The organism is Bacillus sp. T33-2 (assembly GCF_002860205.1).
Taxonomy (GTDB): domain Bacteria; phylum Bacillota; class Bacilli; order Bacillales; family Cytobacillaceae; genus T33-2.
Window position 1 is genome coordinate 1 of record NZ_PGVB01000014.1, and the last position, 55,666, is coordinate 55,666.

Genomic DNA, 55,666 nt, shown 5'->3' on the forward strand with positions numbered 1-55,666 from the left:
CCTGTGAGAGTAGGACGCCGCCGGGCACACGAAAACAGCTGATTTTATGTCAGCTGTTTTTTTGTATATCAAAAAAACGGCCCGCATCCGTTGTGCACATAGAAACGTACTTTTTGTTGTGTTTGAAATTGTAGGACGATCACCTGTATCCATCAAAAAATCTCGAACAATATATGGTTTTTGTGAGTAAAATATCGGGTACTTATTATCATTACCATATGTTCGGGTTTTGACATACATAAATTTGGAGAAAATAGGACTGATCCCATGAATTGCAAGCAGCAAAATATTTTTGTATAATTAATGTCAAATATAGTCAAAGTCAGAGGGGGGAGGTTTAGTGAGGAATATATCAGATATCATTGAAAACTACCTCAAAAAAGTATTGGAAATGAGCGAGCAAGAGATCGTTGAAATCAAAAGAAGCGAAATTGCCGATAAATTTCAATGCGTGCCGTCCCAGATTAATTATGTGATTAATACGAGATTTACAATTGAAAGAGGTTATCTGGTAGAAAGTAAGCGTGGCGGCGGTGGCTATATCCGCATCATGAAAGTGCAATCGTACGACTACGCACATTTAATTGACCAATTATTAGCCCTGTTTAACCATCGGATTTCGCAAAGCAGTGCGGAAGATGTGGTTTATCGTCTGCTTGAAGAGGAAGTGCTGACCCAAAGAGAAGCTAAAATCATGCTAAGTGTTTTAGACCGGGCAGTACTCCATGTCGATCTTCCTGAAAGGGATGAGCTTCGAGCCAGAATGCTGAAGGCAATGTTGATGGCTTTAAAATATAAATAAGAACAGGGAGCTAGAGAGGTGAAAAAATGGTTTGCCAGGAATGTAATGAAAGGCCGGCAACACTGCATTTTACAAATTTCATTAACGGAGAAAAAACAGAGCTTCATTTATGTGAACAGTGTGCACAAGAAAAAGGCGAAATGTTTATGATGAATACAGGTCCCGGATTTTCCATTAACAATTTATTGGCAGGTTTATTGAATATTGAACCTTCATTCAAAAAAAAGCCACAGGGACCGTTTCGCCACGAGCATGTTTTACAGTGTCCGCACTGTTCCATGACATTTCCGCAGTTCGTTAAAGTAGGACGTTTCGGTTGTTCTTCATGCTATGAAACATTTAAAGAAGAACTGGAACCAGTTATCCGCAGGCTTCATGGGGGAAATTCGACGCACGAGGGGAAAATCCCTAAAAGAATTGGCGGAAGCCTACAACTTCGCAAAGATATCGAATTATTGAAGCAAACATTAAAAGATTTAATAGCAAACGAAGAGTTTGAAAAGGCAGCGGAAACACGAGACCAGATCCGGCAATTAGAAAAGAAAATGACAGACGTTGATGAGGGGAGGGATTAAGCTTGTCTCTAGAGCGGTTTACGAACCAAGCTTTCAGTTCCTGGATGAGTGAAGAGGGCCCTGATTCTGACATCGTATTAAGTTCACGGATCCGATTGGCAAGAAACCTGAATGAATTTAAATTTCCAACTTTGTACACAAATGAGGAAGCTGAAGCTGTAATTGGGACAATGAAAGACAGGTTGAACAGCGGGACAGTTCCTGAAATTGGGAAGCTGGTGCTGCTCAAAATGGATGAGATTCAGCCACTGCAAAAAAGGGTGCTGGTTGAAAAACATTTAATAAGCCCTCACCTGGCGGAACATTCTTCACATGGCGCCTGTTTACTTTCAGAAAATGAAGAAGTCAGCATCATGGTAAATGAAGAGGACCACATCAGGATTCAATGCCTTTTCCCGGGTTTTCAATTAACAGAAGCTTTAAGTATGGCAAATCATATCGATGATTGGCTTGAAGAGGATGTCAATTATGCTTTTGACGAAAAATATGGTTACCTTACCAGCTGTCCAACGAATGCTGGCACAGGGTTAAGGGCCTCGGTAATGATGCATTTGCCCGCACTTGTTCTAACCCAACAGATGAACAGGATAATCCCGGCGATTAACCAGCTCGGCCTGGTGGTAAGGGGAATATACGGCGAGGGCAGCGAAGCTCTCGGCAATATCTTTCAGATATCAAACCAGACAACACTTGGGAAGTCAGAAGAAGATATAGTCGAAGATTTAAAAAGCGTTGTGAGCCAGCTCATTTCCAGGGAGCGCTCAGCCAGGGAAGCATTAGCAAAAACTTCAAACATACAATTAGAAGACAGAGTGTTCCGGTCCTATGGGATCCTTACAAACAGCCGGATCATTGAAACGAAGGAAGCGGCCAACTGCTTGTCAGATGTCAGGCTTGGCATAGATATGGGGTATATCAAAAATATTTCCAGAACAATTTTAAATGAATTGTTGATTTTAACGCAGCCCGGGTTTTTACAGCAGTATGCAGGCGGGCCTCTCAGAGTAAATGAACGGGATATCCGCCGGGCGGCCTTAATCAGAGAGCGATTTATGATGGAAACACAATAAATGTTAGGAGGATAAGGAAATGATGTTTGGACGCTTTACAGAGAGAGCACAAAAAGTTCTGGCACTGGCACAAGAAGAAGCCATTCGACTAGGGCACAACAATATTGGCACAGAACATATTCTGCTGGGCCTTGTCCGCGAGGGAGAAGGCATTGCCGCCAAGGCTCTATACGGTTTGGGATTAGGAGCTGAAAAAATACAAAAAGAAGTTGAAAATCTCATTGGCAGGGGACAGGAGGGGTCCCAGACAATCCACTATACGCCGAGGGCAAAAAAAGTGATTGAGCTTTCAATGGACGAGGCGAGAAAGCTTGGCCATTCATATGTTGGCACAGAGCATATCCTGCTCGGCCTTATCCGTGAAGGTGAGGGAGTGGCAGCAAGGGTCCTCAACAATCTAGGTGTAAGCTTAAATAAAGCGCGCCAGCAAGTCCTGCAGCTTCTCGGGAGCAACGAGACATCCGGGCACCAGAGCGGAGGGGCAAACAACGCCAACACTCCGACCCTTGACAGCCTGGCACGGGATTTGACATCTATTGCCCGGGAAGGCAGCCTGGATCCCGTCATAGGACGAAGCAAAGAAATTCAGAGAGTCATTGAAGTTTTAAGCCGACGTACAAAAAACAACCCAGTTTTAATTGGTGAGCCAGGGGTCGGGAAAACAGCGATCGCAGAGGGTCTGGCCCAGCAAATTGTGAATAATGAAGTACCTGAGATTCTTCGCGACAAACGTGTGATGACCCTGGATATGGGGACGGTTGTTGCAGGCACAAAATACCGTGGTGAATTTGAGGACCGCCTGAAAAAAGTAATGGATGAAATCCGGCAGGCCGGAAATATCATATTATTCATTGATGAATTGCATACATTGATTGGTGCCGGGGGAGCAGAAGGTGCAATTGATGCATCAAATATCCTTAAGCCGTCCTTGGCAAGGGGAGAGCTGCAATGTATTGGGGCAACCACTCTTGATGAGTACCGCAAATATATTGAAAAGGATGCGGCCCTTGAAAGGCGTTTCCAGCCAATCACAGTCGACGAACCAACTGCTGAGGAATCAATCCAGATTTTAAAAGGTCTGAGAGACCGCTATGAAGCCCACCACCGTGTATCAATTACGGATGAAGCGATAGATGCGGCCGTGAAACTTTCAGACCGTTACATCTCCGACAGATTCCTGCCCGATAAAGCAATTGACTTGATTGACGAAGCTGGCTCAAAGGTCCGCCTAAGATCATATACGACTCCGCCAAACCTGAAAGAGCTCGAAATGAAGCTTGAAGAAGTCCGTAAAGAAAAGGATGCCTCAGTTCAGAGCCAGGAATTTGAAAAAGCAGCTTCATTGCGGGATACCGAACAGCGTTTGCGGGAGCAGCTGGAAGGTACGAAGAAAACGTGGAAGGAAAAACAGGGCAAAGAAAACAGTGAAGTGACCGTGGAAGATATCGCAAATGTGGTGGCAAGCTGGACGGGAATTCCGGTCTCCAAGCTTGCCCAGACAGAAACCGATAAACTGTTGAAGCTTGAAGAAATTCTCCATTCCCGCGTTATCGGCCAGGAAGAGGCTGTTGTGGCTGTATCAAAAGCGGTAAGAAGGGCAAGGGCTGGATTAAAAGATCCAAAACGCCCGATTGGTTCCTTTATTTTCCTCGGGCCGACTGGTGTAGGTAAAACCGAGCTTGCAAGGGCACTTGCTGAAGCAATGTTCGGCGATGAAGACGCAATGATCAGGGTCGATATGTCCGAATATATGGAGAAGCATTCTACATCACGTTTGGTGGGTTCACCGCCAGGATACGTCGGCTATGATGAAGGCGGACAGTTGACTGAAAAAGTCCGCAGGAAACCTTATTCGGTCATATTGCTGGATGAAATTGAAAAAGCCCATCCTGATGTCTTCAATATTTTGCTTCAAGTATTGGAGGATGGAAGGCTGACTGACTCAAAGGGCCGGACAGTGGATTTCCGGAACACAATTTTGATCATGACATCCAACGTCGGTGCTGAAGCATTAAAACGAAATAATTATGTGGGCTTTAACATCCAGGATGGCGCACAGGATTATAAAGATATGAAAGGGAAAGTGATGGAAGAATTGAAAAAGGCCTTCCGTCCTGAATTCCTCAACCGTATTGATGAAATCATCGTATTCCACGCCCTGGAAAGACAGCATTTGAAAGAAATTGTCACTCTCATGTCTGACCAATTAGTGAAACGCCTAAAAGAACAGGATATTTCACTTGAACTGACAGAAGCGGCAAAGGAAAAAATTTCTGATGAAGGATACGATCCAGAATACGGGGCCCGTCCGCTCCGCAGGGCGATCCAAAAACATATAGAAGACCATCTTTCAGAGGAATTACTGAAAGGCACTGTTCTAACGGGACAGCATGTTATAATCGATGTTGAGAATGATGAATTTGTAGTAAAATCGCCCGAGGGCACAGTTAAACCATAAGCGAAATTGAAATAACAAGGAGGTATACGTAGTTTTACGTGTACCTTTTTTTGCTTGAACCGTCAGAAAGTGTTATATTCTGAACACGATACAGGTCTTTAAAATTAAACAAAAATAAAGGGAAATCAAACAGTTAAGCTGAATTTATTAATATACCTTGCCGAATAAAAAAACAGGGTTTAGGCGAGTGAGGGGAAAGACAATATGGCAAAGAGAAAAACGAAATTCATGTGCAACGAATGCGGGTACGAATCGGCCAAGTGGATGGGGAAGTGCCCAGGGTGCGGCCAGTGGAATACAATGGTGGAAGAAATTGAGAGCAGCGGTTCACCAAGAAAGGGCGCATTTGCACATACAGGAACCAGTGGTGGAATATTGGCAAAAGCCACTCCCATTACCTCAATAGAGACAATTAGTGAACCACGGATAAAGACAGAAATCAATGAGTTGAACAGGGTGCTCGGAGGCGGTGTTGTAAGAGGGTCGCTTGTTTTGATCGGTGGAGACCCGGGGATTGGAAAATCAACTTTACTGCTGCAGGTATCATTTCAGCTTGCTAAAAGCGGTCATTCCGTCCTTTATATATCCGGGGAGGAATCCATGAGGCAGACAAAGCTTCGTGCTGACCGGCTCGGCGTGTCTTCCGATCATTTACTTGTTTATTCTGAAACAAATTTAGAAGAAATTAACCGGACGATTGAGAACACCAAGCCGGAATTCGTCATCGTCGATTCTATCCAGACCATTTTTCATCCAGATGTAACTTCGGCGCCAGGCAGCGTATCACAGGTAAGGGAATGCACGGCGGAACTCATGAGAATTGCCAAAACGAAGAGTGTCGCGATTTTCATTGTCGGACATGTGACAAAAGAAGGATCGATAGCCGGCCCAAGGCTTTTGGAGCATATGGTCGACACAGTTTTATATTTTGAAGGGGAGCGCCACCATACTTACCGTATATTGCGCGCAGTGAAAAATAGATTTGGGTCTACAAACGAGATGGGCATATTCGAGATGAAGGAAGCCGGTCTGGAAGAAGTGGCGAACCCTTCGGAAATCTTTCTAGAGGAAAGATCCCAGGGAGCGTCCGGTTCGACCGTTGTTGCTTCTATGGAAGGCACCCGGCCGGTATTAGTGGAGATACAGGCGTTAATATCTCCAACAAGCTTTGGCAATCCGAGACGAATGGCAACGGGAATCGACCATAACCGGGTTTCGTTGTTAATGGCTGTACTGGAAAAAAGGGTAGGAATGCTGCTTCAGAATCAGGATGCTTATTTGAAGGTTGCCGGCGGGGTAAAATTAGACGAGCCCGCAATTGATTTGGCGATCGCAGTTAGCATTGCTTCAAGCTTTCGGGACAAACCTACTCGTCCGTCGGATTGCATTATCGGTGAGGTTGGGCTCACCGGTGAAGTCAGGCGAGTATCAAGAATTGAACAGCGGGTTCAGGAAGCTGCAAAGCTCGGCTTTGAAAGGGTCATTCTGCCGGCAAATAACCTGGGTGGATGGAGTTGTCCTAAAGGAATCCAGTTAATCGGAGTATCGTCTGTCAGCCAGGCATTAAAGGAGGCATTAGGGGGGTAAGCTGTGGAAAACAGAGTAATGGAGGAAAAATCCATAACTGAGATCCTTGAATTCATTGCTCCAGGTACGCCCATCAGGGAAGGTATTGATAATGTATTGCGTGCCAACACCGGCGGCCTTATCGTAATTGGTTATAATGACAAGGTCAAAGCCCTGGTGGACGGAGGTTTTGAGATTAATTGCAGGTTTAGCCCAAGTGCTTTATATGAACTTGCAAAAATGGACGGGGCCATTGTTCTTAACGAAACAGGCAGCAAAATCCTGATTGCCAATGCCCAGCTGGCCCCTGACCCCGGGGTTCCATCTTCCGAAACTGGAATGAGGCACCGGACGGCCGAAAGAGTGGCACGGCAAACAAAAACGCTGGTGGTCGCCATATCCCAGCGAAGAAATGTGATTACAATCTATTTGGGAAATACCCGCTATGTCTTAAAGGATATCGCCGTCATTTTGGCAAAAGCCAACCAGGCGGTGCAGACGCTGGATAAATACAGGTCTGTACTCGAACAAAGCATTGCCAATTTGGGCATCATGGAATTTGAGGAATTGGTGACATACAATGATTTGCTTCAGGTCATTCACCGGTTTGAAATGGTCTGGAGGATAAAGAATGAACTGCTGGCCTATCTAAGTGAACTGGGGATGGAAGGGAGGCTTGTCCGTCTTCAAATGCTGGAACTGTTGGTGGATCTTGAAAAAGAAGCCCTGCTCGTGATCAAAGATTATGGGCAGGATGCAGAGGCAAAAGCAGAGGATATCCTTTCTAGATTCCAGGAGCTTTCGAAGGTCAGCGTAATCGAAGATTCGTTGATTTTAAAAATGCTTGGGTGCCAGGGTTATGTCCATCTTGATGAATTTATTTGTCCAAGAGGATACAGGATGCTCAACAAAATCCCCAGACTTCCGCTGATTATCATTGAAAACCTCATAAAAAAATTTCAAAAACTCCCGGAAATCCTGTCTGCGTCTGTTGAAGCTCTTGATGAGGTGGAAGGAATCGGCGAGGTCAGGGCAAGAAAAATCAAAGAAGGTTTAAAGGGTATTCGGGCCCAGCTATTGTCAGAACGTTCGATTTAACTGGAAGAAAAATGCGCCGGCAATTATTTGACATGGTTATTTCCCGATGCTACTTTTAAGAAGAGCAAAAATAACTGCCTGCTGAAAGACGGCATAAATATTACATTAATAGTTCGTCTTTGTATAGCCTCTTTAGATAAAAAAATCTCACATCGGGAACGTTTCAATTTTTGGAAATTGTTTATAATGAGTAGAAGGAGGTGAAGGGATGTTAAGACGTATCATACAAGCCTGCTTTCTCATCATCGGAGGAACGCTTGGTATATTCTTAATTCCTGATTTATTATTAATGCTTAATCTGGAGGATATTCCTCTAATCAATAATCCATATTCATCAGCTGTTCTGGGTGCACTTATATTTTATCTTATTACTTTCTGGGCGGTAGACTACGTGACGGGATTTGTCAGGTGGGCGGAGGAGTCTTTGATTAAAGCCCCGATCACAGACTTGATTTTTGGCAGCGTCGGCCTCATTTTAGGCTTGTTCATCGCCTTTCTTATGGCATTTCCTCTTAATGCGATTCAAGTGCCTGTGGTGAATACAGTCGCTCCAACCTTGCTTACCCTTTTGTTGGGGTATCTTGGCTTTCAGGTGGGCTTCAAAAAGCGCGACGAACTGCTTCATCTTTTTTCCACCCGCAAGAAAAAAAGCGGCGAGGAAGAAGTAGAAAAGGAAGCCGCTGGAGCGCTGAAAATCCTGGATACGAGTGTAATTATCGACGGAAGGATTGCTGATATTTGCCAGACCGGGTTTCTGCAAGGGACGATTGTGATTCCCCAGTTTGTCCTGGAAGAACTGCAGCATATCGCCGATTCATCGGATGTGCTGAAAAGAAACCGCGGACGCCGGGGTCTGGATATCTTGAACCGCATCCAAAAAGAACTTGCCATCAAAGTGGAAATTTACGAAGGCGATTTTGAAGAAATCCAGGAAGTGGACAGCAAGCTTGTAAAACTTGCAAAAATCACTGGTGGGGTAGTTGTGACCAATGATTTCAATTTGAACAAGGTTTGTGAACTGCAAAATGTGGCAGTGTTGAATATCAATGATCTTGCAAATGCAGTCAAGCCAGTCGTGCTGCCAGGTGAGGAACTAAATATTCAAGTCATTAAGGACGGAAAGGAACACAACCAGGGTGTTGCGTATCTTGATGACGGCACAATGATCGTCGTCGAAGAGGGACGGGATTACATCGGCAAACGAATCGATGTCCTCGTAACTAGCGTTCTTCAGACCTCGGCGGGAAGAATGATTTTTGCTAAACCAAAGTTACTGGAAAAAGCTTTATAGAATAGATGGGAGTAATATGATGGCCTATCAAGTCATTATCCCTGCTGCCGGCCAGGGTAAACGAATGGGTGCAGGGAAAAACAAACTCTTCCTGACATTAAATGATGTACCGGTGTTTATCCATACACTGAAAGTGTTTGAAGAAGACGATGAATGCGAAGGAATCGTCCTTGTAATACACCCTGATGATCGCGAGCAATTCGTTCGCCTGCTTGATTTTTATCAGATTGTTAAAGTGACTGCGCTCGTTCCGGGGGGCAGGGAACGCCAGGACAGTGTTTACAATGGTTTGAAAGCAGTGCGATCTGATGGCATTGTCCTTGTCCATGATGCGGCCAGGCCGTTTATTAAAAGACAAATCATCCATCAGCTTGTAAAGGCAGCAGAACTGGAGGGGGCAGCGATTGTCGCGGTTCCGGTAAAAGACACGATCAAGAAGGCAGACAGCCTTCATGTAATTGAGACAGTTGAGCGTTCCAGCTTGTGGGCAGTGCAGACCCCACAAGCTTTTCGCGTTTCTGTCCTCCTGGATTCGCATAAACAGGCAGTCCAGGACAGCTTTATCGGCACGGATGATGCAAGCCTTGCCGAACGCCTTGGCCACAAAGTAATTATTATCAAGGGCGATTATGATAATATTAAATTAACTACGCCTGAAGATTTATATTTTGCTGAAGCGATTATCCGCAAGCAGCAGAGTTTATAGCGAGAACGATTAAAGGAGCAATTGAGATGTTTCGGATTGGACAGGGGTTTGATGTACATCAACTAACAGAAGGACGGCCATTAATTATCGGCGGAATCAAAATTCCCTATGAAAAAGGCCTGTTGGGGCATTCAGATGCGGATGTTCTTTTACATACAATTGCGGATGCCTGCCTTGGCGCGGTTGCTGAAGGGGATATTGGCAAGCATTTCCCTGACACTGACCCCAAATTTAAGGATGCTGATTCCGGCAAGCTGTTGGAGCATGTATGGGCTATAGTAAAAGAAAAAGGCTATGAACTGGTCAATGTTGACTGCACCATCATCGCTCAAAAGCCCAAAATGGCTCCATATATTGACCCAATAAGAGAAAACATCGCCACTCTTTTGGAAGCGACAACGGCACAAGTGAATGTAAAAGCAACGACAACAGAGAAACTTGGTTTTACAGGGCGGGGTGAAGGGATTGCAGCCCAGGCTGTAATTTTATTAAAAAATTCAAACGGCAGCTACTGACCGGCTTTATTCAGCCGCTTCTGAATGATACAATTACTGGCGGTGAAGCAGAGATAAGAAGGAGGATACCAAATGTCAGAAATTCGTGTACGTTATGCCCCGAGTCCGACAGGGCATTTACATATCGGCAATGCGCGCACCGCGCTTTTTAACTATTTATTTGCACGCAATCAGGATGGCAAGTTTATTATAAGGATAGAAGACACAGATAAAAAAAGGAATATTGAAGGCGGGGAACAGAGCCAGCTTAATTACTTAAAATGGCTGGGAATAGACTGGGATGAAAGTGTCGATGTAGGCGGGGAATACGGACCATACCGGCAGTCCGAGCGCGGTTCTATTTATGAAAAATATAATGAGGAACTTCTTAATAAAGGCCTTGCCTATAAATGCTATTGTACCGAAGAAGAGCTGGAAGCAGAACGGGAAGCACAGATCGCACGTAACGAAACACCTCATTATTCCGGCAGATGCCGGCATTTAACTGATGCACAGAGGGAGAAGCTTGAAAATGAGGGCCGGCAGCCGAGCATCAGATTTAAAGTTGAAGCAGGAAAGGTGCTCGCATTTGATGACATGGTAAAAGGCCATGTATCGTTTGAATCCGAAGGAATGGGTGATTTTGTCATTGTCAAAAAAGACGGGACCCCGACCTATAACTATGCAGTAGTTTTAGACGACCATCTTATGAAAATTTCCCATGTTTTGCGCGGGGATGACCATATTTCCAACACTCCCAAACAGCTTCTGATTTATGAAGCGTTTGGTTGGGAACCGCCCATATTCGGCCATATGACATTGATTGTGAATGAAAGCCGGAAAAAATTGAGCAAGCGCGATGAATCAATCATTCAGTTTATAGAACAGTATGAAGTGCTAGGTTATCTTCCGGAAGCGCTGTTCAATTTTATTGGGCTTCTTGGGTGGTCACCATCCGGTGAAGATGAGATTTTTTCCAAAGAGGAATTTATTAAAATATTTGATCCGGCCCGGCTGTCCAAATCGCCTGCCCTGTTCGACCAGCAAAAGCTTGCCTGGATGAACAACCAGTATATGAAAAAAGCAGAGCTTGATAAGGTTGTGGCACTTGCTTTGCCACACCTCATTAAAGCAGGCCGTGTGAGTGAAAACAGGACTGAAGAGGAGGACCGCTGGGTGCGCAGCCTTATATCACTGTATCATGACCAACTGAGCTACGGAGCTGAAATAGTCGAGCTATCAAGTATATTTTTCCGTGATGAAGTGCACTATGATGAGGAAGCGAAAGCCGTTCTTGAAGAAGAGCAGGTGCCTGAAGTACTGCAGGCTTTTCTTGAGGAAATCGATGAGCTCCCAGAATTTACTGCAGACGCAATAAAAGGCGCTTTGAAGTCGGTCCAGAAAAAAACCGGCCATAAAGGAAAAAAACTATTCATGCCTGTCCGTGTCGCCGCCACAGGACAGTCGCACGGTCCCGATCTTATGCTTGCCATCGAGCTTCTTGGAAGAGAAAAAGTAAACAACCGATTAAAAAATGTCTTGAGTTAAATTTTTTGGATATTTTTTGGTTAACAGATTGGCAAAAATATAATATATTAAGAGTAATTCGATAACAGAAAGTGTTGAAGAGGAAAAGTAGGAAAGTGATGCTTTTTAGAGAGAACCATCATCGGCTGAAAGTGGTTCAGGCCTCTCATTTTTTGAAATGCGCCTCAGAGCCCCTGAATGAAAGGAAAAAAGTCTCAATTAGTTCAGGGCGGGACCTCCCGTTAACAGGAAAAGTTGGGGCCGGAACGCTTAGCGACAGGCCCAAACAGAGTGGAACCGCGCATTAAGCGTCTCTGTCATTCAAGGACAGAGACGCTTTTTTTGTATCCAAAATTGTTTAAAAAAATTTCTATCCTTACTAATGGAGGAACAGATATGTTTAAAAAACTGAAAGAAGATGTAGAAGTTGTCTTTGATCAGGATCCTGCGGCAAGAACTTATTTAGAAGTAGTGCTGACATATTCCGGATTACACGCGATTTGGGCCCATAGAATGGCCCACTGGTTATTCAAACGTAAATATTACTTTGTAGCCAGAGTCATTTCCCAGGCCAGCCGCTTTTTTACAGGGATTGAAATCCACCCTGGCGCTAAAATTGGCCGCCGTTTTTTCATTGACCATGGAATGGGCGTCGTTATCGGGGAAACATGTGAAATAGGTGATAATGTCACCGTGTTCCAGGGAGTGACTCTTGGCGGAACTGGCAAAGAAAAAGGCAAGCGCCACCCTACGGTGAAAGACAATGTATTGATTTCGACCGGTGCGAAGGTACTTGGATCGATTACGATCGGGGAGAACTCAAAAATTGGTGCCGGCTCAGTAGTCCTGAAGGATGTGCCGCCGAACTCGACCGTAGTGGGGGTTCCCGGCAGAGTGGTGATCCAGGATGGGGTAAGGCTGCGAAAGGATTTAAACCACACCGATCTTCCGGACCCGATATCCGACCGTTGCAGAGACATCGAAGTCGAAATACAAAGGCTTAAAAGAGAGCTTGAAGAGGCTAGAAACGAAAGGAGCAGCACCCATGCCAATACAAATATATAATACACTCACCAGGAAAAAGGAAGAATTTATCCCGCTTGAAGAAGGTAAAGTCAAAATGTATGTATGCGGCCCGACTGTATATAACTATATCCACATCGGAAACGCAAGGCCGGCCATCGTATTTGATACAGTCCGGCGTTATCTCGAGTACAGGGGCTATGATGTACGCTTTATTTCTAATTTTACAGATGTCGATGATAAGCTGATAAAGGCAGCGAATCAACTGGGTGAGGATGTTCCGGCGATTGCCGAAAGGTTTATTAATGCTTATTTTGAAGATGTTTCCGCCCTTGGCTGCAATCGGGCCGACGTCCATCCCCGTGTCACTGAGACGATGGATATCATTATTTCGTTCATCGGAGCCTTGATTGAAAAAGGATTCGCATACGAGTCCGGGGGAGATGTGTATTTCCGGACGAGGGAATTTGACGGATATGGAAAGCTCTCACATCAATCAATTGATGAACTGAGGGTTGGTGCCCGCATACAGGTGGGTGAAAAGAAACAGGATGCGCTTGATTTCGCATTGTGGAAAGCGGCCAAGGAAGGGGAAATTTACTGGGACAGCCCGTGGGGCAAGGGACGTCCGGGCTGGCATATTGAGTGCTCTGCGATGGCGAGGCAGTACCTTGGAGATACGATTGACATCCACGCTGGCGGACAGGATCTGACATTTCCGCACCACGAAAACGAGATTGCCCAATCCGAAGCACTCACGGGAAAAACCTTTGCCCGGTATTGGATGCATAATGGTTATATTAATATTGATAATGAAAAAATGTCAAAATCACTTGGGAATTTTGTCCTTGTCCATGACATCATAAAGAAGCACGATCCACAGGTGTTACGATTTTTCATGCTGTCCGTCCATTATCGCAATCCGATCAATTACAGCGAAGAGCTGTTGGAAAATACGAAAGCGGCGTTTGACAGGCTGAAAACTTCCTACCAGAATCTGAAGCATCGCATCGAAGCAAGCACTAATTTAACAGATGACAATGCGGTTTGGCTGGATAAAATCGATGCCCTCAGGTCCCAATTCATCACTGAAATGAATGATGACTTCAACACGGCCAATGGCGTCTCTGTTATATTTGAGCTGTCGAAGCTTGCCAACTTGTACTTAATGGAGAAAAACACTTCAGTCCATGTGATAGAGTCATTCATCCATCTCTTCGAAGAGCATTTTTCTGTTTTAGGGCTGAAGCTCGAAGATGAACAACTGCTAGATGAAGAAATTGAGTCCTTGATCGAACAGCGGAACCAGGCACGCAAGGACCGGAATTTTAAGTTGTCCGACGACATCAGGGACCAGCTGAAGGAAATGAACATCATCCTGGAAGACACACCTCAGGGCACAAGATGGAAAAGAGGCTGACTTAATGCTTCATTACGAGGAAAAAGTGGATGAAAAGCAATTGAACAGCCTTGCTCTTGCCTACATGGGGGATGCCGTGTTTGAAGTTTACGTAAGGCACCATCTCCTTCAAAGCGGAAAGGTAAAGCCGAATAAGCTGCATAAGGAGGCCACGGCATACGTTTCTGCCAAAGCGCAGGCGCACATCTTGCATAAGCTGATGGATGGGTTGACCGAAGTCGAGGAAGCGGTAGTCAGGCGAGGGCGAAACGCCAAGTCGGGCACCGTGCCTAAAAATACTGATGTACAAACCTACCGCTATAGTACAGCATTTGAAGCATTGATTGGGTATTTGTATCTTGGCGGCAAGCAGGACAGGCTTCAGCAGCTGATAGCGGCTGCTTTCTCGATAGTCGAGGACAAGAAAGGAGGAGCATCATGAGCGAGGAATATATCATTGGAAAAAATCCGGTCATTGAAGTCCTGAAATCGGGCCGCGACATTAATAAAATATTAATTGCTGAAGGGTCGCAACGGGGCCAGATGCAGAAGATAACCGAACTGGCGAAAGAAGCAAATGTGATTGTGCAATTTGTCCCAAAGAAAAAACTGGACCAGCTCAGTGAAGGCAGCCATCAGGGAGTGATTGCCCAGGTGGCAGCCTATGAATATGCGGAGGTGGATGATTTATTTGCAGCAGCGGAAAAAAGAGGTGAACCTCCATTCTTTTTGCTGCTTGACGAAATTGAGGATCCGCATAATTTAGGGTCGATCATGAGGACTGCAGATGCATCCGGCGCACATGGGATCATCATCCCGAAAAGAAGGGCCGTCGGGCTGACAGCCACCGTCGCAAAGGCTTCAACAGGGGCGATTGAGTATATACCCGTTGCCAGGGTCACTAATATGGCACGAACAATTGATGAACTGAAAGAGCGGGGGATCTGGATAGCCGGAACAGATGCAGCTGGCAACCAGGATTACCGGACGATGGATGGGACCCTTCCTCTTGGCCTTGTCATTGGCAGTGAGGGCAAAGGAATGGGAAGGCTGATCAGGGAAAAATGTGATTTTCTGCTGCGGCTCCCAATGGCGGGCCGGGTCACGTCCTTGAATGCCTCGGTCGCAGCCGCCCTTTTAATGTATGAAGTTTATCGAAAACGCCGTCCTCCAGAGGCATAAATATGGATATCCTGCTTGTGGATGGTTACAACATTATCGGGGCATGGCCGGAACTGAGCAATCTCAAGAATAAGGAATTTTCCGCCGCCAGGGATCTTCTCGTTGAAAAAATGGCTGAATACCAGGCTTATACTGGTTATCGGGTAATCGTCGTTTTCGATGCCCATTTCGTCCAGGGCATTGAAAAAAAACATAAAAATTTTAAAGTGGAAGTCATTTTCACCCGGGAAAACGAAACCGCTGATGAACGGATTGAAAAATTGGCGATCGAACTGAGTAACCGCAAGACACAGATTCATGTGGCGACGTCGGATTTTACTGAACAATGGGCCATTTTTGGGCAGGGAGCGTTAAGAAAGTCAGCCAGGGAATTACTGATTGAGATGAATATGATTGAGAGCCGAATTGGAAAGCGCGTAAAAAAAATCCAGGAAAAGAAACCAGTTTCCAAAATACCACTCAGCGATGAAGTGGCAGAAATTTTCGAAAAATGGCGCCGCGGGGAAAAGTGAGTGGTTGACGCTAAAAAAACCCGTGCTGTATAATATTTCTATCTATGGATGTTCGGGCGGGGGGATCTAAGTGAATACAGACTTCAGGGCAAAGATGAACATGAGATATGCCGAACTAGAGGATGAAGTGATTGTAGAAGCGGTTCACAGCGGAGAAAGTGAAGCGCTGGATTTTTTGATCCATAAGTACCGGAATTTTGTCCGTGCGAAGGCCAGATCATACTTTTTAATCGGTGCTGACAAAGAAGATATCATCCAGGAAGGCATGATTGGACTTTATAAAGCAATCAGGGATTTTAAAGAGGACAAGCTTACCTCGTTCAAGGCATTTGCAGAGCTCTGTATCACGAGGCAGATTATCACCGCGATAAAAACGGCCACAAGGCAAAAGCATATCCCGCTGAACTCGTATGTATCACTGGACAAGCCTATCTATGACGAAGAATCTGACAGAACCCTCATGGATGTATTGTCCGGAGCAAAAGTAATGGATCCCGAAGAATTGATCATCAACCAGGAAGAGTTTGACCAGATAGAAGATAAAATGTCGGAATTGTTAAGCGACCTGGAGAAAAAGGTCCTTGCCCTGTATCTGGATGGTCAATCTTACCAGGAAATTTCCGAAGAACTGAACCGCCATGTGAAATCAATTGACAACGCCCTGCAGCGGGTCAAACGCAAACTCGAAAAGTACCTTGAAGTAAGGGAACTGTCAGTCTAGTATTTTACGTAAAACTGCCATAAACCCGTCTTTTATTCTAGCTGCCGCTTATTGACATGTACTACCAGCCGTGTTACATTTTTAAGGACGTAAAAAGACAGGCTAGCTATAGCGCCGGCCATCTGCCTGGATCACGGTTAATCCAGGGTTTACAGGCGCTTTCGCTTTCCAGTTGGCAGGTGTCATAATGAGAAAAAAGGTTATTCTTGCTTGTGTGGAATGCGGGTCCCGCAATTACACTACGATGAGTAATAAACAGTCTCAAACAGAACGGCTGCAATTGCAGAAATTCTGTGATAAATGCAATGCTCATACAGTCCACCGAGAAACGAAGTAACTGTTAATTGATAGATTCAAGTGCATATCCATAAGTGGAGGTCAAATAATGCAACGCATCTTTAATTTTTTCCGAGAAGTTGGCCGTGAAATGAGGAAAGTCAGCTGGCCGAAGCGCCGTGAGCTGACAAGATATACAATAACCGTTCTGTCTACCGTTGTATTTGCTGCACTGTTCTTTGCGGTACTGGATCTCGGTATTTCTGAATTGGTTCGCCTTATTCTTGAATAACTCCTGCTGTCTCATGGTATAATGGAGAATATAGCAGGAAAATGTTTGTAAAGCCCGGCAACGGGTTTTTTATTTTGGAAATTTACAATCATTGTTAAATGACAAAATGATAGCAAATGAAGCTTTAAACGCAGGGAGGGAAGGACAGTTTAGTCCTAAGCGATGGAAAAGAATTGGTATGTAGTTCATACGTACTCCGGCTACGAAAACAAGGTGAAAACCAATCTGGAGAAACGTGTAGAGTCTATGGGAATGCAGGATAAAATCTTCCGCGTCATCGTACCGGAAGACGAAGAAACAGATTTCAAGAACGGGAAGAAGAAAGTAGTCAAACGCAAAACGTTCCCCGGTTATGTATTAGTAGAATTGGTCATGACAGATGATTCCTGGTACGTGGTCCGCAATACACCCGGTGTAACCGGCTTTGTTGGCTCTGCTGGTTCCGGATCGAAACCAACTCCGCTGCTTCCTGAGGAAGTAGCGACAATACTTAAGCGTATGGGAGTAGAAGAGAAACGGATTGATGTGGACTACGAGATCGGGGAGACCGTGCAGGTGTCCGAAGGGCCGTTTACTAACTTTACAGGTTCAGTTGAGGAGATTGATAAGGACAAAGGCAAGCTAAAAGTGCTTGTCAATATGTTTGGGCGCGATACCCCGGTTGAGCTCGAGTTTTCACAGATCAAAAAATTATAATTTGAAATAACTTGAAATCAACTTGGAAAAGTGGTAATATTTCATAGGTCAGTATGTCTCGGCAACCCGAGACTGACTTATGTCAAGTTCTTTATTCTTTATATAAAGAAAGATTTGAGTGGGAGGGTAAAACCCTATTACCACATCACGGACTTTAAGGAGGTGTGTCTCGTGGCTAAAAAAGTAATTAAGGTTGTAAAATTGCAAATTCCTGCAGGTAAAGCTAATCCGGCGCCACCAGTTGGTCCTGCATTGGGTCAAGCAGGTGTAAACATCATGGGATTCTGTAAGGAGTTCAACGCTCGTACAGCTGACCAGGCTGGTTTGATCATTCCTGTTGAGATTACGGTTTTTGAAGACCGTTCATTTACATTTATTACGAAAACTCCTCCTGCTGCCGTTCTTCTGAAAGTAGCAGCTGGAATTCAGTCTGGTTCTGGTGAACCAAACCGTAATAAAGTGGCAACAGTCAAGCGCGATAAAGTACGCGAGATTGCTGAACAAAAAATGCCTGACCTGAACGCTGCAAGCGTTGATGCGGCTATGCGCATGGTCGAAGGTACTGCACGCAGCATGGGAATCGTCATCGAAGACTAATTTCCATGTTTTAGGCAAGGGATGATGAGGGGTTGCGACGCTGAACACGATTCACTCGCAACCTTTATTCTGTCCAACATAAGTGTCTGGCACGTTCCAGGCGCTTGTCGTATGACTAGCATCGGTGCCTGCTGGTGCCACGCTTGTCGTCGTGGGAGGTTATTCCGTTAAAACCACAATCAAGGAGGAAATTGAAATGGCAAAAAAAAGCAAGAAGTTTTTAGAAGCCGCTAAGCTTGTTGACCGTACAAAAGCTTATGATGTGGCAGAAGCAATTGAGCTTGCTAAAAAAACAAGCACAGTTAAATTTGACGCAACTGTTGAAGCAGCATTTCGTTTGGGTGTAGACCCTAAGAAAGCTGACCAGCAAATCCGCGGAGCAGTTGTCCTGCCAAACGGAACTGGTAAAACTCAGCGTGTACTTGTATTCGCAAAAGGTGAAAAAGTGAAGGAAGCAGAAGCTGCCGGAGCTGATTATGTAGGAGATGCAGAATACATCAACAAAATCCAGCAAGGCTGGTTTGAATTTGATGTAATCGTTGCTACCCCTGACATGATGGGTGAAGTTGGTAAGCTTGGACGTGTATTAGGTCCTAAAGGCTTAATGCCAAACCCTAAGACAGGAACAGTAACTTTCGATGTTACACGGGCAGTAAATGAAATTAAAGCAGGTAAAGTGGAATACCGTGTTGATAAAGCGGGTAACATCCATGTGCCGATCGGAAAAGTATCTTTCGAAGATCAGAAGCTGATTGAAAACTTCACTACTATCTTTGAAACAATGCTAAAAGTGAAGCCGTCTGCTGCTAAAGGAACCTACATGAAGAACGTTACAGTATCCACTACAATGGGCCCTGGCGTGAAAGTAGATCCAGCAACAGTATCTGCGAAATAAGGTATTGACAACTTAGAATACATTTAATATAATGTATTCTGTTGTGAAAAATAGAATAACATTTGTACCGCAGACAGCAGGTGCCTGAAGGCTTAATTTCCTGCCGAGGTCATACGATAGATTTTAATTGTGTAACTATTGTATACAGCCTCCATGTCTGTCCGGCATGGAGGCTTTTTATTTGGCCGGTATAAATGCAGAAAAACTACAGGAGGTGTAAGGATGAGCAGCGCTATCGAACAAAAGAAATTAATCGTAGACGAAATTGCTGACAAACTGAAAGCAAGTAAATCTACAATCGTTGTTGACTACCGCGGATTGAATGTTGCTGAAGTAACTGAACTTCGCAAACAGCTTCGTGATGCTGGCATCGACTTCAAAGTTTACAAAAACACGATGACTCGCCGTGCCGCTGAAGTGGCTGAGCTTGCTGGTCTAAATGAAGCATTAACAGGACCAAACGCAATTGCATTCAGTAATGAAGACGTAGTTGCACCTGCGAAAATCCTTAATGATTTCGCAAAAACACACGAAGCTCTTGAAATCAAGGCTGGTGTGATCGAAGGAAACGTTGCAACTGTTGAAGAAATCAAGGCACTTGCAGACCTGCCGTCTCGCGAAGGCTTGCTTTCCATGTTGCTCAGCGTACTTCAAGCTCCAATCCGCAATCTTGCTCTTGCTGCAAAAGCTGTTGCAGACCAAAAAGAAGAACAAGGTGCGTAAGCTAGACTTATCGGTTAACTATTAATAAATCAAAAAATTCGAGGAGGATATTTAATCATGACTAAAGAACAAATCATTGAAGCAGTTAAAAATATGACTGTTTTAGAACTTAACGATCTAGTAAAAGCAATTGAAGAAGAGTTCGGCGTAACTGCTGCTGCTCCTGTAGCAATGGTAGGAGGCGGCGCTGGTGAAGCTGCTGCTGAGAAGACTGAATTCGATGTAGTATTGGCAAGCCCTGGCGACCAGAAGATCAAAGTTATCAAGGTTGTCCGTGAAATCACTGGTCTTGGCCTGAAAGAAGCAAAAGACCTTGTTGACAACACTCCAAAAGCTCTTAAAGAAGGCATCTCTAAAGAAGAAGCTGAAGAACTTAAAGCTAAGCTTGAAGAAGTTGGAGCTAACGTAGAAGTTAAGTAATAAACCTGAAAAAAGCTCGCTGTTAAAGCGGGCTTTTTTTTACCCGGTGAATGCAGCCGGCCTTTCCGGTTTATCTTTTTTGCATTTCGATAAGCATTTGCTTATAATTACCGGACGAAGGCTTTTGTTGTTTTTAACGTGTGCAGAGGTGAAATGTCATGAGCGAACATTATTATTCCCGAAGTCCGGAAACGGCAAGTGACCCTGTTTATTGGGATTTTACGCTTCGCGGCAATAAGTTTCGTTTTAAAACAGACAGCGGAGTGTTCTCAAAAAAAGAAGTGGACTTTGGCTCCCGGTTATTGATTGATACATTTGAATTGCCTGAAAACCACGGCCGCATTTTGGATGTGGGCTGCGGATATGGCCCGATTGGGCTTTCAATTGCAAAAGCGTATCCAGACACATTTGTGCACATGGTCGATGTAAATGAACGTGCACTTAGCCTGGCGAAAGAAAATGCACAACTCAATAATATACAAAATGTCCATGTCTATGAGAGTGACCGCCTTACCGGAGTGAGCGAAAAGGAATTCATGGCAATCGTCACAAATCCCCCGATCAGGGCGGGGAAAAAAGTGGTGCATGAAATATTTGAACAAAGTTCGCATCATTTACTGCCAGGGGGAGAACTGTGGGTTGTCATTCAAAAAAAACAAGGTGCTCCTTCTGCAATTGACAAACTCAATGGCTTGTTTGGCCAAGTCGATGTTGTCGAAAAGAAAAAAGGTTATTTCATCATTAAAGCGAAAAAAAGTTGACGTGGCAAAACTGCTATGTTAATATTATAAAATGCCAAAATAATATTTTCTGCCAATTTGCTAAAATCATCGAAAGATGTATAATTTTGGTTTATTGTGGAAAAACTAACAAAATAATAGTTAGTCGGAGGAAATCTGGTTTTTTGAAGAAAAACCTTTTTCTTTTTGTCTTATGAAATGGCCTTGCCATTAATGGGACATGGATAGATGCTATAATAACGCTTGATTTGAGGGGTGAATCAGTTGACAGGTCAACTAGTTCAGTATGGACGACACCGCCAACGGAGAAGTTACGCTCGTATCAGTGAAGTATTAGAATTGCCGAATTTGATTGAAATTCAAACCTCTTCTTATCAATGGTTCCTTGATGAGGGACTAAGAGAAATGTTTCATGATATTTCTCCGATTGAAGACTTCACTGGTAATTTATCACTGGAATTCATTGATTACAGCCTTGGCGATCCAAAATATCCAGTTGAAGAATCAAAAGAAAGAGACGTAACCTATTCCGCACCTTTACGTGTGAAAGTTCGCCTTGTGAACAAAGAGACAGGCGAAGTGAAAGACCAGGATGTGTTCATGGGGGATTTCCCTCTGATGACCGAAACTGGCACCTTTGTAATCAATGGTGCTGAGAGGGTCATTGTATCACAGCTCGTGCGTTCGCCTAGCGTATACTACAGCGGCAAGTTGGATAAGAACGGAAAGAAAGGTTTTTCAGCAACCGTCATTCCAAACCGCGGTGCGTGGCTTGAGTACGAAACGGATGCAAAAGATGTTGTATATGTAAGGATCGATCGTACGCGGAAACTCCCTGTTACGGTTCTTTTGCGTGCGCTTGGTTTTGGCTCTGATCAGGAAATCATTGATCTGATCGGGGATAATGAATATATCCGTAATACCCTTGAAAAAGACAATACCGAAAGCACTGAAAAAGCATTGCTCGAAATATATGAACGTCTCCGTCCTGGTGAACCGCCTACAGTAGACAACGCGAAAAGCCTCTTGGTTTCAAGGTTTTTCGATCCAAAGAGGTACGATTTAGCCAATGTGGGACGATACAAGATCAATAAAAAGCTTCATATTAAAAACCGCCTGTTCGGGCAAAAGCTGGCTGAGACGCTGGTTGATCCGGAAACAGGAGAAATCATTGCTGAAAAAGGGGTTGCACTTGACCGGAGGACACTCGACCGGATCATTCCCAACCTCGAGAAGGATGTTGGTTTTAAAAACTACAACCCATATGGCGGTGTGGTAGAAGATGATATCACACTCCAGACCATAAAAATTTACGCACCAAACGAAGAGGGCGAAAAGGTCATCAATGTCATTGGCAATGCCTATGTTGATGAATCGATTAAAAATATTGCTCCTTCTGATATCATTGCTTCAATCAGTTACTTCTTTAACTTGCTGCATGGTGTGGGTGACACAGATGATATCGACCATCTTGGCAACAGGCGCCTCCGTTCTGTAGGGGAACTGCTGCAAAACCAGTTCCGTATTGGTTTGTCAAGGATGGAACGTGTTGTCCGGGAGAGAATGTCCATCCAGGACACTGCAACCATTACACCACAGCAATTGATCAATATACGGCCAGTGATTGCGTCCATAAAAGAATTCTTCGGAAGCTCCCAGCTTTCGCAGTTCATGGACCAGACAAATCCTTTGGCCGAACTGACGCACAAACGCCGTCTGTCTGCGCTTGGGCCTGGTGGTTTAACGCGTGAGCGCGCCGGATTCGAAGTGCGTGACGTCCACTACTCCCATTACGGGCGTATGTGTCCGATAGAAACGCCTGAAGGTCCGAACATCGGCTTGATTAACTCACTTTCCAGCTTTGCGAAGGTAAACCGCTTCGGTTTTATCGAAACGCCTTACCGCCGTGTAGACCCTGAAACCGGAAAAGTAACCAGCCAGATTGATTACTTGACTGCGGATGAAGAGGATAACTACGTAGTGGCGCAGGCAAATGCCCGCCTGTCGGATGATGGCTCTTTCATTGATGAGGACATCATCGCCCGTTTCCGCGGTGAAAACACGGTTGTCAAGCGTGACCGTGTGGATTACATGGATGTTTCGCCAAAACAGGTTGTATCTGCGGCGACTGCGTGTATCCCGTTCCTCGAGAACGATGACTCGAACCGTGCCCTGATGGGTGCGAACATGCAGCGGCAGGCTGTTCCGTTAATGGAACCTGAAGCGCCAAGAGTCGGTACAGGAATGGAACACGTCTCGGCCAGGGATTCAGGTGCAGCTGTAATCTGTAAGCATGAAGGTATCGTCGAACACGTTGAAGCCCGTGAGGTAAGGGTTCGCCGTATTCAAGTAGTGGACGGACAAGAAGTGAAAGGTGACCTTGACAGGTACCGCATGCTGAAGTTCATCCGTTCAAACCAGGGAACATGCTATAACCAGCGCCCGATTGTAAGTGTTGGTGACCGTGTCGTTAAAGGTGAGATCCTTGCGGACGGACCTTCCATGGAAAAAGGGGAACTTGCGCTTGGCCGTAACGTTCTCGTAGCGTTCATGACTTGGGATGGCTATAACTACGAGGATGCCATCATCATGAGCGAACGTCTTGTTAAAGACGATGTTTATACTTCGATCCATATTGAAGAGTACGAATCAGAAGCCCGTGATACAAAGCTTGGGCCTGAAGAAATAACCCGTGATATTCCAAACGTCGGTGAAGATGCGCTTCGCAATCTTGATGAGCGCGGAATCATCCGCATCGGGGCCGAAGTAAAAGATGGCGACCTTCTTGTCGGAAAAGTTACACCTAAAGGGGTAACTGAATTAACAGCAGAAGAACGCCTTCTCCATGCCATCTTCGGTGAAAAAGCAAGAGAAGTCCGTGATACGTCACTACGGGTTCCACATGGCGGCGGAGGCATTGTGCTCGATGTGAAAGTGTTCAACCGTGAAGACGGTGATGAGCTCCCTCCAGGCGTAAACCAGCTTGTCCGTGTTTATATCGTTCAGAAGCGTAAAATTTCTGAAGGGGACAAAATGGCGGGACGCCACGGAAACAAAGGGGTAATATCCAAGATCCTTCCGGAAGAAGACATGCCTTACCTTCCAGATGGCACGCCGGTTGATATCATGTTAAACCCGTTAGGGGTTCCGTCACGTATGAATATCGGACAGGTGCTTGAGCTCCATCTTGGAATGGCCGCCCGTTACCTTGGCATTCACGTTGCTTCACCGGTATTCGACGGAGCGCGTGAGGAGGATGTGTGGGCGACAATCGAAGAGGCTGGTATGGCTCGTGATGCCAAAACAGTCCTTTATGATGGCCGTACAGGTGAACCATTTGATAACCGTGTGTCTGTCGGTGTCATGTACATGATTAAACTGGCACACATGGTTGACGATAAATTGCATGCCCGTTCTACAGGACCTTACTCCCTTGTTACTCAGCAGCCACTTGGCGGTAAAGCCCAGTTTGGCGGCCAGCGTTTCGGGGAAATGGAAGTCTGGGCACTTGAAGCATATGGTGCTGCCTATACACTCCAGGAAATTTTAACAGTTAAATCCGACGACGTTGTCGGCCGTGTTAAAACTTATGAAGCGATCGTCAAGGGCGAGAATGTACCAGAACCAGGTGTTCCGGAATCCTTCAAGGTATTGATGAAAGAACTGCAAAGCCTTGGCATGGATGTAAAAATCCTTTCCGGCGATGAAAAAGAAATCGAGATGCGCGACTTTGATGACGATGAAGAGCTGCAGCATGCCGAAACATTAACGATTGCCCCTGAAATGGAAGACTTGGATTCAGAGAAAGTCGGAATGAAAGAATAGTATCCATGCAGCGTCAAAAGGGCCAAATCACCGAAGCATCGGTGATTTGGCGTTTACGCCATTGGTTTGTCTAGCTGCAGCGCCTAACCAGTTTTCAGCCCGAATGAGCTTCTTCGAGTACCTTGCGAAGATCGTGAGATTTGAGCAGCTCGGGTCATAAGCCGATCCCCTTCAGAAGTCAAAAAGCGACTTCCTGCGGGGCTCGTCTTATGCCTGTCGGGGCTGGACAAGGCGCTTCCGCTTTTCGTGTTAGCAATTAGGGTAAAACCCGATATTAAAAGGGAGGTAGGCCCCTTGCTGGATGTCAATAATTTCGAATACATGAAAATCGGCCTTGCTTCACCTGATAAGATCCGTTCATGGTCATATGGTGAGGTAAAGAAACCGGAAACGATTAACTATCGTACGCTTAAACCTGAAAAAGACGGCTTGTTCTGTGAACGCATTTTCGGACCGACCAAGGACTGGGAATGCCACTGCGGCAAATACAAACGTGTTCGCTACAAAGGTGTTGTTTGTGACCGGTGCGGTGTTGAAGTTACCCGTGCAAAGGTACGCCGCGAACGGATGGGGCATATTGAACTTGCTGCTCCTGTTTCACATATTTGGTACTTTAAGGGAATTCCAAGCCGGATGGGCTTGGTCCTTGACATGTCACCACGCGCCCTTGAAGAAGTCATTTACTTTGCTTCTTATGTAGTAACAGAAACAGGCGATACAGCGCTTGAAAAGAAACAGTTGCTGTCTGAGAAAGAATATCGTGCATACCGTGAAAAGTACGGGAACAAATTCCAAGCTTCCATGGGTGCTGAAGCGGTAAAGAAACTTCTTTCGGATATCGACCTCGACAAAGAAGCCGAGACGCTAAAAGAAGAACTAAAGACAGCCCAGGGGCAGCGCCGTACACGGGCCATCAAACGGCTAGAAGTGATTGAGGCATTCCGTGGTTCCGGCAATGAACCGTCCTGGATGATCCTAGATGTTCTGCCGGTCATTCCGCCGGAATTGCGGCCCATGGTGCAGCTGGATGGCGGAAGGTTTGCCACCTCGGACTTAAACGATCTGTACAGGCGTGTCATTAACCGTAACAACCGACTGAAGAGGCTTCTCGACCTTGGTGCGCCTAGCATCATTGTTCAAAACGAAAAGAGGATGCTGCAGGAAGCAGTCGACGCCCTGATCGATAACGGCCGCCGCGGCCGCCCGGTTACTGGTCCGGGGAACCGTCCATTAAAATCCCTTTCTCATATGCTGAAAGGAAAACAGGGACGTTTCCGCCAGAACCTTTTAGGAAAACGTGTTGACTACTCCGGCCGTTCTGTAATCGTTGTAGGCCCGAACTTAAAAATGTACCAGTGCGGACTTCCGAAAGAAATGGCCCTTGAACTGTTCAAGCCATTCGTAATGAAAGAACTTGTCCAAAAAGGACTTGCACATAACATCAAATCTGCGAAACGCAAAATTGAACGCGTTCAACCAGAGGTTTGGGATGTCCTTGAAGAAGTCATTAAGGAACACCCAGTATTGCTTAACCGTGCCCCGACCCTTCATAGGCTGGGAATCCAGGCATTTGAGCCGACTCTTGTTGAAGGACGCGCGATCCGCCTGCATCCACTCGTATGTACGGCTTATAACGCTGACTTCGATGGAGACCAGATGGCTGTGCACGTGCCTCTGTCAGCTGAAGCGCAGGCAGAAGCCCGCTTGCTGATGCTTGCAGCTCAAAATATCTTGAATCCTAAGGACGGAAAGCCTGTCGTAACCCCTTCCCAGGACATGGTATTGGGGAATTACTACTTAACTCTTGAACGGGAAGGCGCAGTCGGCGAAGGCATGGTCTTTAAAGATGCGAATGAAGCACTGATTGCATACCAAAACGGCTATGCACACCTTCACACCAGGATTGCTGTTCATGCCGGTTCTTTAGGGAACCAGACATTTACGCCTGAACAAAACAAAATGCTGTTATTAACGACAGTAGGCAAGCTGATTTTCAACGAAATCCTGCCTGCTTCATTCCCTTATATCAACGAGCCTACGAAGACAAATCTGGAGGAAAAGACTCCGGAAAGGTATTTCGTTGAAAAAGGAACAGATGTTAAAGAAGTTATTAAAGGAATGCCGACGGTTGATCCATTCAAGAAAAAAATTCTTGGGAACATCATTGCGGAAGTATTTAAAAAGTTTAAAATCACTGAAACATCCAAGATGCTTGACCGCATGAAGGACCTTGGCTTCCGCTTCTCAACAAAAGCGGGAATCACTGTTGGTGTTGCGGATATCGTCGTCCTTGGCGAAAAGCAGGAGATCATCCAGGAAGCCCAAAACAAGGTTGATAACGTTCTTAAGCAGTTCAGACGCGGTTTGATTACTGAAGACGAACGCTATGACCGCGTCATTTCGATTTGGAGTGCCGCAAAGGATACAATCCAGGCTAAATTGATGAAATCCCTTGATAAAACTAACCCGATTTTCATGATGAGTGATTCCGGTGCCCGTGGTAACGCATCGAACTTCACTCAGCTTGCTGGTATGCGCGGACTGATGGCGAACCCGGCAGGACGTATTATCGAGTTGCCGATCAAATCAAGTTTCCGTGAAGGATTAACAGTGTTAGAGTACTTTATTTCGACACACGGAGCCCGTAAAGGTCTTGCGGATACTGCCCTTAAGACAGCTGACTCAGGTTACCTTACACGCCGTCTTGTAGACGTAGCCCAGGACGTGATTGTCCGTGAAGACGACTGCGGAACAGACCGCGGCCTAAAAGTCAAGGCGCTGAAAGATGGCACTGAAGTGATCGAGCCTCTTGATGAGCGTTTAATTGGGCGCCATGCAAGACGGGCAATCAAAAATCCTCAGACTAATGAGGTTATGGTGGAAGAAAACGGCCTCATCACTGAAGACTTGGCTACGGAAATTGTCGATGCAGGTGTAGAAGAAGTGTGGATCCGGTCCGCCTTTACATGTAACACTCGCCATGGTGTATGTAAAAAATGTTATGGACGTAACCTCGCAACCGGCCAGGAAGTCGAAGTTGGCGAAGCTGTTGGTATCATCGCAGCCCAGTCAATCGGAGAACCTGGAACTCAGTTGACAATGCGTACATTCCACACAGGTGGTGTTGCAGGAGACGATATCACACAAGGTCTTCCGCGTATCCAGGAATTGTTTGAAGCGCGTAACCCTAAAGGCCAGTCAGTGATCTCCGAAATCGAAGGTGTTGTTGTCGGCATCAATGAAGGTCGCGACCGCCAGCATGAAATCGTGGTCCAGGGCCAAGTTGAAAGCAGGACATATAATGCACCATATACAGCAAGGCTGAAAGTATCTGTCAACGACAGGGTTGAACGTGGACAGGAACTCACTGAAGGATCCATCGATCCGAAAGAGCTGTTAAGGGTAAAAGATGTTACTTCTGTCCAGGAATACCTGCTTCGCGAAGTACAAAAAGTATATCGCATGCAGGGTGTAGAAATCGGCGATAAGCACGTTGAAGTGATGGTTCGCCAGATGATGCGCAAAATCAGGGTAATTGATGCAGGTGAAACAGACGTGCTGCCAGGCACACTGCTTGAAATCCATCAATTTACTGATGCCAACCGGAAAGCACTGCTTGAAGGCAAGGCACCGGCAACAGGCCGTCCAGTTCTTCTCGGTATTACCAAGGCTTCACTCGAAACTGATTCATTCCTGTCTGCAGCGTCCTTCCAGGAAACCACGAGGGTACTTACCGATGCAGCAATCAAAGGCAAGCGTGATGAATTGCTTGGCCTGAAAGAGAATGTAATCATTGGAAAACTTGTGCCTGCAGGAACCGGAATGCAGCGTTATAGGAGAGCTGAGCCGATTTTAAAGGACAAAGAGGCTGAAGAAGTAACAGTCGACTAATTTACAAATTCCCGCGGCACTTTCTCATCACATATGATAGAAAGTGCCGTATTTTTGAAAAAAAAACAGAACCGATGCTATTGTATTCAAATACACATAAAAAATATCTATTTTCTGTTGACAACGCTTGTGCAAGATGTTACTATAGCAAAGGTGCTCCTATTCACCTGTTACTTTGGAGGATAGAACATGTCTTATGAAAAAGTATCACAGGCCAAAAAGATTATAGTAGGAACAAAGCAAACAGTAAAAGCCCTTAAAGCTGGCGAAGTCACTGAACTGGTAGTGGCCGAAGACGCTGATCCAAAAGTAACAGCAAAAGTGCTTCAGGCTGCCAGGGAAATGGATGTAGCTGTTGCCCGTGTGGACTCCATGAAAAAATTGGGAAAAGCATGCGGGATCGGAGTAGGGGCGGCTGCTGTAGCAATAACCAAGTAAAAACTGTTTTTGTGGTTTAACACTGCAAGGACTTTGTTTTTTGTAAAAAAATGAACCACCTGGATGTGTGGGCTTAACAAAGAAATGAAAGGAGGAAATTACAATGCCAACAATTAACCAATTAGTGCGCAAACCTCGCAGCTCTAAAGAGGAAAAGTCAAAATCACCTGCGCTAAATAAAGGTTACAACAGCTTTAAAAAGGCTCAAACTAATGTATCATCTCCACAAAAGCGTGGTGTATGTACTCGTGTTGGAACTATGACTCCGAAGAAGCCAAACTCAGCGTTGCGTAAATATGCTCGTGTACGTTTGACTAACGGAATTGAGGTAACAGCATATATTCCTGGAATTGGGCACAACCTTCAAGAGCACAGTGTTGTTCTTATCCGTGGAGGACGTGTAAAAGACTTGCCAGGGGTACGTTACCACATTGTGCGCGGAGCGCTTGACACTGCTGGTGTAAACAACCGTATGCAAGGCCGTTCTAAATACGGTACTAAGCGTCCGAAAGCACCTAAGAAATAATAATTCAACTTAAACATATCAGTTTTTCTGAAAGGAGGAAGAAAAATGCCACGTAAAGGTCCAGTTGCAAAGAGAGACGTATTGCCTGATCCAATTTACAACTCAAAGTTAGTTACTCGTCTAATTAACAAAATGATGGTCGACGGCAAAAGAGGAACTTCCCAAAAGATCCTTTATAATGCTTTTGATATTATCAGTGAGCGTTCTGGCAAAGATGCAATCGAAGTGTTTGATCAAGCACTTAAGAATATCATGCCTGTATTAGAAGTAAGAGCACGCCGTGTTGGTGGTGCTAACTATCAAGTTCCAGTTGAGGTGCGCCCAGACCGCCGTACTACTCTTGGTCTTCGCTGGTTGGTAAACTATTCACGTCTTCGTGGGGAAAAAACAATGGAAGAGCGTCTTGCTAACGAAATCCTTGACGCAGCCAACAATAGTGGCGCATCTGTCAAGAAGCGCGAAGATACACACAAAATGGCAGAAGCAAACAAAGCATTTGCTCACTATCGTTGGTAATCAAACCTTCAACTATAAAACATTCAAACCCGGAAGGAGAAAGACCCAATGGCAAGAGAGTTCTCCTTAGAAAAAACTCGTAATATTGGTATCATGGCTCACATTGATGCTGGTAAAACAACAACAACTGAGCGTGTACTTTATTACACAGGCCGTATCCACAAAATCGGTGAAACACATGAAGGGGCTTCCCAAATGGACTGGATGGAGCAGGAGCAGGAACGTGGTATCACGATCACTTCTGCTGCAACCACTGCCTCTTGGAAAAACCACCGCGTAAATATCATCGATACACCAGGACACGTAGACTTCACAGTGGAAGTTGAACGTTCCCTTCGTGTACTTGACGGTGCGGTTGCAGTCCTTGACGCCCAGTCTGGAGTTGAGCCACAGACTGAAACTGTTTGGCGCCAGGCAACTACCTATGGAGTTCCCCGCGTAGTATTCGTTAATAAAATGGATAAAATCGGTGCGGACTTCCTGTATTCAGTTGGTACATTGCATGACCGCCTTCAGGCAAATGCCCATGCAATTCAGCTTCCAATCGGTGCTGAAGACCAATTCGAAGGAATCATTGACCTTGTCGAAATGAAAGCTATCTTCTATGCAAATGACCTTGGCACAGAAATCACTGAAGGTGAAATTCCTGCAGAGTACAGGGACCAGGCGGAAGAATACCGTGAAAAGTTGCTTGAAGCGGTAGCTGAACTTGACGAAGAGTTAATGGAAAAATACCTTGGCGGAGAAGAGCTGACAGTTGAAGAAATCAAAGCGGCTATCCGTAAAGGTACTACAAACGTTGAATTCTACCCTGTTATTTGCGGTTCCGCATTTAAAAACAAGGGTGTTCAGCTGATGCTTGATGCAGTAATCGACTACCTTCCATCTCCACTGGATGTACCTGCAATTAAAGGTACTCTTCCAGATTCAGAGGAAGAAGTTGAGCGCCATTCAAGCGATGATGAGCCTTTCTCAGCTCTAGCCTTCAAAGTTATGACCGACCCATACGTTGGTAAACTTACATTCTTCCGTGTATACTCCGGAACCCTGGAGTCTGGATCTTATGTCCAAAACTCAACTAAAGGGAAGCGTGAGCGTATCGGACGTATCCTTCAGATGCACGCAAACAGCCGCCAGGAAATCTCAAAGGTTTACGCTGGTGACATTGCCGCAGCTGTAGGTCTTAAGGATACTACAACGGGTGACACTCTTTGTGATGAGAAGAACCTTGTAATCCTTGAGTCCATGCAATTCCCTGAGCCTGTAATCCAGCTTTCCGTTGAGCCGAAGTCAAAGGCAGACCAAGATAAAATGGGCCAGGCGCTCCAGAAGCTCCAGGAAGAAGATCCAACCTTCCGTGCATACACTGACCAGGAAACTGGACAAACCATCATCGCTGGTATGGGTGAGCTTCACCTCGATATCATCGTTGACCGTATGCGCCGCGAGTTCAAGGTAGAAGCAAACGTGGGTGCCCCTCAGGTTGCCTACCGTGAAACTTTCCGTGCTTCAGCTCAGGTAGAAGGCAAGTTTGCACGCCAGTCCGGTGGTCGTGGACAATACGGACACGTTTGGATTGAATTCTCTCCAAACGAAGAAGGAAAAGGCTTCGAATTTGTAAACGGCATCGTCGGTGGTGTTGTTCCTCGTGAATACATCCCGGCTGTACAAGCAGGACTAGAAGATGCGCTTGACCGCGGTGTCATTGCAGGCTTCCCGCTGGTAGACATCAAAGCCCGCCTGTTCGATGGTTCTTACCACGATGTTGACTCCTCGGAAATGGCGTTTAAGATCGCTGCTTCCATGGCACTCAAGAACGCGGCTTCAAAATGTAGCCCTGTCATCCTTGAGCCAATCATGAGGGTTGAAGTCGTTATCCCTGAAGAGTACATGGGTGATATCATGGGTATGCTCACTGCGCGCCGTGGACGGGTAGAAGGCATGGAAGCCCGTGGTAACGCACAGGTAGTACGCGCGATGGTTCCACTTTCAGAAATGTTCGGTTATGCAACGGCTCTTCGTTCTTCAACTCAAGGACGTGGTGTATTCTCAATGCACTTCGATCACTACGAAGAAGTTCCTAAATCCGTTTCTGAAGAAATCATCAAAAAAAATAAAGGTGAATAATTGCTTTTCACTTATTTATAAAGTATAACTACTTATGTAAGCTATGGACTATGTGGAAAAAGAGCACTTTTTCCACAGGCCCATATAAATATATACTTAATTTTTCTAATTAAAAGGAGGATTTCCTAAAATGGCAAAAGCTAAATTTGACCGTTCAAAGCCACACGTTAACATTGGTACAATCGGCCACGTTGACCATGGTAAAACTACTTTAACAGCTGCTATCACTACTGTTCTTGCTAAAACTGGTGGTGCTGAAGCACGTGCATATGACCAAATCGACGCTGCTCCAGAAGAGCGCGAGCGCGGAATCACAATCTCAACTGCACACGTTGAGTATGAAACTGCTAACCGCCACTATGCACACGTTGACTGCCCAGGACACGCTGACTATGTTAAGAACATGATCACTGGTGCAGCGCAAATGGACGGCGGTATCCTTGTAGTATCTGCTGCTGACGGCCCAATGCCACAAACTCGTGAGCACATCCTTCTTTCCCGTCAGGTAGGCGTACCTTACCTTGTTGTATTCATGAACAAGTGTGACATGGTAGACGACGAAGAACTTCTTGAGCTAGTTGAAATGGAAGTTCGCGACCTTCTATCTGAATATGAATTCCCTGGTGATGACATCCCTGTAATCAAAGGCTCTGCTCTTAAAGCCCTTGAAGGCGATGCTGCATGGGAAGAAAAAATCGTTGAGCTTATGGCTGCAGTTGACGAGTACATCCCAACTCCAGAACGTGACAATGCAAAACCATTCATGATGCCTGTAGAGGACGTATTCTCTATCACTGGCCGTGGAACAGTTGCTACTGGACGTGTTGAGCGTGGACAAATCAAAGTCGGTGAAGTAGTAGAAATCATCGGTTTGACTGAAGAGCCAAAATCCACTACTGTAACAGGTGTTGAAATGTTCCGTAAGCTTCTTGACTTTGCAGAAGCTGGTGACAACATTGGTGCCCTTCTTCGTGGTGTTGCACGTGAAGAAATCCAACGTGGCCAAGTTCTTGCAAAGCCAGGTTCAATCACACCACACGTAAAGTTCAAAGCTGAAGTTTACGTTCTATCAAAAGAAGAAGGTGGACGTCATACTCCATTCTTCACAAACTACCGCCCACAGTTCTACTTCCGTACAACTGATGTAACTGGCATCGTTCAACTTCCAGAAGGTGTTGAAATGGTTATGCCTGGCGACAACATCGAAATGTCTGTTGAGCTGATTGCTCCAATCGCGATCGAAGAAGGAACTAAGTTCTCAATTCGTGAAGGCGGCCGTACAGTAGGCGCTGGCGTAGTAGCAACTATCACTGAGTAATATAAATGAGAAAGCAGATGGGTGACGATCCATCTGCTTTTTTGTATTTATACGGCGACGGTGTTACTTGGATTTAAATCGTGTACATGTTATTTACAATTTGTTTACATATTACTTGACGAAAATTGCCATTACATACTATCCTTATTCTTAATGATAATAATATTCTGAATTTTATTACACTCTTTTGAAAAGTAAGAATAAAGGGGAGTGGAAATGTTGATTGTCTCAATGAAGAACCAGATGAATGAATTAGTGCGGAAGTCTGCATCTATCATAAGTGACTATCAAACAGAGATACAGGAGGAATGGGACCAAATTTTTCATCGCCTTAAACAAAACCAGACGCTCATTGATTTTGGTGCAGATGCGCCCGAACAGTTAAAGCAAATTTCAGTTCTGTTTTGGAACCATCTATCAGGGTTTTATTCAAATAATATAGATGAAACTTTCAAAACCCTGCAGTCCGTATGGGCACAGAAACTAAACGTACCTTTCAATTCCCATAAACTCATTTTACTTTTCACGATGCTCGAAAATGCCATCCATAAAGTCGTCGAAAAAAATGATATACATGATTTTCATATCCACCAGTCCATCCAGCATTTCTTTTCGCTCATTGTTCAACGATTGTTCACGAACACACATTTTGAAGTGTTAAATGTAGACTTTTATATTTCTGAGCTTTTTAGAAAAAAAGAAAATCCTTTTTTATGGGCAGCGAAGGTTCAATTCCAGGATGATGCAGGCTTCAAGATTTTAGCTTTTACATCACACGACGGGCTGTTGATTGATGAGGTTTGGAAAAAGATGATCTTGAATCTGCATGGTCCGTCACTGAATATTTTATCGGATGCCATTCTAAGGCTGTTGGTCCAGACCTCTCCAGCTGATGATCTTGAAGTGTTTCCACTGACAATGGGTTCGGATACTTACTTGTTTTGCATCAACAAAAGAGACGCGGGCCAACTCAAGCCGTTCTTTACCCTTTCATTGGAGCTGCTTCAGCAAAGCCAGCATCTGCATGAAAATATGCAGATTAAAAACGATTGGAAAGACGCCCTGATCCTATTTGATGAATGGATAATGCTCGCCCGGAATTTTGATGAGGCAGTCGAAAAAGTTGTAAGCGGTTTCGTGAACTATTTGCCGTTTCAGCGGGCCGCATTGTTTTACTATTCGGAGACAGAGAATGGGGAACAAATTGGCCTTGGTGTCATAGGACATAAGATTGACACAAAGGACATCCGCAATATACGGGAAAACTTAAACAATCTTCCGCAGATTAAAAAAACAATGACCCGCATTCAGCCAATGTATGTCCCGAGTGCCAATTCCATCCTGCCTGAAAGGTTTATCCAACAGTTTGAATTAAAGTCACTCGTAATCGCGCCAATTTACAGCACATCGAACAATCAGGTTTGGGGAGGCGTATTTTTGGATCAAGGCGAAGGCAAAGCCTTTGAAGTATCTCAAACGATCCTGTCCGTCCTCACAAAATTTGGCCAGCATGCAGGAGAAATTCTCTCTAAATATTCTTCCGGCATGGGAAGCGCATGGTCATCTTCACCAAAAACAATGCTGACAAACCGGGAGATCGACATTTTAAGGTTAATGGCAGAAGGCAAAACGATTGATGAAGCGGCAGACCTTCTTTACCTGAGCAAGTACACTGTCCGGGACTATATTTCTTTCATTATTAAAAAATTAGGTGCACAAAACCGGACACAGGCTATTGCGAAGGCAATTCGCGAGGGATTGATATAAGTCTGTGCCATAATGAGAGGAGTGGATCCCACTCCTCTTTTTCTGTCTATATTCTTCGTCGCTTTATAGCTGCTTTCTGCGTTTGATTTTCAGCTTCGTGTTTAGATGGTTCATTAGTTTCGAGATAGTGAACAATTTTTTCGATACTTGTTTCTAATCTTAGCAGGCGGTCTTCAAGCTTATTAAGCCTGCTTTCATCAGGCTGCGGTTCCTCGGCCGCAACTGCCACAAATTGGTTTGTCCTGCCAGACACTAGTTCCTGCCAGCGGTCACTAATATCATATTTGGTTTTTAACAGCCACAAAATGATATCTTTTGTTGTATAATCATCTAAAAATACTTCGAGCATCGCATCCTTGAAGGATTCCCTTTTGCCTGGGGCGCCATGGTCTTTCCCATCCAGGAGATGTTTTTCTATGATCCTGCTTATTTGGGGATTATTCGGACCTCCGCTTTGTTGATAAAAAGCGCGAATTCGTTCATTCATTGTCTTTTTTTCCCGCTCGTCAATCATGCAACTCCTCCTTCAGTTTGGATTGTCCGAGAAAAACAATTACCGCTAGAAAAAGGACCTCGTTTTTCTCGTCCGCCAAATTCTCCAAATCAAGAAGATACCCAAAACGGCTCCCAAAGCCAAACCAGTACTTGCAATCATTTGTTTTGTTAATCCTAAATAAGAGATTTCAGCTGAATTACTCATGATTAATCCTGTCGCGATAATAATAGAAGATACAATCAAGGTCAGGGCCAGCCGGTTTAAAATCTGGTTTGCAAGATTGGCGGTCCTTGCATCGACCCGCATCTGCACGTTCATACGAAAATCGTTGTAATAAAGATGTTCCAGGATTTTGTTGATCCTGCGCGGCATGGTTCCGAACAGTTTCACAGACTCAGTGATCCAGGACGCATTGGCCCGGTAATTGAACCTTCGGCCAATCACGCCTTTCATTACAGCTGTATCTGCAGATTCCACCACATGGTGGTACGAAACTTCAGGGCAAATCCACCTCGCTGTCCCTTCCGTTGCAGAGAAAGCTTTGGCCCAGAGGGCAAGGCCGTTTGGAATTTTACAATGGTTGACCATGCCGATATTGATCAGTTCGAGCACCAGCCGTCCCCAATTATACTTATCGGCCTGAGTACTGTTGACGTAATTCAGGAACATGGCCCTGAACTGGTCCCTTAGTTTAACAGTATCGGTATAGATGGTTGGAATGACTACATCAAGTGCACACTCCGCCGCATCCTCCGCCTGGTTCAAGCGGGTATGCATCAGAAACCGGAAAATTGCCTGAGTGTGCATCGTATCCATTTTGCCAACCATCCCCCAGTCGATCGGGACAGCCTTCCGTGTCTTTTTGCATATGAGGATGTTTGAACCGTGTGCGTCTGCGTGATAGTTGCCGTTCATAAAAGATTCAATATAATAGTGTGCAAGGTCAAGCATAATCAGCAGCCGTTCTTCAAAAGAGTAAAAGTCGACAGGGAAATCCTTTATCGACCAGCCGTCGATGAACTCCATGACCATGACACTTTTCGTAGCATGGTAGACGTCGGTGACACGAAGCCAGTCAAAACGGTCACCGGCCATCTGCCTGTGCTCGTTCATCGTGTGTGCTTCACGTTCGAGGTTTAATTCGTTCATTGAACTGCCGTAATAATCATTCAGCAATTCATTTAAATCCACTGAAGCTGCCACTTCCACAGGCAGCCGCTTTTGCAGTCTGCGTGCCCATTTTTTTATGACCTTAATGTCGGTTTGGAATAGCTTTTCTACAGTTGGGCGAAGGACTTTAACGGCAACTTCCTGTCCCGTCTTCAGCCTGCCCCGGTACACCTGTGCGAGTGATGCGGAACCAATCGGTATCGGGTTTATCACTTCAAATGTCGCAAGCCCGTCAGGAAGCTCCGTTTCGAGTGTGTATTTGATATAGTCAAAATCAATCGGTGGCACTCTGTCCAATAATTTTTCCAGTTCCAAAGTTATTTCTTCGGGCAGGAGGTCATTTCTCGTCACCAACACCTGCCCGAGTTTAATGAACGTAGGGCCTAATTCTTCAAATGCCATTCTCAGACGCCTTCCGATTTTTTGAAGCTTTTCACTTTCTTCCGGAGTGCGGATTTGATGGCGGAAAATACGGAAGAGGGATGAGTCTTTAAATACATATCCGAGTCCATGTTTTGCGATGACTCCGACGATCTGCCGTTCCCTTTTTGATATTGTAATTTCGGCACTTTCCCGGTCTATTTTTTGTTTAATCCTTTTTAAATCTGTTTTCGCAGGTTTATGTTTGACCTTTTCTGCAACTTCCATAAAAAGTACCTCCTTCTCTCCTAGGCGGCCACGTTAAAAATATGTCAGGGGCTGTTCATTTAAGTCGGCAACTACAGACTTCGTTTCAAGATATGCGTCTAATGCAGAAGGACCTAAATCACGCCCAAGGCCGCTTTGTTTGAATCCGCCGAACGGGGCAGTCGGAGTCAATATTTGGTACGTATTTATCCAAATGGTTCCGGATTGTATTTCCTGGGCCAGCCTTAGTCCACGTTTTAAATCCTTCGTCCAGACAGCTGCCGCTAAACCGTAAATGGTACTATTGGCCAATTCAATAACCTCTGTTTCATCCTTGAATGACAGGACGGTTCCGACAGGCCCGAATATTTCTTCATTGGCTATTCTCATATGCTGCTTTACAGAAGTAAAAATGGTTGGATTAATAAAATAACCCTCGGCATGGCTGCTGCTCCCGCCGTAAACCAGCTTTGCACCTTCCTGGACACCGATTTTGATGTAATGCAGGACTTTTTCAAACTGTTCCTTGCTAATGACAGGGCCGAGGTCATTTGTGATATCATCCCCAGGGCCGACCTTTAACTGTTCCGCATGTTTTACTAGCGAATCAACAAACTGGTCATGGACACTCTCCTGCACAAATATCCGTGTCCCTGCCTGGCAAACCTGGCCTGAATTCAAAAACAACCCGAACAAAGCGCTTTTTGCTGCCTGCTCCAAATCAGCATCCTCGAAAACGATGTTGGGCGACTTTCCACCGAGCTCCAGAGTAACCCTTTTAATGGAAGGCGCGGCAGCAGCCAGGATTTTTCGGCCAGTAGCCGTTTCACCGGTAAAAGAAATCTTTGACACATCAGGATGGTTCACAATCAGTTTTCCTGCTTCATCCCCGCCAGGCAGCACTTGAAGGACACCCTCAGGCACACCTGCTTCATGACAGATCTCGGCTAATTTCAATGCAGTCAGCGGAGTTTCGGGTGCCGGTTTTAATACCGCACTGCAGCCGGAAGCCAGTGCAGGTGCCACCTTCCATGCCGGCATCAGCAGGGGAAAGTTCCATGGAGTGATCAGGCCGGCAACGCCGATTGGCTCTTTCACTGTGTACACAAAATGGTTAGGAGGCGCTCCAGTGGCTGAAAACGGCAGAGTATGCCCGGTCGGCTGCGCTGTCAGGGAGGCCATATAGTCAAAGCATTCCACAACGAGCGGAATTTCTACAAATAAGGCCATGTTTAATGGCATGCCATTTTCACTCGTCATGATATGGGCAATGTCCATCTGGTTCTGCTGGATAAGCCTTGCCGCCTGATGCAGGATCCGTCCCCTTTCAATCGGCGACATTCCCCGCCATCTCTTGTAGTTGAAAGCTTCTTTTGCTCCCTGCACAGCCCGGCTAACATCCGCTTCACCGGCATCACTGACTTCGGTGAAAGGTTTTCCGGTAGCAGGATTAAATACGGAGAAGGTCTTTCCGCTTTCAGAAGAGACCCATTCACCATTGATGAAAAGTTTTGTCTGGAGATTTGGAGAAGAGATTGTTTCCATGTCATTACCGCCTTTTGAAAAATTGACATATGATCCAGATGGTTTAAAAGGGAGACCTTTTGCCTCCCTTTTTGTGCATTGTGTTAAAAAATTTTACTTTATCCGGCTAATTCTTCACGGCCCGTTCTGATTAAGTAATCACGATATAAAGGAAACCATTGCTGAAGCTGAGGCACAACCTTAAGCGATTTGGAAAGAGGGCCGGTAGCTTTCATTTGTTGGCGGGCCAAAGCCTGAGTGAGGTCCACCTTTCCAAGCCAAAATTTATGGCCGATATCCGCGTTCATTTCAAAGGTCAATTCTGGGTTGACATCTGTGTCCCCATAAATAACGTCAATGCTGCCTTTGTCATTCGGAACCCAGGTGACTTTTGCTTCAGGTTTGTGGTAAATATATTGGACAAGCGCATCATGATGAGATGACTTCTGATATGAAGCCATAATGGCTTTGGACTGCTCTGAATCCTTTACTTCATTAAAAAAACCTTCAAATACGTTATACAGATCCTCTGCCGATTGAAAATATGCCATTATTATTGCCTCCTTGGATTGGATTTTTATGTTATGCCCGGCTAAGGGGCGATGTTATGGTAGCTATCGGACAAAATCACGGAATTATCTAAGCGCAAAGTCCAGTAGAATCACCATTGCCTGAGAACCAGTGGATATTCTTCAGCTAAAGCCGGCCACGAGTTTAAAGTTCCACAACGCTCCTTGCTACCTTGCCTTCCTTCATATCGTTGAAGGCTTCATTTATGCCGTCAAGTGATGTATATCTTTTTGTAATTAACTCATCAAGCTTGATTTTTTTGGCCATATATAAATCCAGGATTTTAGGTATATCCACGATGGGGTTGCTCTGTCCATACCAGGAGCCGGTGATCGTCCTGCTTTGGGCTGGGAGCGAAAACGCATTGATGGCGACATCTTCATTCGGGGGAGCGATGCCGACAACTATTGCCATGCCGCCTTTTCCAAGACAGTTATATGCCTGGGCTATCGTGTTCGGACGGCCTATGACTTCAAAGGCATAATCAGCTCCACTTCCATCTGTGAATTCAAGCACCTGGTCGATCACATCGTCTTCAGAGGCATCAACAGTATGGGTTGCGCCAAACTGCCGGGCGATATCAAATTTGTTTGCTGCAACATCAACCGCGATAATCTTTCCCGCACCAGCCAGCTGGGCAGATTGAATGACGTTCAAGCCGACTCCGCCAGCTCCAATGACGACGACACTGCTTCCTGGTTTAACCTTTGCTGTATTAACGACCGCCCCAAACCCCGTTAAAACACCACAGCCAACCAGGGCAGCCTGAGGGAATGGAACATCTTTCCTGATTGGAATAACCCCGGCCTCTGGCACAACTGTGTACTCACTAAAAGTGCCGGTCATACTAAATTGAAATATTTGCCCATCTTTTGAGTGAAAACGGGTCGTCCCGTCTGGCAGGGCTCCTGTTTGGGCAGTATATTGGGCTGTATCACACATGTCCTTCCTGCCGATATTGCAGTAATAACATTCACCACATTCGGGGACCCAGTTTAAGACGACATGGTCACCTTTTCGTACCCTGGTGACACCCTCGCCAACTTCTTCAATGACTCCAGCTCCCTCGTGCCCGAGCACCATTGGGACAGGAAGTGGCAAATCGGCAGATACGACATGCAAATCACTATGACAAATCCCTGCTGCCTTAATCTTGACGAGTACCTCGCCCTTTTTGGGTGAATCCAGCTCGACATTTTCAACAGTTACTTCTTGTCCGTAATCCTTTAAAACTGCAGCCCTCATAAACTACCTCCTTTTTGGCGTCAGCTATTGTTCGTACATCAATACATTTATTATAAGATTAAGAATTTTATAAATAAATATCGAAAAAGCTCGTATTGTTTTCTGTTCAGGAAGGGCGGCACCCGAAGAATGAAGGTAGATCTACCGACAAATTACGAATTGTGGCTGTCTCTTTTCATCATGTACTTTATAGTTAGTAATATTTCAAGAAAGAAGGAGGATTATATAATGAAAGGATTAAAACAAGTCCATGAGCAGTTTCAATCGTCAACTGATAAGCTGTTGGACTGGAACCATCCGATGTATAAGCTTTATGAAAAAGCAAAGAAATTCGGAGGCTGGAACCCAGGGGATATAGACTTCTCTGTTGATCGGGCAAACATTGCGAAAGCATCACCAAAAGAGCGGGAAATGGTAGCGCAGCTTGTTGCCTTGTTTGGGGCAGGGGAGGAAGCCGTAACGTTAGACTTCTTGCCAGTGTTATACACGATGGGCAATGAAGGCCGGCTTGAAGACACGATTTACTTGACTACTTTTTTATATGAAGAGGCAAAGCATACGGAATTTTTTGCGCGATGGCGCCAGGAAGTGGGAATGACTGAGGACTTGTCAAAATTCCATACCGATAACTATAAGAAAATCTTTTATGAAAAACTTCCGCAGGCGATGAATGCCCTCTATACAGATGATTCGCCGGCAGCCCAGGTCCGCGCGTTGACTACTTACCATATGGTGGTTGAAGGAATGCTTGCTGAGTCAGGCTACCATTCTTTCAGGCTGGCGTTCGAGGCAAGTGGAATGCTTCCAGGAATCATTCAAGGGATTATAAATTTAAGCCGTGATGAAGGGCGGCATATCGGTTTTGGCACCTATTCCTTACGGCGGCTTATTGCGGCAGACCCAGCATTATACGATGTCTTTTCCGCGACGATGGACGACTTGCTGCCTTATGCAATTGGATTGATCAACGACACCATTTCTATCACCGAGGGGCAGGATGTCTACGGAATTGACTGGTCGATCATGACCGATTATGCGATCAAGCAGTATAATGCCCGCGAGTCCAGCATCGCCCGTGCCAAGCAGGATTTTGATGCCTATTCCGATATCGAGGAGGAAGTAGCTGCCGCGGAATAACTTTTAATAAGTGAATTACACCCATTTTCAATCGGTTTATTTCTACTCCTTGATTCCCCCTTTTACAGGATGGCTTACCTGGCCATCCTTTTTCTATGAAGCGATGTATATTAATAAGAAGAAACATGACTTTACGGTCGGAATTTAACGTTTGCAGGAACCATTTGGTTCATGAAAGAAACAGAGAATGTCCATTAAGCGAGGGAACTTGAAATCCGCTCTTGAAAACTTGAAAGGAAGCCGTTATAATAGAAAAAGTGTGCAAAACATAAACAAAAGCGGAATAAATGTTGCGCTCTATTTATGTTTTCTGTATAATAGACAATGTTGGTCTTTGACTGCGATGATGCGGAAGGTTGCTGACACACCCGGCCGCTTTGCCATGGCGAGTGTGTGGGAAATTTTCGCGGAGAATGTCTATTCTAAAATAGGCGAAAAGGAGGGAAAGTAATGGCAAAACAAAAAATTCGTATCCGTTTAAAAGCTTATGATCACAGGATTCTTGATCAATCTGCAGAAAAAATCGTCGAGACAGCGAAACGTTCTGGTGCGGCTGTATCCGGTCCGATCCCGCTTCCGACAGAAAAGTCTGTTTACACAATTCTTCGTGCGGTGCACAAGTACAAGGATTCACGTGAGCAGTTTGAAATGCGGACACATAAGCGTCTGATCGACATCATCAACCCAACGCCACAAACTGTCGACTCGTTGATGCGTTTAGACCTGCCATCAGGTGTAGATATCGAAATCAAACTTTAATGAAATAAACATAACTGATAATTAGGAGGTGTGACTGTAATGACCAAAGGAATCTTAGGAAGAAAGATCGGTATGACTCAAGTATTTGCTGAAAATGGAGATCTTATCCCGGTAACTGTCGTTGAAGCTGCTCCAAACGTTGTGCTTCAAGTGAAAGCTGGCGAAACTGACGGCTACGAAGCTGTCCAGCTTGGTTTTGAAGACAAGCGTGAGAAGCTTGCCAACAAACCGGAAAAAGGCCACGTTTCAAAGGCAAACACTGCTCCTAAGCGCTTCGTTAGTGAATTCAACGGAGTTAACTTAGCAGAGTACGAAGTTGGTCAGGAAGTCAAAGTTGGTATTTTCGCGGAAGGCGATTTAGTAGATGTAACAGGTATCTCGAAGGGTAAAGGTTTCCAGGGCTCCATCAAGCGCCACGGACAATCCCGCGGACCAATGGCTCACGGTTCCCGTTACCACCGTCGCCCAGGTTCAATGGGTCCTGTTGCTCCAAACCGTGTATTCAAAGGCAAAGCGTTGCCTGGCCGTATGGGCGGAGAGCAGATCACTGTTCAAAACCTGCAAGTTGTTAAAATCGACGCAGAACGCAACCTTCTTTTGATTAAAGGAAACGTTCCGGGTCCCCGCAAAGCGTTGTTAAAAATTAAAAGTGCGGTAAAAGCGAAGTAATTTTACAGGAAAGGAGGCAAAAAGGAATGCCAAAAGTAGCATTATTAAACCAGGCTGGATCACAAGTTGGCGAAATCGAACTAAACGATTCAGTGTTTGGTATTGAGCCTAACAATAACGTTATGTTTGAGGCGGTTGTTGCCCAAAGAGCATCTCTGCGTCAAGGTACTCATAAAACAAAAATTCGTTCTGAAGTAGCAGGCGGTGGCCGCAAGCCATGGCGCCAAAAAGGCACTGGCCGTGCCCGTCAAGGTTCTATCCGCTCTCCGCAATGGCGCGGCGGTGGTACAGTATTCGGACCAGTTCCACGCAGCTACAGCTACAAACTGCCTAAGAAAGTGCGCCGCCTGGCGATTAAATCCGCTCTTTCTTCAAAGGTATTGGCAGAAGACATCTTGGTGCTTGAAAACCTTGCGTTTGATACACCAAAAACAAAAGAATTCGCTAGCGTATTACAGGGTCTTGCAGTTAACACTAAAGCTCTTATTGTTACTGAAGCTCTGAACGAAAACGTTGCGCTTTCTGCTCGTAACATTCCTGGCATCACAGTTGTTCCTGCTGAAGGAATCAACGTTTTAGATGTTTTGAATCATGATAAGCTGATCATTACAAAAGCAGCGGTTGAAAAAGTAGAGGAGGTGCTTGCATAATGGATGCACGCGATATCATTAAGCGCCCCGTTATTACTGAACGTACTTCTGACTTAATGGCCGAAAAGAAATACACTTTTGACGTTGATGTCAGAGCTAACAAAACTCAAGTTAAAGACGCTGTAGAAGAAATTTTCGGTGTTCAAGTTGAGAAAGTAAACATCATGAACTATAAAGGCAAGTTCAAGCGCATGGGCAAATTCGGCGGTTACACAAACAAGCGTCGTAAAGCCATCGTGAAATTGACTCAAGACAGCAAAGAAATCGAATTGTTCGAAGTATAATCACTTAATAAGAAGAGGAGGGAAACGAAATGGCGATTAAAAAGTACAAACCTACCTCTAACGGTCGTCGTAACATGACAGCGTCTGATTTTGCTGAAATCACGACTAATAAGCCGGAAAAATCCCTGCTTGCTCCATTGAAGAGCAAAGGCGGCCGTAATAACCAAGGTAAGTTAACTGTTCGTCATCAAGGCGGCGGTCATAAACGTCAATATCGTATTATCGATTTTAAACGTAATAAAGATGGCATTCCTGGACGCGTTGCTACGATCGAGTATGATCCAAACCGTTCAGCGAACATCGCATTAATTAACTATGTGGATGGAGAAAAGCGTTACATCCTTGCTCCTAAGAACCTGGAAGTTGGAATGGAAGTAATGGCAGGCCCAACAGCCGACATTAAAGTAGGAAATGCTCTTCCGCTTGTTAACATTCCAGTTGGTACAGTTGTCCACAACATCGAGTTGAAGCCTGGCAAAGGCGGACAATTGGTCCGTTCAGCTGGTACATCTGCACAGGTGCTTGGTAAAGAAGGCAAGTATGTGCTGATCCGCTTAAACTCTGGCGAAGTGCGCATGATCCTTGCGGAATGCCGTGCAACTGTAGGCCAGGTAGGCAATGAACAGCACGAATTGATCAACATCGGTAAAGCAGGTCGTTCACGCTGGTTAGGCAAGCGCCCGACTGTCCGTGGATCTGTAATGAACCCTAACGATCACCCGCACGGTGGTGGTGAAGGACGCGCTCCTATCGGACGTAAATCACCAATGTCACCATGGGGCAAACCAACTCTTGGTTACAAAACACGCAAGAAGAAAAACAAGTCCGACAAGTTTATCGTACGTCGCCGTAAAAAATAACGGGATTGAACTACGGTTCACACGAACCGTAGCGCAATCACGAAGGGAGGTTCAATCATGGGTCGCAGCTTAAAAAAAGGACCTTTTGTTGATGAGCATTTAATCAATAAGATCGAAAAGTTAAATGAAACTGACGGCAAGCAAGTCGTGAAAACATGGTCTCGCCGTTCAACGATCTTCCCACAATTCATCGGACACACTATCGCTGTCTACGATGGTCGCAAACATGTACCTGTATATGTTACTGAAGACATGGTAGGCCACAAGCTTGGAGAATTTGCTCCAACTCGTACTTACAAAGGCCATGCCAGTGACGATAAGAAAACAAGACGTTAATGAGAGGAGGGCATCTTCATGCAAGCTAAAGCTGTTGCTAGAACAGTTCGTATTGCTCCTCGTAAAGCTCGCTTAGTTCTAGATTTAATTCGAGGAAAGCAAGTTGGTGAAGCGGTGGCGATTTTAAACCTTACCCCAAAAGCAGCTTCTCCAATCGTTGAAAAAGTATTGAAATCTGCATTAGCGAACGCAGAGCACAACTATGAAATGGATGTTAACAATCTTGTAGTATCCCAGGCGTATGCCAACGAAGGACCTACATTGAAACGTTTCCGTCCGCGCGCTATGGGCCGCGCAAGCGCAATTAACAAGCGCACAAGCCACATCACTATCGTTTTATCAGAAAAGAAGGAGGGATAATCAGTGGGTCAAAAAGTAAATCCAGTCGGTTTGCGTATCGGAATCATCCGTGATTGGGAATCCAAATGGTACGCAGGCAAAGACTATGCTGATCTTTTGCACGAAGACCTTAAAGTTCGTGAGTACGTGACTAAGCGTTTAAGCGATGCTTCTCTTTCTAAAATAGAAATCGAACGTGCTGCTAACCGTCTAAATGTAACTATCCATACTGCAAAGCCTGGAATGGTTATCGGTAAAGGTGGTACTGAGGTTGAAGCACTCCGAAAAGCGCTGAACCAACTTACTGGCAAACGTGTTCATATAAACATTCTTGAAATCAAAAAAGCTGATATCGATGCGAAATTGGTTGCTGAAAACATTGCACGCCAGCTGGAAAACCGTGTATCTTTCCGCCGTGCACAAAAGCAGGCAATCCAACGCGCAATGCGTGCTGGCGCTAAAGGTATCAAAACAATGGTATCCGGCCGTTTAGGCGGTGCTGATATCGCCCGTTCAGAACATTACAGCGAAGGAACAGTTCCACTTCATACTCTTCGTGCTGATATCGACTACGCTACTGCTGAAGCAGATACAACTTACGGAAAGCTTGGCGTAAAAGTATGGATCTATCGTGGAGAGGTTCTTCCTGCCAAGAAGAAATCCGAGGAAGGAGGCAAATAATATGTTATTGCCTAAACGCGTTAAGTATCGTCGTGAGCACCGCGGAAAAATGCGCGGACGTGCAAAAGGCGGTACAGAAGTAACATTTGGTGAATACGGTTTGCAGGCACTGGACGCTTCCTGGATTACAAACCGCCAGATTGAAGCAGCCCGTATCGCGATGACACGTTATATGAAACGTGGCGGTAAAGTCTGGATCAAAATTTTCCCTCACAAGCCATACACTGCAAAGCCTCTAGAAGTGCGGATGGGTTCCGGTAAAGGTTCTCCTGAAGGCTGGGTAGCAGTTGTTAAACCTGGAAAAGTTATGTTCGAAATTGCTGGCGTTTCTGAAGAAATCGCACGCGAAGCATTACGGCTTGCAGCACACAAACTTCCTGTTAAATGCAAGGTTGTAAAACGAGAAGAAATTGGTGGTGAAACTAATGAAAGCTAATGAAATTCGTGACCTTACCACTGCCGAAATTGAACAAAAAGCTAAATCCCTAAAAGAAGAGCTTTTCAACCTGCGCTTTCAATTAGCGACTGGACAACTTGAAAACACAGCTCGCATTCGTGAAGTACGCAAAGCGATTGCTCGCATGAAAACTGTTATTCGTGAAAGAGAGATTGGCGTCAACAATCGATAAGATGAGAGGAGGCAATCACAATGAGTGAACGCAACCAACGCAAATTGTACACAGGACGCGTTGTATCTGACAAGATGGACAAAACTGTCACTGTTCTTGTTGAAACTTACAAAAAGCATCCTCTGTACGGTAAGCGTGTAAAATACTCTAAAAAGTTTAAAGCTCATGATGAGCAAAACCAGGCAAAAATCGGCGATGTAGTACGTATCATGGAAACTCGTCCGCTTTCTGCTACCAAGCGCTTCCGTCTTGTAGAAGTGGTGGAAAAAGCTGTTATTATCTAATTGTTCGGGATTAAGGTTTATTCCGAAGGGAGGTTACTCGCATGATCCAACAGGAAACACGTTTAAAAGTTGCTGATAACTCAGGAGCACGTGAAGTTCTTACTATTAAAGTCCTTGGCGGCTCTGGCCGTAAGACTGCCAATATCGGTGACGTTATCGTTTGTACAGTGAAACAAGCAACACCAGGCGGCGTTGTTAAAAAAGGTGACGTAGTCAAAGCGGTTGTTGTTCGTACAAAGAGCGGAATGCGCCGTAACGACGGTTCTTACATCCGTTTCGACGAAAATGCTTGTGTAATTATCCGTGACGATAAGAGCCCTCGCGGAACTCGTATCTTCGGACCAGTTGCACGTGAACTTCGCGACAACAACTTTATGAAAATCGTATCATTAGCTCCAGAAGTACTATAATATAAATTTCTATGCCTTTAAGGAGGTGCGCACAGATGCATGTAAAAAAAGGTGACAAAGTTATGGTCATCTCTGGTAAGGACAAAGGCAAAACAGGGATCATCCTTGCAGCTTATCCAAAGCAAAGCCGAGTACTTGTAGAAGGTGTGAATGTTGTTAAAAAACATGCTAAACCTTCCCAGGTGAATCCGCAGGGCGGAATCATCAACCAGGAGGCACCTATCCATGTATCAAACGTTATGCCTATCGACCCGAAATCCGGCCAGCCAACCCGAGTTGGTTTTAAAGAGGAAAACGGCAAAAAAGTACGCGTAGCGAAAAAATCCGGTGAAGTTCTAGATAAATAGTCTATTGATGAAGGGAGGTACAATCGATGAACCGCCTAAAAGAAAAGTTCAATAAAGAAATTACCCCTGCTCTTGTGAGCAAGTTCAACTATAAATCTGTAATGGAAGTACCAAAGCTTGAAAAAATCGTAATCAACATGGGTGTAGGCGACGCTGTTGCCAACGCAAAAGCACTTGATAACGCAGTAGAGGAATTATCGACCATCACAGGCCAAAAGCCAGTTGTAACACGTGCGAAAAAATCCATCGCTGGCTTCCGTCTCCGTGAAGGCATGCCGATCGGAGCGAAAGTAACCCTTCGCGGTGAACGCATGTATGAATTCCTGGACAAGTTAATTTCAGTATCTTTACCACGTGTACGTGACTTCCGCGGTATCTCCAAGAAGTCATTCGACGGACGCGGAAACTACACATTAGGTGTTAAAGAACAGTTAATATTCCCTGAAATTGATTACGATAAAGTAAGTAAAATCCGTGGCATGGACATTGTTATTGTAACGACTGCTAACACTGATGAAGAAGCTCGTGAACTATTAACACAATTCGGAATGCCATTTCAGAAGTAATCTCTAAATAGAGGGAGGCGAAAACGTGGCTAAGAAATCAATGATTGCGAAACAAAAACGCACGCCTAAATACAAGGTACAAGAGTACACTCGTTGTGAGCGCTGCGGACGTCCGCACTCTGTATACCGTAAATTTAAGCTTTGCCGTATTTGTTTCCGTGAATTAGCATACAAAGGACAAATTCCTGGTGTCAAAAAAGCTAGCTGGTAAAACCCAAGTCTGGGAAGGAGGTAAAAATAATGGTCATGACAGATCCGATTGCAGATATGCTTACTCGTATTCGTAACGCGAATATGGTTCGTCACGAAAAGTTGGAAGTACCTGCTTCCAACATGAAGAAGGAAATCGCTGAAATCCTGAAGCGAGAAGGCTTCGTGCGTGACGTCGAATATATCGAAGATAACAAACAAGGTATTATCCGTATCTTCTTAAAATACGGTGCCAATAATGAACGTGTTATTACTGGTCTTAAAAGGATCAGCAAGCCAGGACTTCGCGTTTACGCTAAGTCTACTGAAATGCCACGTGTACTTAACGGTCTGGGAATCGCGCTTGTGTCAACTTCTACCGGTGTATTAACTGATAAAGAAGCTCGTGCAAAGCAAGTTGGCGGAGAAGTTCTAGGATACGTTTGGTAAAACAGTTTCTGAATGAATGGAGGTGCAATAAATGTCTCGCGTAGGTAAAAAACCAATTGAGGTTCCAACTGGCGTCACAGTGGCGCTTGATGACAACCTCGTAACTGTAAAAGGGCCTAAAGGTGAATTGTCTCGTACTTTCAGCCCTGAAATGGAAATTAAAGTTGAAGATAACGTAATCAACATAAGCCGCCCATCCGATGCGAAGCAACATCGTGCATTGCACGGAACAACTCGCGCGGTGTTGGCGAACATGGTTGAAGGTGTATCTAAAGGATTTGAAAGATCACTTGAGCTAGTAGGGGTTGGATACCGTGCATCCAAGCAAGGTAAAAAACTTGTACTAAGTGTCGGTTATTCTCATCCAGTAGAAATCGAGCCTGAAGAAGGCCTTGAAATTGAAGTCCCTGCAAACACGAAGGTGGTTGTAAAAGGTACAGATAAAGAACGTGTTGGCGCACTTGCTGCTAACATCCGCGACGTACGCCCTCCTGAGCCGTATAAAGGTAAAGGTATTCGTTATGAAGGCGAACATGTCCGCCGCAAGGAAGGTAAAACAGGTAAGTAATGCCGCATAGGTTAAACGAAAGGAGTGACGTAAATGATTACGAAGGCTGACAAAAACGCGACTCGCAGAAAAAGACACGCCCGTGTCCGTGCGAAATTAAGCGGAACTGAAGCTCGTCCTCGTTTAAATGTGTTCCGTTCCAACCAACACATTTACGCTCAATTAATCGACGATGTCAATGGAGTTACTGTAGCAAGTGCCTCTACTTTAGATAAAGATTTTAACCTTGAGTCCACAAGCAATCTTGAAGCAGCACAAAAGGTCGGAGAATTGGTTGCCAAGCGCGCTGTTGAAAAAGGATTTTCAAGTGTAGTATTTGACCGTGGCGGATACCTCTACCATGGCCGCATTAAAGCATTGGCAGACGCTGCCCGTGAAAATGGCTTACAATTTTAATCGCAAAAGGAGGGACACATAAAGATGCGTCGTATTGATCCAAACAAACTTGAACTAGAAGAACGCGTGGTTACGGTTAACCGTGTTGCTAAAGTTGTTAAAGGTGGACGCCGTTTCCGTTTCACTGCACTAGTAGTAGTGGGCGACAAAAACGGTTATGTCGGCTTTGGTACTGGTAAAGCACAAGAAGTGCCAGATGCGATCCGCAAAGCAATTGAAGATGCGAAGAAAAACTTGATCCAGGTGCCTATGGTTGGTACAACTGTTCCACACCAAGTTATCGGACGATTTGGTGCTGGTGAAATCCTTCTTAAGCCTGCTTCAGAAGGTACAGGAGTCATTGCCGGCGGACCAGTCCGTGCGGTGCTTGAACTTGCTGGTGTAGCTGACATCCTGTCAAAATCACTGGGATCCAACACACCAATTAATATGGTTCGTGCAACTATGGACGGATTAAAACAACTTAAGCGTGCTGAAGACGTAGCTAAGTTACGCGGTAAATCAGTAGAAGAACTGTTAGGATAAGGAGGGAAATCAAATGGCCAATAAACTAGAAATTACCCTCACTCGCAGCGTTATCGGTCGTCCGCAAGACCAGCGCGAAACAGTTAAAGCTCTTGGATTGCGCAAGATGCACCAGACAGTTGAACATCAGGATAATGCTGCGATCCGCGGCATGATCACGAAAGTAGCCCATCTTGTAACAGTTGTTGAAAAATAAATTTTATTCTTCTTAATAATAAGGAGGTGCCAACATGAAACTTCACGAACTAAAGCCTGCAGAAGGATCCCGCCAGGAACGCAAGCGCAAAGGGCGCGGTATCGGTTCAGGGAACGGTAAAACTGCCGGAAAAGGTCATAAAGGTCAAAATGCACGTTCTGGCGGAGGTGTACGTCCTGGATTCGAGGGTGGTCAAACTCCTTTGTTCCAACGTCTGCCTAAGCGCGGTTTCACGAACATCAACCGCAAAGAATATGCAGTTGTTAACCTTGATGCTTTAAACCAGTTCGAAGACGGAACAGAAGTGACTCCAGAACTTCTAATTGAAACTGGGCTTGTAAGAAAAGAGTTAGCAGGCATTAAAATTCTTGCTAACGGCAAGATCGAGAAAAAGCTTACAGTTAAAGCCCATAAGTTCTCCTCTGCCGCCAAAGAAGCAATTGAAGCAGCCGGCGGTCAAACTGAGGTGATTTAATGTTTCAAACAATCTCCAATTTTATGCGCGTGGGTGAAATTAGAAATAAAATCTTATTCACCCTTTTAATGTTGATTGTATTTCGCATTGGCGCTTTTATCCCGGTGCCAGGTGTAAATTCAGATATATTAAAAGCACAGGATGACTTGAATGTTTTCGGTGTCCTGAATACTTTTGGCGGCGGTGCGCTGCAAAACTTCTCGATTCTTGCTATGGGCATCATGCCGTATATCACAGCATCGATCATCGTACAGCTTTTGCAAATGGATGTAGTGCCAAAGTTTACGGAATGGTCTAAGCAGGGAGAAGTAGGGCGCCGTAAACTGGCTCAGTTTACACGCTATTTCACGATTGTGCTCGGTTTTATCCAGGCGCTGGGCATGTCCTACGGCTTTAATAATATGGCCAATGGCATGCTCATTAGTGACACAAGCATCACAAACTATCTTCTCATTGCGTTAGTGCTGACTGCCGGGACTGCATTTTTAATGTGGCTGGGCGAACAGATTACCGCAAAAGGAGTAGGCAACGGTATATCAATTATTATCTTTGCCGGTATCGCAGCAGGAATGCCGACAATGGTTAACCAAATCTATGCACAACAGTTCGAAAATGCAGGCGAAGAGCTTTTCCTGCGGATTTTAACTGTTGTATTAATCGCATTAGCTGTTATCGCAATTATTGTTGGAGTTATCTTTGTGCAGCAGGCCAACCGTAAAATTCCTATCCAGTATGCAAAACGCATGCAGGCAGGGAGCAATCAGGTGGGCGGACAATCAACACATCTTCCGTTGAAAGTAAATGCTGCCGGAGTAATCCCGGTTATCTTTGCGATATCATTTGTCGTCACTCCTCCGACGATTGCACAATTCTTCGGAACGAATGACGTTACCACTTGGATAATCGAAACGTTTGATTACACACAGCCGATCGGCATGATCGTCTATGTTGCTTTAATCATTGCGTTCACATATTTTTATGCATTTATCCAGGTCAACCCTGAGCAGGTAGCTGAAAACTTAAAGAAACAGGGCGGTTATGTGCCTGGCATTCGCCCAGGGAAAACAACTCAGGAATATTTAACGAGGGTCTTATACCGTTTGACCCTGGTTGGTGCTTTATTCCTGGCGGTCATTTCAGTTCTGCCTGTGTTCTTCATTAAGTTTGCGGGATTGCCGCAATCAGTCCAGATTGGCGGAACAAGCTTGCTCATCGTAGTTGGTGTAGCACTGGAAACAATGAAACAGCTGGAAGCCCAGCTTGTAAAACGCCATTATAAAGGTTTTATTAAATAAAGTTTAGGGGACATGGTGTTCCCTAAACTGTAAACATAATGGCTCGAGGGGGATTTCTTGTGAATTTAGTTTTGATGGGCCTTCCGGGTGCGGGCAAAGGCACACAGGCCGAAAAAATTGTGGAAAAATACCACATCCCTCATATCTCGACTGGAGATATGTTCCGTGCAGCTATAAAAGAAGGAACGGAACTAGGTTTAAAAGCAAAGTCATTCATGGATAAGGGTGAACTTGTCCCTGATGAAGTGACGATCGGGATTGTCCGCGAGCGCTTAAGCAAGGAAGACAGCCAGAAAGGGTTTCTTCTTGATGGTTTTCCACGCACAGTTGCCCAGGCGGAAGCACTCGAAAACATGCTTGCAGGGCTGGGCAAGAAGCTTGATTATGTCATCAACATAGACGTCGATCAAGAAATCCTCATGGAGCGGTTGACAGGCCGCCGCATCTGTAAAAACTGCGGAGCGACATACCATCTTGTGTTTAACCCTCCGGCAGTTGAGGGTGTATGCGACCGTTGCGGGGGAGAACTGTACCAGCGTGCCGATGATAACGCGGAAACAGTTCAAAACCGCCTTGATGTGAACATGCAGCAGGCGAAGCCGCTTTTAGGCTTTTACGAGGATAGGGGCTACTTGCGCAATTTCAATGGTCAGCAGGATATAAACAAAGTATTTGCTGATATCGATGGGTTGCTTGGGGGCTTAAATTAATGATCATTTGCAAAACCCCTCGTGAAATAGAAATCATGCGGGAAGCCGGACGCATCGTTGCGCTTACCCATCAGGAGCTGAAGAAACATATCGTTCCTGGTATCAGTACGAAAGAACTGGACGCCATTGCTGAAGATTTCATCCTAAGCCATGATGCTGTCCCATCTTTTAAAGGTTATAATGGGTTCCGGGGCAGCATATGTGCGTCGGTGAACAATGAGCTAGTTCACGGGATACCTGGAGAACGGGTTCTTCATGAAGGCGATGTAATCAGCATCGATATTGGTGCAAAATTCAACGGATATCATGGTGATTCTGCCTGGACATATCCAGTTGGAAGTATAGATAAAGAGACCCGGCGCCTGTTGGACGTTACGGAAGAATCTCTTTACCTTGGCCTGAAGGAAGCGAAGCCAGGTGAACGTCTATCGAACATCTCTCACGCGATTCAATCGTATGTGGAATCAAACGGCTTTTCTATTGTTCGCGAGTATGTCGGCCATGGTATCGGGCAAGAATTACATGAGGACCCGCAAATTCCTCATTACGGTCCCCCGAATAAAGGGCCGAGGTTAAAACCTGGCATGGTTCTTTGTGTTGAACCAATGGTGAATGCAGGAAGCCGGTATGTCAAAACTCTGACCGATAACTGGACAGTCGTAACGGTGGACGGAAAGCGGTGCGCTCACTTCGAGCATACTATCGCGATCACTGAAACTGGTTACGAGATTTTAACAAAAGCCTGAAGTTAGATGATCGATTTAGACCAGTCCGTTCAAAAAGGTCATATTTCAGCCAAATTGGCGACTGTTGCCGGTCATTATGGTATAATTATAAGGTTGAAGAACGCCCCGTTTGTAAAACACATATGACTTGAAGAAGGGAGACTAAGTTCGATGGCGAAAGATGATGTAATTGAAGTGGAAGGCACAGTGGTTGAAACTTTGCCAAATGCGATGTTTAAGGTAGAATTAGAGAACGGTCATTCGGTGCTGGCTCATGTTTCTGGAAAAATCCGAATGCATTTCATCCGGATCCTTCCTGGAGACAAAGTGACTGTAGAGCTATCTCCATATGATTTGACTCGCGGACGTATTACCTACCGCTTTAAATAAACTGATGCACTCCGTACTATCAAGGAGGTTAGAGTAATGAAAGTGAGACCATCTGTTAAGCCCATCTGCGAAAAATGCAAAGTCATACGCAGACGCGGCAAAGTAATGGTGATCTGTGAAAACCCTAAGCATAAACAAAAACAAGGTTAAAACTGAAGGAGGTGCGCATTTAGATGGCACGTATTGCTGGTGTAGATATTCCTCGTGAAAAACGTATAGTAATCGCTTTAACATATATTTTTGGGATCGGCAGGCCAACTGCTGAAAAAGTTCTTGCAGAAGCTGGTGTTTCTGAAGACACTCGTGTCCGTGATTTAACTGAAGAAGAGTTAAACAAAATCCGTGACATTATTGACAGATTAAAGGTTGAAGGTGACCTTCGCCGTGAGGTTTCTTTAAACATCAAGCGTTTAATGGAAATTGGTTCATATCGTGGTTTGCGTCATCGTCGTGGTCTTCCTGTCCGCGGACAAAATACGAAGAACAATGCCCGTACTCGTAAAGGTCCTCGTAAGACTGTAGCTAACAAGAAAAAATAATCGGTAAAGGAGGTAATCAGTTAAAATGGCTCGTAAAACTAATACCCGCAAACGCCGCGTCAAAAAGAATATTGAAGCCGGAATTGCGCATATTCGTTCAACTTTCAATAATACAATCGTAACTATTACTGATGTACATGGAAATGCTCTTTCC

Annotated in this window: 66 protein-coding genes and 2 other annotated features (1 of these 68 cut by a window edge); of the genes, 61 read left to right on the forward strand and 5 right to left on the reverse strand. The window is 45.1% G+C overall.

Annotated elements, in window-relative coordinates:
• Positions 1–391: 391 nt before the first annotated feature.
• The 32 genes from CVD19_RS11645 (at position 392) to CVD19_RS11800 (ending at position 35,471) form a co-directional block, all read left to right on the forward strand.
• Complete coding sequence (locus CVD19_RS11645; protein WP_374702885.1) at positions 392–802, forward strand: CtsR family transcriptional regulator; 411 nt, start codon at positions 392–394, stop codon at positions 800–802.
• Between the two features lie 26 nt (positions 803–828).
• Positions 829–1,377 (forward strand): UvrB/UvrC motif-containing protein, encoded by a 549-nt coding sequence (locus tag CVD19_RS11650; RefSeq protein WP_101582043.1) that lies wholly within the window; start codon positions 829–831, stop codon positions 1,375–1,377.
• Positions 1,378–1,379: 2 nt separating this feature from the next.
• Positions 1,380–2,447, forward strand: coding sequence for a protein arginine kinase (locus tag CVD19_RS11655; protein WP_101582044.1), 1,068 nt, complete (start codon positions 1,380–1,382; stop codon positions 2,445–2,447).
• Positions 2,448–2,466: 19 nt separating this feature from the next.
• Positions 2,467–4,905 (forward strand): ATP-dependent protease ATP-binding subunit ClpC, encoded by a 2,439-nt coding sequence (gene clpC, locus CVD19_RS11660; RefSeq protein ID WP_101582045.1) that lies wholly within the window; start codon positions 2,467–2,469, stop codon positions 4,903–4,905.
• A 204-nt stretch (positions 4,906–5,109) separates the two neighbouring features.
• Entirely contained in the window at positions 5,110–6,492 is a 1,383-nt protein-coding gene (gene radA, locus CVD19_RS11665) for a DNA repair protein RadA (RefSeq protein ID WP_101582046.1), read from the forward strand.
• An 18-nt stretch (positions 6,493–6,510) separates the two neighbouring features.
• Positions 6,511–7,569 (forward strand): DNA integrity scanning diadenylate cyclase DisA, encoded by a 1,059-nt coding sequence (gene disA, locus CVD19_RS11670; protein ID WP_374702886.1) that lies wholly within the window; start codon positions 6,511–6,513, stop codon positions 7,567–7,569.
• A 208-nt stretch (positions 7,570–7,777) separates the two neighbouring features.
• Positions 7,778–8,860 (forward strand): PIN/TRAM domain-containing protein, encoded by a 1,083-nt coding sequence (locus CVD19_RS11675; RefSeq protein WP_101582048.1) that lies wholly within the window; start codon positions 7,778–7,780, stop codon positions 8,858–8,860.
• 19 nt (positions 8,861–8,879) lie between these two features.
• On the forward strand, positions 8,880–9,566 hold the full coding sequence (gene ispD / locus CVD19_RS11680; RefSeq protein ID WP_101582049.1) for a 2-C-methyl-D-erythritol 4-phosphate cytidylyltransferase: 687 nt from the start codon (positions 8,880–8,882) through the stop codon (positions 9,564–9,566).
• Between the two features lie 26 nt (positions 9,567–9,592).
• Positions 9,593–10,081, forward strand: a complete 489-nt coding sequence (gene ispF / locus CVD19_RS11685; protein ID WP_101582050.1) for a 2-C-methyl-D-erythritol 2,4-cyclodiphosphate synthase — start codon at positions 9,593–9,595, stop codon at positions 10,079–10,081.
• 72 nt (positions 10,082–10,153) lie between these two features.
• Positions 10,154–11,608, forward strand: a complete 1,455-nt coding sequence (gene gltX, locus CVD19_RS11690) for a glutamate--tRNA ligase (protein WP_101582051.1) — start codon at positions 10,154–10,156, stop codon at positions 11,606–11,608.
• 65 nt (positions 11,609–11,673) lie between these two features.
• Positions 11,674–11,906: a binding site (T-box leader), on the forward strand.
• 77 nt (positions 11,907–11,983) lie between these two features.
• On the forward strand, positions 11,984–12,652 hold the full coding sequence (cysE, locus tag CVD19_RS11695) for a serine O-acetyltransferase (protein ID WP_101582052.1): 669 nt from the start codon (positions 11,984–11,986) through the stop codon (positions 12,650–12,652).
• The gene (gene cysS / locus CVD19_RS11700; RefSeq protein WP_101582053.1) at positions 12,633–14,030 is read left to right on the forward strand and encodes a cysteine--tRNA ligase; all 1,398 of its coding nucleotides are present in this window, start codon (positions 12,633–12,635) and stop codon (positions 14,028–14,030) included. The genes cysE and cysS overlap by 20 nt, the downstream gene beginning before the upstream one ends.
• A 4-nt stretch (positions 14,031–14,034) precedes the next feature.
• Positions 14,035–14,451 carry a Mini-ribonuclease 3 gene (locus tag CVD19_RS11705; RefSeq protein WP_101582054.1) on the forward strand — a complete coding sequence of 139 codons (417 nt, stop codon included), beginning with the start codon at positions 14,035–14,037 and terminating at the stop codon, positions 14,449–14,451.
• Positions 14,448–15,191 (forward strand): 23S rRNA (guanosine(2251)-2'-O)-methyltransferase RlmB, encoded by a 744-nt coding sequence (rlmB, locus tag CVD19_RS11710; RefSeq protein WP_101582055.1) that lies wholly within the window; start codon positions 14,448–14,450, stop codon positions 15,189–15,191. Before CVD19_RS11705 ends, rlmB begins: the two co-directional genes overlap by 4 nt.
• A 2-nt stretch (positions 15,192–15,193) precedes the next feature.
• The gene (locus CVD19_RS11715; RefSeq protein ID WP_101582056.1) at positions 15,194–15,703 is read left to right on the forward strand and encodes an NYN domain-containing protein; all 510 of its coding nucleotides are present in this window, start codon (positions 15,194–15,196) and stop codon (positions 15,701–15,703) included.
• A gap of 94 nt (positions 15,704–15,797) precedes the next feature.
• A complete protein-coding gene (gene sigH, locus CVD19_RS11720) occupies positions 15,798–16,424 on the forward strand; it encodes an RNA polymerase sporulation sigma factor SigH (protein WP_180953602.1) in 627 nt (208 codons plus the stop codon).
• 187 nt (positions 16,425–16,611) lie between these two features.
• Positions 16,612–16,761, forward strand: coding sequence for a 50S ribosomal protein L33 (rpmG, locus tag CVD19_RS11725; protein WP_101582058.1), 150 nt, complete (start codon positions 16,612–16,614; stop codon positions 16,759–16,761).
• Positions 16,762–16,809: 48 nt separating this feature from the next.
• On the forward strand, positions 16,810–16,992 hold the full coding sequence (gene secE, locus CVD19_RS11730) for a preprotein translocase subunit SecE (protein WP_101582059.1): 183 nt from the start codon (positions 16,810–16,812) through the stop codon (positions 16,990–16,992).
• Positions 16,993–17,154: 162 nt separating this feature from the next.
• Positions 17,155–17,688 (forward strand): transcription termination/antitermination protein NusG, encoded by a 534-nt coding sequence (gene nusG, locus CVD19_RS11735; RefSeq protein WP_101582060.1) that lies wholly within the window; start codon positions 17,155–17,157, stop codon positions 17,686–17,688.
• A 171-nt stretch (positions 17,689–17,859) separates the two neighbouring features.
• Positions 17,860–18,285, forward strand: coding sequence for a 50S ribosomal protein L11 (rplK, locus tag CVD19_RS11740; RefSeq protein ID WP_142383523.1), 426 nt, complete (start codon positions 17,860–17,862; stop codon positions 18,283–18,285).
• 196 nt (positions 18,286–18,481) lie between these two features.
• The gene (gene rplA / locus CVD19_RS11745; protein ID WP_101582061.1) at positions 18,482–19,180 is read left to right on the forward strand and encodes a 50S ribosomal protein L1; all 699 of its coding nucleotides are present in this window, start codon (positions 18,482–18,484) and stop codon (positions 19,178–19,180) included.
• A 49-nt stretch (positions 19,181–19,229) separates the two neighbouring features.
• Positions 19,230–19,369 (forward strand) — a sequence feature (ribosomal protein L10 leader region).
• A gap of 33 nt (positions 19,370–19,402) precedes the next feature.
• Entirely contained in the window at positions 19,403–19,903 is a 501-nt protein-coding gene (rplJ, locus tag CVD19_RS11750) for a 50S ribosomal protein L10 (protein ID WP_101582062.1), read from the forward strand.
• Positions 19,904–19,960: 57 nt separating this feature from the next.
• Entirely contained in the window at positions 19,961–20,323 is a 363-nt protein-coding gene (gene rplL, locus CVD19_RS11755) for a 50S ribosomal protein L7/L12 (protein WP_101582063.1), read from the forward strand.
• A gap of 158 nt (positions 20,324–20,481) precedes the next feature.
• On the forward strand, positions 20,482–21,084 hold the full coding sequence (locus CVD19_RS11760; protein ID WP_101582064.1) for a class I SAM-dependent methyltransferase: 603 nt from the start codon (positions 20,482–20,484) through the stop codon (positions 21,082–21,084).
• 243 nt (positions 21,085–21,327) lie between these two features.
• Complete coding sequence (gene rpoB, locus CVD19_RS11765; RefSeq protein ID WP_101582065.1) at positions 21,328–24,888, forward strand: DNA-directed RNA polymerase subunit beta; 3,561 nt, start codon at positions 21,328–21,330, stop codon at positions 24,886–24,888.
• A gap of 294 nt (positions 24,889–25,182) precedes the next feature.
• On the forward strand, positions 25,183–28,779 hold the full coding sequence (gene rpoC / locus CVD19_RS11770; protein WP_101582066.1) for a DNA-directed RNA polymerase subunit beta': 3,597 nt from the start codon (positions 25,183–25,185) through the stop codon (positions 28,777–28,779).
• 189 nt (positions 28,780–28,968) lie between these two features.
• The gene (locus CVD19_RS11775; protein ID WP_101582067.1) at positions 28,969–29,217 is read left to right on the forward strand and encodes a 50S ribosomal protein L7ae-like protein; all 249 of its coding nucleotides are present in this window, start codon (positions 28,969–28,971) and stop codon (positions 29,215–29,217) included.
• A gap of 103 nt (positions 29,218–29,320) precedes the next feature.
• Positions 29,321–29,743 (forward strand): 30S ribosomal protein S12, encoded by a 423-nt coding sequence (gene rpsL / locus CVD19_RS11780; protein ID WP_101582068.1) that lies wholly within the window; start codon positions 29,321–29,323, stop codon positions 29,741–29,743.
• 45 nt (positions 29,744–29,788) lie between these two features.
• A complete protein-coding gene (rpsG, locus tag CVD19_RS11785; protein ID WP_101582069.1) occupies positions 29,789–30,259 on the forward strand; it encodes a 30S ribosomal protein S7 in 471 nt (156 codons plus the stop codon).
• Between the two features lie 48 nt (positions 30,260–30,307).
• Entirely contained in the window at positions 30,308–32,386 is a 2,079-nt protein-coding gene (gene fusA, locus CVD19_RS11790; protein WP_101582070.1) for an elongation factor G, read from the forward strand.
• A 130-nt stretch (positions 32,387–32,516) separates the two neighbouring features.
• Positions 32,517–33,704 carry an elongation factor Tu gene (gene tuf / locus CVD19_RS11795; protein WP_101582071.1) on the forward strand — a complete coding sequence of 396 codons (1,188 nt, stop codon included), beginning with the start codon at positions 32,517–32,519 and terminating at the stop codon, positions 33,702–33,704.
• A 216-nt stretch (positions 33,705–33,920) separates the two neighbouring features.
• Positions 33,921–35,471 (forward strand): LuxR C-terminal-related transcriptional regulator, encoded by a 1,551-nt coding sequence (locus CVD19_RS11800; RefSeq protein WP_101582072.1) that lies wholly within the window; start codon positions 33,921–33,923, stop codon positions 35,469–35,471.
• 46 nt (positions 35,472–35,517) lie between these two features.
• Here CVD19_RS11800 and CVD19_RS11805 read toward each other — a convergent pair whose 3' ends face one another.
• From CVD19_RS11805 to CVD19_RS11825, 5 genes are all read right to left on the reverse strand, one after another.
• A complete protein-coding gene (locus tag CVD19_RS11805; protein WP_101582073.1) occupies positions 35,518–35,985 on the reverse strand; it encodes a hypothetical protein in 468 nt (155 codons plus the stop codon).
• 45 nt (positions 35,986–36,030) lie between these two features.
• Complete coding sequence (locus CVD19_RS11810) at positions 36,031–37,785, reverse strand: ABC1 kinase family protein (protein WP_101582074.1); 1,755 nt, start codon at positions 37,783–37,785, stop codon at positions 36,031–36,033.
• Between the two features lie 33 nt (positions 37,786–37,818).
• Complete coding sequence (locus tag CVD19_RS11815) at positions 37,819–39,309, reverse strand: aldehyde dehydrogenase family protein (protein ID WP_101582075.1); 1,491 nt, start codon at positions 39,307–39,309, stop codon at positions 37,819–37,821.
• 98 nt (positions 39,310–39,407) lie between these two features.
• Positions 39,408–39,839 (reverse strand): hypothetical protein, encoded by a 432-nt coding sequence (locus tag CVD19_RS11820; RefSeq protein WP_101582076.1) that lies wholly within the window; start codon positions 39,837–39,839, stop codon positions 39,408–39,410.
• A 163-nt stretch (positions 39,840–40,002) separates the two neighbouring features.
• Positions 40,003–41,103: a Zn-dependent alcohol dehydrogenase gene (locus tag CVD19_RS11825; protein WP_101582077.1), complete on the reverse strand. Its 1,101-nt coding sequence runs from the start codon at positions 41,101–41,103 to the stop codon at positions 40,003–40,005.
• A 228-nt stretch (positions 41,104–41,331) separates the two neighbouring features.
• Between CVD19_RS11825 and CVD19_RS11830 the strand changes: the two genes are divergently transcribed.
• The 29 genes from CVD19_RS11830 to rpsK form a co-directional block, all read left to right on the forward strand.
• Positions 41,332–42,240, forward strand: coding sequence for a R2-like ligand-binding oxidase (locus CVD19_RS11830; protein ID WP_101582078.1), 909 nt, complete (start codon positions 41,332–41,334; stop codon positions 42,238–42,240).
• A gap of 450 nt (positions 42,241–42,690) precedes the next feature.
• Positions 42,691–42,999, forward strand: coding sequence for a 30S ribosomal protein S10 (gene rpsJ, locus CVD19_RS11840; RefSeq protein WP_003348621.1), 309 nt, complete (start codon positions 42,691–42,693; stop codon positions 42,997–42,999).
• A 39-nt stretch (positions 43,000–43,038) separates the two neighbouring features.
• Positions 43,039–43,668 (forward strand): 50S ribosomal protein L3, encoded by a 630-nt coding sequence (rplC, locus tag CVD19_RS11845; RefSeq protein WP_101582080.1) that lies wholly within the window; start codon positions 43,039–43,041, stop codon positions 43,666–43,668.
• Positions 43,669–43,694: 26 nt separating this feature from the next.
• On the forward strand, positions 43,695–44,318 hold the full coding sequence (gene rplD, locus CVD19_RS11850) for a 50S ribosomal protein L4 (RefSeq protein ID WP_101582081.1): 624 nt from the start codon (positions 43,695–43,697) through the stop codon (positions 44,316–44,318).
• The gene (gene rplW, locus CVD19_RS11855; protein WP_180953603.1) at positions 44,315–44,602 is read left to right on the forward strand and encodes a 50S ribosomal protein L23; all 288 of its coding nucleotides are present in this window, start codon (positions 44,315–44,317) and stop codon (positions 44,600–44,602) included. Before rplD ends, rplW begins: the two co-directional genes overlap by 4 nt.
• 29 nt (positions 44,603–44,631) lie before the next feature.
• Positions 44,632–45,462: a 50S ribosomal protein L2 gene (rplB, locus tag CVD19_RS11860; RefSeq protein WP_101582083.1), complete on the forward strand. Its 831-nt coding sequence runs from the start codon at positions 44,632–44,634 to the stop codon at positions 45,460–45,462.
• Positions 45,463–45,519: 57 nt separating this feature from the next.
• A complete protein-coding gene (rpsS, locus tag CVD19_RS11865) occupies positions 45,520–45,798 on the forward strand; it encodes a 30S ribosomal protein S19 (protein ID WP_101582084.1) in 279 nt (92 codons plus the stop codon).
• An 18-nt stretch (positions 45,799–45,816) separates the two neighbouring features.
• Positions 45,817–46,158 carry a 50S ribosomal protein L22 gene (gene rplV / locus CVD19_RS11870; RefSeq protein WP_101582085.1) on the forward strand — a complete coding sequence of 114 codons (342 nt, stop codon included), beginning with the start codon at positions 45,817–45,819 and terminating at the stop codon, positions 46,156–46,158.
• A gap of 3 nt (positions 46,159–46,161) precedes the next feature.
• Positions 46,162–46,818: a 30S ribosomal protein S3 gene (gene rpsC, locus CVD19_RS11875; RefSeq protein WP_101582086.1), complete on the forward strand. Its 657-nt coding sequence runs from the start codon at positions 46,162–46,164 to the stop codon at positions 46,816–46,818.
• Between the two features lies 1 nt (position 46,819).
• On the forward strand, positions 46,820–47,254 hold the full coding sequence (gene rplP / locus CVD19_RS11880; protein WP_101582087.1) for a 50S ribosomal protein L16: 435 nt from the start codon (positions 46,820–46,822) through the stop codon (positions 47,252–47,254).
• Positions 47,244–47,447, forward strand: a complete 204-nt coding sequence (gene rpmC / locus CVD19_RS11885) for a 50S ribosomal protein L29 (RefSeq protein WP_101582088.1) — start codon at positions 47,244–47,246, stop codon at positions 47,445–47,447. Before rplP ends, rpmC begins: the two co-directional genes overlap by 11 nt.
• A gap of 20 nt (positions 47,448–47,467) precedes the next feature.
• On the forward strand, positions 47,468–47,731 hold the full coding sequence (rpsQ, locus tag CVD19_RS11890) for a 30S ribosomal protein S17 (RefSeq protein WP_101582089.1): 264 nt from the start codon (positions 47,468–47,470) through the stop codon (positions 47,729–47,731).
• Between the two features lie 41 nt (positions 47,732–47,772).
• Positions 47,773–48,141, forward strand: coding sequence for a 50S ribosomal protein L14 (gene rplN, locus CVD19_RS11895; protein ID WP_101582090.1), 369 nt, complete (start codon positions 47,773–47,775; stop codon positions 48,139–48,141).
• Positions 48,142–48,176: 35 nt separating this feature from the next.
• Complete coding sequence (gene rplX, locus CVD19_RS11900; protein WP_101582091.1) at positions 48,177–48,488, forward strand: 50S ribosomal protein L24; 312 nt, start codon at positions 48,177–48,179, stop codon at positions 48,486–48,488.
• 26 nt (positions 48,489–48,514) lie between these two features.
• Positions 48,515–49,054 carry a 50S ribosomal protein L5 gene (gene rplE / locus CVD19_RS11905; protein ID WP_101582092.1) on the forward strand — a complete coding sequence of 180 codons (540 nt, stop codon included), beginning with the start codon at positions 48,515–48,517 and terminating at the stop codon, positions 49,052–49,054.
• A 25-nt stretch (positions 49,055–49,079) separates the two neighbouring features.
• On the forward strand, positions 49,080–49,265 hold the full coding sequence (gene rpsN / locus CVD19_RS11910; protein ID WP_009499044.1) for a 30S ribosomal protein S14: 186 nt from the start codon (positions 49,080–49,082) through the stop codon (positions 49,263–49,265).
• Between the two features lie 29 nt (positions 49,266–49,294).
• The gene (gene rpsH, locus CVD19_RS11915) at positions 49,295–49,693 is read left to right on the forward strand and encodes a 30S ribosomal protein S8 (RefSeq protein ID WP_101582093.1); all 399 of its coding nucleotides are present in this window, start codon (positions 49,295–49,297) and stop codon (positions 49,691–49,693) included.
• A 31-nt stretch (positions 49,694–49,724) separates the two neighbouring features.
• The gene (gene rplF / locus CVD19_RS11920; protein WP_101582094.1) at positions 49,725–50,261 is read left to right on the forward strand and encodes a 50S ribosomal protein L6; all 537 of its coding nucleotides are present in this window, start codon (positions 49,725–49,727) and stop codon (positions 50,259–50,261) included.
• A 33-nt stretch (positions 50,262–50,294) separates the two neighbouring features.
• Positions 50,295–50,657: a 50S ribosomal protein L18 gene (rplR, locus tag CVD19_RS11925; RefSeq protein ID WP_101582095.1), complete on the forward strand. Its 363-nt coding sequence runs from the start codon at positions 50,295–50,297 to the stop codon at positions 50,655–50,657.
• Between the two features lie 24 nt (positions 50,658–50,681).
• On the forward strand, positions 50,682–51,182 hold the full coding sequence (gene rpsE, locus CVD19_RS11930) for a 30S ribosomal protein S5 (protein ID WP_101582096.1): 501 nt from the start codon (positions 50,682–50,684) through the stop codon (positions 51,180–51,182).
• Between the two features lie 13 nt (positions 51,183–51,195).
• On the forward strand, positions 51,196–51,378 hold the full coding sequence (gene rpmD, locus CVD19_RS11935) for a 50S ribosomal protein L30 (RefSeq protein ID WP_101582097.1): 183 nt from the start codon (positions 51,196–51,198) through the stop codon (positions 51,376–51,378).
• Between the two features lie 34 nt (positions 51,379–51,412).
• Positions 51,413–51,853 (forward strand): 50S ribosomal protein L15, encoded by a 441-nt coding sequence (gene rplO / locus CVD19_RS11940; RefSeq protein WP_101582098.1) that lies wholly within the window; start codon positions 51,413–51,415, stop codon positions 51,851–51,853.
• Entirely contained in the window at positions 51,853–53,148 is a 1,296-nt protein-coding gene (secY, locus tag CVD19_RS11945; protein WP_101582099.1) for a preprotein translocase subunit SecY, read from the forward strand. The genes rplO and secY overlap by 1 nt, the downstream gene beginning before the upstream one ends.
• Positions 53,149–53,207: 59 nt before the next feature.
• Positions 53,208–53,858 carry an adenylate kinase gene (locus CVD19_RS11950; RefSeq protein ID WP_101582100.1) on the forward strand — a complete coding sequence of 217 codons (651 nt, stop codon included), beginning with the start codon at positions 53,208–53,210 and terminating at the stop codon, positions 53,856–53,858.
• Entirely contained in the window at positions 53,858–54,604 is a 747-nt protein-coding gene (map, locus tag CVD19_RS11955) for a type I methionyl aminopeptidase (RefSeq protein ID WP_101582101.1), read from the forward strand. The genes CVD19_RS11950 and map overlap by 1 nt, the downstream gene beginning before the upstream one ends.
• A gap of 150 nt (positions 54,605–54,754) precedes the next feature.
• Positions 54,755–54,973: a translation initiation factor IF-1 gene (gene infA / locus CVD19_RS11960; protein WP_096155951.1), complete on the forward strand. Its 219-nt coding sequence runs from the start codon at positions 54,755–54,757 to the stop codon at positions 54,971–54,973.
• A 36-nt stretch (positions 54,974–55,009) separates the two neighbouring features.
• On the forward strand, positions 55,010–55,123 hold the full coding sequence (gene rpmJ / locus CVD19_RS11965) for a 50S ribosomal protein L36 (RefSeq protein ID WP_000868344.1): 114 nt from the start codon (positions 55,010–55,012) through the stop codon (positions 55,121–55,123).
• A 23-nt stretch (positions 55,124–55,146) separates the two neighbouring features.
• Positions 55,147–55,512: a 30S ribosomal protein S13 gene (gene rpsM / locus CVD19_RS11970; RefSeq protein ID WP_101582102.1), complete on the forward strand. Its 366-nt coding sequence runs from the start codon at positions 55,147–55,149 to the stop codon at positions 55,510–55,512.
• A 25-nt stretch (positions 55,513–55,537) separates the two neighbouring features.
• On the forward strand, positions 55,538–55,666 hold the 5' end (the start) of the coding sequence (gene rpsK / locus CVD19_RS11975; RefSeq protein WP_101582103.1) for a 30S ribosomal protein S11. It continues 261 nt past the right edge of the window; the window shows 129 of its 390 coding nt (coding positions 1–129); it begins with the start codon at positions 55,538–55,540; its stop codon lies off the right edge, out of view.

Bases quoted from the DNA above. Each gene is read 5' to 3' on its own strand.
- CVD19_RS11645 (WP_374702885.1), top strand. From the start codon at position 392: ATGAGCGAGCAAGAGATCGTTGAAATCAAAAGAAGCGAAATTGCCGAT.
- CVD19_RS11650 (WP_101582043.1), top strand. From the start codon at position 829: ATGGTTTGCCAGGAATGTAATGAAAGGCCGGCAACACTGCATTTTACA.
- clpC (WP_101582045.1), top strand. From the start codon at position 2,467: ATGATGTTTGGACGCTTTACAGAGAGAGCACAAAAAGTTCTGGCACTG.
- radA (WP_101582046.1), top strand. From the start codon at position 5,110: ATGGCAAAGAGAAAAACGAAATTCATGTGCAACGAATGCGGGTACGAA.
- disA (WP_374702886.1), top strand. From the start codon at position 6,511: ATGGAGGAAAAATCCATAACTGAGATCCTTGAATTCATTGCTCCAGGT.
- CVD19_RS11675 (WP_101582048.1), top strand. From the start codon at position 7,778: ATGTTAAGACGTATCATACAAGCCTGCTTTCTCATCATCGGAGGAACG.
- ispD (WP_101582049.1), top strand. From the start codon at position 8,880: ATGGCCTATCAAGTCATTATCCCTGCTGCCGGCCAGGGTAAACGAATG.
- ispF (WP_101582050.1), top strand. From the start codon at position 9,593: ATGTTTCGGATTGGACAGGGGTTTGATGTACATCAACTAACAGAAGGA.
- gltX (WP_101582051.1), top strand. From the start codon at position 10,154: ATGTCAGAAATTCGTGTACGTTATGCCCCGAGTCCGACAGGGCATTTA.
- cysE (WP_101582052.1), top strand. From the start codon at position 11,984: ATGTTTAAAAAACTGAAAGAAGATGTAGAAGTTGTCTTTGATCAGGAT.
- cysS (WP_101582053.1), top strand. From the start codon at position 12,633: ATGCCAATACAAATATATAATACACTCACCAGGAAAAAGGAAGAATTT.
- CVD19_RS11705 (WP_101582054.1), top strand. From the start codon at position 14,035: ATGCTTCATTACGAGGAAAAAGTGGATGAAAAGCAATTGAACAGCCTT.
- rlmB (WP_101582055.1), top strand. From the start codon at position 14,448: ATGAGCGAGGAATATATCATTGGAAAAAATCCGGTCATTGAAGTCCTG.
- CVD19_RS11715 (WP_101582056.1), top strand. From the start codon at position 15,194: ATGGATATCCTGCTTGTGGATGGTTACAACATTATCGGGGCATGGCCG.
- sigH (WP_180953602.1), top strand. From the start codon at position 15,798: ATGAACATGAGATATGCCGAACTAGAGGATGAAGTGATTGTAGAAGCG.
- rpmG (WP_101582058.1), top strand. From the start codon at position 16,612: ATGAGAAAAAAGGTTATTCTTGCTTGTGTGGAATGCGGGTCCCGCAAT.
- secE (WP_101582059.1), top strand. From the start codon at position 16,810: ATGCAACGCATCTTTAATTTTTTCCGAGAAGTTGGCCGTGAAATGAGG.
- nusG (WP_101582060.1), top strand. From the start codon at position 17,155: ATGGAAAAGAATTGGTATGTAGTTCATACGTACTCCGGCTACGAAAAC.
- rplA (WP_101582061.1), top strand. From the start codon at position 18,482: ATGGCAAAAAAAAGCAAGAAGTTTTTAGAAGCCGCTAAGCTTGTTGAC.
- rplJ (WP_101582062.1), top strand. From the start codon at position 19,403: ATGAGCAGCGCTATCGAACAAAAGAAATTAATCGTAGACGAAATTGCT.
- rplL (WP_101582063.1), top strand. From the start codon at position 19,961: ATGACTAAAGAACAAATCATTGAAGCAGTTAAAAATATGACTGTTTTA.
- CVD19_RS11760 (WP_101582064.1), top strand. From the start codon at position 20,482: ATGAGCGAACATTATTATTCCCGAAGTCCGGAAACGGCAAGTGACCCT.
- CVD19_RS11775 (WP_101582067.1), top strand. From the start codon at position 28,969: ATGTCTTATGAAAAAGTATCACAGGCCAAAAAGATTATAGTAGGAACA.
- rpsL (WP_101582068.1), top strand. From the start codon at position 29,321: ATGCCAACAATTAACCAATTAGTGCGCAAACCTCGCAGCTCTAAAGAG.
- rpsG (WP_101582069.1), top strand. From the start codon at position 29,789: ATGCCACGTAAAGGTCCAGTTGCAAAGAGAGACGTATTGCCTGATCCA.
- fusA (WP_101582070.1), top strand. From the start codon at position 30,308: ATGGCAAGAGAGTTCTCCTTAGAAAAAACTCGTAATATTGGTATCATG.
- tuf (WP_101582071.1), top strand. From the start codon at position 32,517: ATGGCAAAAGCTAAATTTGACCGTTCAAAGCCACACGTTAACATTGGT.
- CVD19_RS11800 (WP_101582072.1), top strand. From the start codon at position 33,921: ATGTTGATTGTCTCAATGAAGAACCAGATGAATGAATTAGTGCGGAAG.
- CVD19_RS11805 (WP_101582073.1), bottom strand. From the start codon at position 35,985: ATGATTGACGAGCGGGAAAAAAAGACAATGAATGAACGAATTCGCGCT.
- CVD19_RS11810 (WP_101582074.1), bottom strand. From the start codon at position 37,785: ATGGAAGTTGCAGAAAAGGTCAAACATAAACCTGCGAAAACAGATTTA.
- CVD19_RS11815 (WP_101582075.1), bottom strand. From the start codon at position 39,309: ATGGAAACAATCTCTTCTCCAAATCTCCAGACAAAACTTTTCATCAAT.
- CVD19_RS11820 (WP_101582076.1), bottom strand. From the start codon at position 39,839: ATGGCATATTTTCAATCGGCAGAGGATCTGTATAACGTATTTGAAGGT.
- CVD19_RS11825 (WP_101582077.1), bottom strand. From the start codon at position 41,103: ATGAGGGCTGCAGTTTTAAAGGATTACGGACAAGAAGTAACTGTTGAA.
- CVD19_RS11830 (WP_101582078.1), top strand. From the start codon at position 41,332: ATGAAAGGATTAAAACAAGTCCATGAGCAGTTTCAATCGTCAACTGAT.
- rpsJ (WP_003348621.1), top strand. From the start codon at position 42,691: ATGGCAAAACAAAAAATTCGTATCCGTTTAAAAGCTTATGATCACAGG.
- rplC (WP_101582080.1), top strand. From the start codon at position 43,039: ATGACCAAAGGAATCTTAGGAAGAAAGATCGGTATGACTCAAGTATTT.
- rplD (WP_101582081.1), top strand. From the start codon at position 43,695: ATGCCAAAAGTAGCATTATTAAACCAGGCTGGATCACAAGTTGGCGAA.
- rplB (WP_101582083.1), top strand. From the start codon at position 44,632: ATGGCGATTAAAAAGTACAAACCTACCTCTAACGGTCGTCGTAACATG.
- rpsS (WP_101582084.1), top strand. From the start codon at position 45,520: ATGGGTCGCAGCTTAAAAAAAGGACCTTTTGTTGATGAGCATTTAATC.
- rplV (WP_101582085.1), top strand. From the start codon at position 45,817: ATGCAAGCTAAAGCTGTTGCTAGAACAGTTCGTATTGCTCCTCGTAAA.
- rplP (WP_101582087.1), top strand. From the start codon at position 46,820: ATGTTATTGCCTAAACGCGTTAAGTATCGTCGTGAGCACCGCGGAAAA.
- rpmC (WP_101582088.1), top strand. From the start codon at position 47,244: ATGAAAGCTAATGAAATTCGTGACCTTACCACTGCCGAAATTGAACAA.
- rpsQ (WP_101582089.1), top strand. From the start codon at position 47,468: ATGAGTGAACGCAACCAACGCAAATTGTACACAGGACGCGTTGTATCT.
- rplN (WP_101582090.1), top strand. From the start codon at position 47,773: ATGATCCAACAGGAAACACGTTTAAAAGTTGCTGATAACTCAGGAGCA.
- rplX (WP_101582091.1), top strand. From the start codon at position 48,177: ATGCATGTAAAAAAAGGTGACAAAGTTATGGTCATCTCTGGTAAGGAC.
- rplE (WP_101582092.1), top strand. From the start codon at position 48,515: ATGAACCGCCTAAAAGAAAAGTTCAATAAAGAAATTACCCCTGCTCTT.
- rpsH (WP_101582093.1), top strand. From the start codon at position 49,295: ATGGTCATGACAGATCCGATTGCAGATATGCTTACTCGTATTCGTAAC.
- rplF (WP_101582094.1), top strand. From the start codon at position 49,725: ATGTCTCGCGTAGGTAAAAAACCAATTGAGGTTCCAACTGGCGTCACA.
- rplR (WP_101582095.1), top strand. From the start codon at position 50,295: ATGATTACGAAGGCTGACAAAAACGCGACTCGCAGAAAAAGACACGCC.
- rpsE (WP_101582096.1), top strand. From the start codon at position 50,682: ATGCGTCGTATTGATCCAAACAAACTTGAACTAGAAGAACGCGTGGTT.
- rpmD (WP_101582097.1), top strand. From the start codon at position 51,196: ATGGCCAATAAACTAGAAATTACCCTCACTCGCAGCGTTATCGGTCGT.
- rplO (WP_101582098.1), top strand. From the start codon at position 51,413: ATGAAACTTCACGAACTAAAGCCTGCAGAAGGATCCCGCCAGGAACGC.
- secY (WP_101582099.1), top strand. From the start codon at position 51,853: ATGTTTCAAACAATCTCCAATTTTATGCGCGTGGGTGAAATTAGAAAT.
- map (WP_101582101.1), top strand. From the start codon at position 53,858: ATGATCATTTGCAAAACCCCTCGTGAAATAGAAATCATGCGGGAAGCC.
- infA (WP_096155951.1), top strand. From the start codon at position 54,755: ATGGCGAAAGATGATGTAATTGAAGTGGAAGGCACAGTGGTTGAAACT.
- rpmJ (WP_000868344.1), top strand. From the start codon at position 55,010: ATGAAAGTGAGACCATCTGTTAAGCCCATCTGCGAAAAATGCAAAGTC.
- rpsM (WP_101582102.1), top strand. From the start codon at position 55,147: ATGGCACGTATTGCTGGTGTAGATATTCCTCGTGAAAAACGTATAGTA.